The following is a 56642-nucleotide window of genomic DNA, read 5'->3' as shown; positions in this document are numbered from 1 at the left end:
CATTGCGCGCTTTAGCTCAAACGCATCTAAAGCGAAACAAGCAACTTCTCGTAAAAAATTATTAGATAAAATTACATTAGATGATATTAGACCATCATCACGTCGTTACCCATTCGTTGGCTTCACACCTGAGCGTGAAATAGGAAATGACTTATTAACTGTTGAAGGCCTTTCTAAAACAATTGATGGCGAAAAAGTGTTAGATAATGTGTACTTCACTTTAAATAAAGGTGATAAAGTTGCATTTATCGGTCGTAACGATATTGCGATGACAACATTATTTAAAATCCTTATGGGTGAAATGGAGCCAGATAGCGGTTCATTCAAATGGGGTGTTACAACATCTCAATCTTACTTCCCAAGAGATAACTCTAAATACTTTGAGAACAGTGACTATAACTTAGTTGATTGGTTACGCCAATTCTCTCCACAAGATGAGTCAGAAAGCTTCTTACGTGGTTTCTTAGGCCGTATGTTATTCTCAGGTGAAGAAGTTAAGAAGAACGTTTCTGTATTATCTGGAGGCGAAAAAGTTCGTTGTATGTTATCTAAAATGATGTTAAGTGGTGCGAACGTAATCACACTTGACGATCCAACGAACCACTTAGACCTTGAGTCTATCACTGCATTAAACAACGGTTTAATTGCTTTCAAAGGTACAATGTTATTCACATCTCATGACCATCAGTTCGTACAAACAATTGCAAACCGCATTATCGAAGTAACACCAAACGGTGTAATCGATAAAGAGGCAACTTACGATGAGTACTTAGAAAATGAAGAACTTCAAAAACAAGTAGATGCAATGTACAAAGGTCAATAATATATAATGAAAAAACTCGCTCTTTTTAGAGCGAGTTTTTTTGTCGAGAAAACATAACACCACTGGTGGGATAAATGAATAATTATTCAAATATAATATTAATGAACATGAAAATTTTTCATGTATGGAAGAGATGTAATGACTTTAAGATTTAAAGATTTAGTTGAAGCAGGGGAATCTAAGTTGAGCAATATAATTAAATAACATTATTTTGTCATGTGAAATATGTACCAAAATTGGAGATAGAATAGTTTGCGAATGAGTTTATAAAGGTATATAGTATGGGGTGTCATAATTAGTGGATGAATCTTGGGAGAAAACAGGAAATGTTACAAATTTATTTTGTTAAATAGAAACCAAGGTCAAAATGTTTAAAAAGAAATAGTTGAATAAATACTAGCTTCAAATTATAATTACTAATATTCTTCATATAGTTAAATAAAGATAATCTATTTGAAGAAGAAAATTTGAATAGAGAGACAGACTTATAAAAAATAAGCCTTGGATGATTAAAAGAGGTGGAGAAATGAAACAGTTCTTATTAAAGAGCAAAAGTGTGTTAAGCAATCATTTTGGATTCTTTCTGTTTGCCGTTATTTTATTTTGGCTCAAAACATATGCAGCTTATGTAACGGAATTTAATTTAGGAATTTCAAACACAATCCAAAAATTCTTGCTGTTTTTTAACCCGCTAAGTTCAGCAGTTCTATTTTTAGGACTTGCATTATTTGCAAAAGGGAAACGATCTTATATTTGGTTAATTGTTATCAACTTGTTATTGTCGATTCTTTTATATGCAAACGTAGTTTACTATCGCTTTTTCAGTGACTTTATTACGTTCCCGACATTAACACAAACGAATAACTTTGGAGATTTAGGTGGTAGTATTCTTGCGTTGCTACATCTTTATGATCCACTATACTTCTTAGACACGATTATATTAATTGTGTTAGTCGCAACAAAATTTGCAAATCCAAAACCAATTCGTGTTGCGAAGCATAAAGTATCTCTAGTATTTGTAGCAGGTATTTTATTATTCAGTGTTAACTTAGGTCTTGCAGAGTCTGACCGTCCTGAATTATTAACAAGAACGTTTGACCGTAATTATATTGTGAAATATTTAGGGGCATACAACTACACAATTTATGATGGAATTCAAAGTGCGAAAGCATCGACAGAACGAGCATTAGCTGATGGCGATAATATGACAGAAGTACGAAATTATTTAACATCAACTTATGCAAGTCCAAATCCTGAGTATTTCGGTAAAGGAAAGGGAATGAACGTAATTTATATTCATTTAGAGTCATTCCAAAACTTCTTAATTGATTACAAATTAAATGGTCAAGAAGTTACACCGTTCTTAAACTCATTTACAAAAGATGCGAATACGCTTTATTTTGATAACTTCTTCCATCAAACAGGACAAGGGAAAACATCTGATGCGGAGTTTATGTTAGAGAATTCAATGTTTGGTTTACCACAAGGTTCTGTCTTTACAACGAAATCTCATAATACGTATCAATCAGCACCAGCTATTTTAGGACAACAAGGATACACATCAGCAGTATTCCACGGTAACTACAAAACATTCTGGAACCGTGACGATATTTATAAATCATTTGGTTTTAATAAATTCTTTGATGCGTCATACTACGATATGAATGAAAAAGACGTAGTAAACTATGGATTAAAAGATAAACCGTTCTTTAATGAATCTATTCCGTTATTACAAACGTTGAAACAACCGTTCTATACGAAGTTTATTACGTTATCGAACCATTTCCCTTATCCAATCGATAAGGCAGAAGCAACGATTGAACCAGCAACAACAGGTGATTCATCAGTAGATACGTACTTCCAAACAGCACGCTATTTAGATGAATCTGTAAAAGGCTTCATCGATTACTTGAAACAATCTGGTTTATATGATAACTCGATTATTGTTATGTATGGAGACCATTACGGTATTTCAGATAATCATAACGCAGCAATGTCAAAAGTAATGGGTAAAGAAATGAACTCATTTGAAAATGCACAGTTACAACGTGTACCATTAATCGTTCGTGTACCAGGAGTGAAAGGTGGCGTACAACATCAATATGGTGGTGAAATTGACGTTCTTCCAACGCTTTTACACTTACTAGGTACAGATACAAAGAATTATGTTCAATTCGGTTCTGATTTATTATCACCAGATCATAAACAAGTCGTTGCTTTCCGTAACGGTAACTACGTAAGCCCAACAGTTACTGCACTAAACGGCAAATACTATGATACAACAACTGGAAAGCCAGTAGAATTTACAGATGAAATAAAGAAAAATGAACAAATGGTTCAAAACTCACTAAAATACTCTGACCAAGTCGTAAATGGTGACTTATTACGATTCTACACACCGGAAGGATTCACTCCAGTAGATCGTTCGAAGTATAACTATAACAATCGTGATAAAAACAATACGAAGGTAAAAACGACTCCGGAAGGGGAAGCTAAATAAATAATAAAAGGCGCTATTCATATGAATAGCGCCTTTTATTTGTAAATATACCATCATTATTAGACAGAACCAGCTGTTGCTTTTTGTTTTGCCTTTCCGAAGAAAACTACACCGACGATGATAATAATGATAAATGCCCATTTCACGAAAGGGTTACTTTCGAAAAATCCAGCGAACCATTTCTCATCTACAATCATTTTTGTAGCAGTATAAGCTAAAACCGCTGCTCCAATCGTAATGATGACAGGAAAACGATCTACCCATTTTAGAATCAATGTACTGCCCCATACGACTACAGGAATAGAAACTAATAGCCCAATGATCACTAAAGAAAAGTTACCATGCGCAGCTCCTGCAACAGCGAGTACATTATCAATGCCCATTAACGCATCAGCAATAATAATAGTTTTAATAGCAGACCAAAATCCTTCTTCGGCTTTAATATCATGATTTTTGCCCTCAGCGATCAACTTGTAAGCGATCCATATAAGAAGTACACCACCAATTAGGAGTAACCCAGGTATTTTTAATAACCAAACGACAACTAAGGTAGCGAGGGCTCTAATAGCGATTGCCCCGACAGTACCCCATATAATAACTTTCTTTTGTTGGTCTTTTGGTAATCTTCTTGCTGCTAATCCAATTACGATGGCATTATCCCCGGCTAACACTAAATCGATTACAATAATGGCAAGCAAGGCAGACAAATACTCAGATGAGAGAAAATCCATATACATATCACTCCTTATGATTAATATGTGTTAAGCTATATTAAAAATTCTAAAGAGCTTTTTGTCATTGGTGTAAATGAATAATGAGGGGAACTTTAGAATTAAAGGTAAATAATGTATTCCAACGGGGGAAGGTATGCTGAAGTAATTTTTAAAGCACAATCATTGCACTACATAGAAACAAAAATTTGGACTTATATTTGGAGGTAATAAAAGATATTATATTAATAGAAAGCGATTACAAAATCTAATTTTGCAAAGTTAGTATCTATACTTGCAAGTCAATTAGTGAACAAGTATAGAAAGGGTGTACACCATATATGATATTAGATAATCGATGTGTAAATATTTTGCAACAAATTATTCAAGCAGAAGGTTATGTGTCTATAAATCAATTAATTGATGTAATTCAAGTTTCTAAGCGAACAATTTATTATGATATTAAGAAGATTGAAGATTGGTTACAAGAAGAAGGGCTACATTCAATTGAATATATCCGACCTTTAGGTTATTGCATAAGTAATGAAACGAAACAGATGATAGTAAAAAAATTAAATGAATTTACGAGTAATCAATATGAATATTCTCCACAAGAAAGAAAAATATGGTTAATTTTATACTTACTCATAAAGGAAAACAGAATTTTATTAGAAGACTTAATTGACCTTTTACAAGTAAGTCGTAATACTGTGCTTACAGATTTAAAAAAGCTAAAAGTAGAACTAAATAAGTATTATTTATTATTACAATTTGGGCGTAAACAAGGCTATCAAATTGCTGGAAATGAACAGGATAAACGAAATTTGTTAATTTCCAGTCTCTCTTTCATTATTACCAAAAACGGCTGGGAGTATTTAATATCACAAGTAAAATGCATTATGAGTGATATGAGGAATGAAAAAGATACTCTGGAACGAGAAACACTTTACAACATAAAAAATATTCTTTCAAACTGTGAAGGGTTTTTAGGTATCCAATATACAGATGAGGTGCTTGAAAATTTAAGCGTTTACATGTATTTGTTCCATAGACGTATTTTAAAAGGGCAGTACATTGAAATGGAAGAAGCAGAAAAAAATGTTCTTCGAGATTCAAAGCAATTTGAAGCAGCAAAGTATATCGCCAAGCAGTTTGAGCGAAAGTTTGCTGTTAAATTTCCAAGTGATGAAATTTATTATATTACGACGCATTTGTTAGGTGCAAAAGTAAATTACCAGGAAAATATGTATGAAAAAAATAATAAGGATGAAATACATTTGGTTGTTGACAGGATGATTAAAGAATTTCAGGACTATGCTTGCGTTATATTTGAAGATTTTAACGGGCTGTCTTCAGACCTATATTTGCATATGAAACCCGCGTTTTATCGGGTGAAGTATGGAATAGATATTGAAAATCCATTACTAAATACGATTCAGCAAAATTATAAAGAGGTATATTATCTTACGAAAAAAGTGATTCATCATTTTGAAGAATATGTGAGAAAATCTGTTTCAGATGATGAGATTGCATATATTACTATGCATTTTGGAGCGTGGATGAGGAAAGAAGGAATCGTTCCCAATCCGCGGAAAACTGCGCTACTTGTATGTCCGAATGGTATTGGAACATCACGTATGTTGCAATACCAATTAGAAAAATTATTTTCAAATGTGGATATATTAAATGCAATTTCAAAGCGAGAATATGAATCAAATACATTTGATGTAGATTGTATTATTACAACTACTGAAATTGAGAAGAGAGGGGTACCTGTTTTTAAGGTGAATCCAATTCTAACTGATTCTGAAAAAGCATCTCTTTTAAGAAACGTAAATGGAGTATTGTATGGTGAGAATCAAAAGGATTCTGTTGATGTAGTCATGGGAATTATTCGAAAATATTCCGATGTAGTAGATGAGCAATCTTTAAAAAGAGAATTGACTGAATTTATGAGTGGTCCGGTGTATTTTGAGAAGGAGGAGAAATATAAACCAATGTTAAACGAACTTTTAACTAAAGAGTTTATTCAACTTCAAAATCGAGTTGATAATTGGAAAGATGCGATAAAGGTAGCAGCTGAACCGTTATTACAAAATCAATATATCCTTGAAGAATATATTGATGAAATGATTGTAAATGTAGAAAAATTAGGTCCCTATATTGTTATTGCACCTAAAATTGCAATACCACATGCTCGTCCAGAAGCAGGAGTTAAGCAGCTAGGAATGAGTTTACTACAGTTAAAAGAAAGTGTTTCATTTTCAGAAAAACAAGAGCATGCTGCTAATTTGATTATTGTGCTAGCGGCTATAGATAATGAAACACATTTAAAAGCATTAGCACAATTAAGTGAGATGCTATCAGAACAAAAAAATGTGGAAATGTTAATTCATTCAGATTCAAAAGATAAATTATTAGAAATGATAGCTAAATATTCTAATTAAAGGGGAAATTAAAATGAAAAAAGTATTAGTTGTATGTGGAAATGGTTTAGGAAGTAGTTTTATTGTGGAAATGAATGTGAAGAAAATTTTAAATGAACTAGGATTACAAGCAGAAGTATCTCATACAGATTTAGCTTCTAGTAAATCTGAGCAAGCTGATTTATATTTAGGTGCAAAAGATATTATTTGTAATCTTGAAGATGGCACACGCACAGTTGCTGGTTTAACAAATATTTTAGATCAAAATGAAATTAAAGAAGCATTACAAAAACACCTGATGTAGTACAGTGAAAGGGGAGTAATGCTATGTTTGATATAATAATGAAGGATATTTTGGGACAGCCTGCAATATTAGTTGGATTATTTGCTATGTGTGGTTTACTACTGCAAAAGAAAAACTTTGCAGACACAGTTTCAGGAACCTTAAAAACAATTATGGGCTTTGTCGTTTTAGGAGGCGGAGCTACTATATTAGTAGGAGCTTTAGACGTTTTTGGTAAAATATTTGATAAAGCATTCCATATTAAAGGTATAATTCCAAATAATGAAGCTGTTGTTGCAATAGCTCAGCAAACATTAGGAAAAGAAACGGCATTAATCATGGTATTTGGTATGATTACAAATTTAATAATTGCACGATTTACGAAATTTAAATATGTATTTTTAACTGGTCATCATACCTTATTCATGGCATGTTTAATTTCAGCGGTATTTTCAACTACAGGGATGCAAGGCGCTTCACTAGTCATTATTGGGTCAGTTATTTTAGGGTCACTCATGGTGATTTTTCCAGCATTACTACAACCGTATGTTAGAAAGATTACAGGGATGGATGATATTGCAATTGGCCATTTCGGTTCAGTTGGATATTTAGCGGCAGGGTTTGTTGGAAGTAAATTTGGAAATAAAGAAAAAACAACAGAACAAATTCAAGTTCCGAAATCACTTGGTTTCTTACGTGATACATCAGTATCTATGTCATTAACGATGGCTGTATTGTTCTTTATTGTTGCGCCATTTGCTGGTAAGGAGTTTATCGAAACTGAATTAAGTAACGGACAAAATTATCTCGTTTATTCTTTCATGCAGGCCATTACGTTTGCAGCAGGTGTATATATTATTCTAGCAGGTGTACGTATGTTAATTGCAGAAATTGTACCTGCATTTAAAGGTATTGCAGATAAACTTGTACCAAATGCAAAACCAGCATTAGATTGTCCAACAATCTTTCCGTTTGCACCAAATGCAGTTATTATTGGCTTTTTAACAAGTTTTATTGCTGGACTTCTTTCCATGTTTCTTCTTCCATTTATCGGTTTAAGTGTAATAGTACCGGGATTAATTCCTCACTTCTTCACAGGAGCAACAGCAGCTGTATTTGGAAATGCAACAGGAGGTAGAAGGGGAGCGATACTTGGCGCTTTTGTAAATGGGTTACTAATTTCATTCCTACCAGCGATATTATTACCTATATTAGGTGGTTTAGGATTTGAGAATACAACATTCGGGGATTCTGATTTCGCAGTGGTCGGTATTTTGATTAGTGAAATTGTGAAGTTAGTAGGCTATATTTTTTAATATATGGGATAAAAAAAGACTTGATAACCTACTAAAGGGAATCAAGTCTTTTTATTACATACGATTATCATGCCAGAAGTTTAATGGGAAGTGTTCGTTCTCATTATATGCTTCTAATTCATATCCTTTTTCTTTCAGTCCTTTAATAATTCCAGGTACTGCTTTTACCGATTGTGGATGAATATCATGCATAAGGATAACTTCTGTTGGATTTGTAGCACCATGTAGTACGTTCTCTACAATTTTAGCAGATGCAGCATCAACTTGCATTTTGTTATATTTCCAGTCTAAAGAATCAATTGTCCAATCCCAAACCTTTAAGCCATTTTCTACAACTTTGTTGCGAAGAGCTTCGTTTAATCCTGGCATTGATCCGTAAGATGGGCGAGTTAATACTGGTGATTTACCTAAAACACCAGCGATTAAGCCTTGATCTTCCTTCATTTCATCTACATAATGACCTTCAGTGTAAAGTTTCTTGTAGTTATGAGTCATACTGTGCATCCCAACGTAGTGGCCTTCAGCATCTTCGCGTTTTACAAGATCAGGGAAAGCTTTTACGTTTGAACCAATTAGGAAGAATGTTGCTTTTGCATTTTCTTTCTTTAACATATCTAAAAGCTCAGCTGTGTATTTTCCGGGACCGTCATCAAATGTTAAGTAAGCGACTTTTCTAACTTGTCCGTTATAATGCTTTGGAGCTTCTTTCGGAGCAAGAGATGTTTGAATCTCACTTACAAGTTGAACAGATTTTGCTTCATCCTCTGTACTAGCTAAAGCAGTATGTACTGATCCTAAAGCGGCTTCGTATGTAAATAATACCCCCGCACAAACCAACATAGCCCTTTTTACCAAAGTTGTCATTCGAATTCCATTGTGCATAATTTTCCTTCTCTCTATAAAAGTTCTACTCTACTATATTAGCAATTATAGGTAGGGAAATGCAAAAAAACTTTTTTACAAGTGTAAAAAAGTTTACTCAAAAGTATGCAAGATTTTATATCAATTGCAGTTTTGAAAAATAGGATGAAATTAAACTTTATTATTTAAACTTTCAATCATCAAATTATACTTTCGTATCACTTCATTTTCATTCCAATTATTGATTCGAATATTTTTGTTTTTTATTAAAATATTCGTAAAGAAACAATTACATAAAAAAAGGAGTGGGAATATGAATAATTATATTTGCACTACATGTGGAGTACAGTATCTCGAAAATGAAGAAGCACCTTCTCGTTGTAAAATTTGTAATGAGGAAAGACAATATGTTAATCCAATTGGGCAGTCATGGACAACATTAGAAACAATGCAAAATAGCAATTTATACAAAAACGAAATAATAAAAGAAGAAAGCGGTTTGTATAGCATTACTACTAAACCTAAATTTGCGATTGGACAAACAGCATTTTTAATACAAAGTAAAACTCTAAATGTTATGTGGGATTGCATTAGTTATTTAGATGATAAAACGATACAACGTATATATGATTTAGGTGGTATTCAAGCAATAGCACTTTCTCATCCACATTATTACTCTACACAAGTTAAATGGGCGGAAACATTCAATGTACCTATTTATATTCATGAAGATGATAAAGAGTGGGTGGTTCGTCCGAGTAAGCAAATTAAATTTTGGTCTGGGGAGCATCTGATATTATCGGAAGAACTTATATTGCACCGCTTAGGAGGCCATTTTAAGGGCGGGACTGTTATACATTGGAAAGATGGTAATGAAGGGAAAGGTATTTTGTTATCAGGTGATATTATACAAGTAGTTTCGGATCGAAAATGGGTAAGTTTTATGTATAGTTATCCCAATCTCATTCCATTACCAGCGAATAAAGTTAGAGATATGGCAGAGAAAGTAAAAGATATCCAATTTAGTCGACTATATAATGCATTTCATGGTGTGGTGGAAGATGCGAATAAAGCTGTACAAAGATCTGCTGATCGGTATATAAAGGCCCTGCAAGGAGAACTATTTCATACGTAATAGCTTGTATTTTATCTCTACATTTATATAACTAATTTTATATGAATTTTATACGAAAGTCCTATTGTTTATTAACTAATAGGTCTTTCAACTTAGGAAGCTCACACTAATGAGGGATGTTAAAGGGAATATATGTAACCTATATTAATTACTATAAAGCTTTGGAAAATGAAAAGGAGGAGATTTGCATGAAGAATTGGGTTCAATTTAGAATTGCAAGACCAACAGATAAATTTGAAGAAGTGATAAGTTTTTATGAAACAGGATTAGGACTAAAACGTATAGGGGAATTTCACAATCACGAAGGATATGACGGGGTTATGTTTGGATTACCAGATGAAGAGTATCATTTGGAGTTTACTACACATGTTAATGGAAGTCCATGTCCGGCACCGACAAAAGATAATTTACTAGTTTTTTATATGCCTAATAAAGATGAAATTGAAAAGATAGTGAATCGATTAAGTAATATGGGCTATCATGAGGTGGAACCAGAAAACCCGTATTGGATAGAGAAAGGAACCACAATAGAGGATCCAGATGGTTGGAGAATTGTGCTTATGAATGCAGCTGAATAAGGAAACTATTTTCATATGAAATAGAGTGTAACAAAATGATTTAGACATAAATCCCTGCAGTGTTTGTAGGGATTTTTATATAAGAAAATCTTATTGAGAGAGTTATTAAAATGTAGAAAGTATTTTTGCTAAGAACAAATGTAATAAACATAATTTATGAAGGAGGTATAAAAGTATGATAGTAAACCATTTTGAAGAGTTTTCTAAACATGTTGGAAATACACCTCTCATGAAATTAAAATGCGAAGAAACGAAGAACCTTTCTATCTATGCTAGATGTGAATGGCACAATCCTACAGGATCGATTAAGGATAGGGCAGCACTTGCAATGATTAATAAATATTTACAAGAAGCGGACAAAATACAAAATATTTTAGAGTATAGTGGTGGAAGCTTAGCGAGGTCAATTGGGTTTATTTGTAATTATTTAGGGATTGAATGCACGTTAGTGTTAAGTTCTGCAATTGGTCAATCTCTATTAAATAAACTCGAATATTATGGTGCTAACGTAATCTTAGTTGATAAATGTAAGGGGTTTTACGCTGTAATTGAGAAGGCAATAGAGATTAGCAAACAAAAGCCAGAATTATACTTTTTATTCCAACACTATAATAATGCAAATATAGTAAGTCATATTGAAGGTACAGGGCGAGAAATTATTGCACAAATGATTGGAAAACCAATACATGCATGGGTAGCATCTGCTGGTACTGGTGGAACTCTAATGGGAGTCTATACAGCAATAAAGAATTATACAAAAAATGTTGAACTACATTTAGTAATGCCTGCTGAATTGCCCTATGGCTCGGAACAACCACCAAATGATTTAAAGAAATATGCTGGATCCGGTGGGTTCGGCTTAGGAAGGAAACAACATTTCATAGAACAGGAAGAAAATTTGATAGAAAAACAATGGACTTATTCATATGAAGATACCCTGTATGAAATGGCACGTTTTTATAAAGATACTGGTATAAAAATAGGAACTTCTGCGGCAGCGAATTTATTAGCAGCTAAACAAATTGGGAAAGAAAAAGGTGCGAATTTTAATGTAGTTACAGTTTTTCCGGATGCAGGGTCAATAGAAGAGTGGTCAGATGTAAAAAATTTAGTTGAAAAAATAGGTGATTGAGAGGACCATTAAAAGTTCTTTCGTAGTTTATATCTTATTCTACGCAAAATTGATACCATCAAAAAACTCTATGTTTAACATGTACAGTTTTTTGATGGTGTAGCTGTGCAATCTTTAGAAATTTCACATACCGTATTTTAAAAATAAATATAGGAAAACCGAAAAGTAATGTAGAATATATCGTACATACATATATACAGTCAACATAAAAGATAAAGAGGTGGGTATATGTTACTTGAGGAAGTAATGCAGCAACTAGAGGAATATGGAACAGAACAAAATCGTAAAACGTATAAAAACCACGGAGCGAAAGAGCCACTATTCGGAGTTAGTTTTGCAAATTTAAAATTGTTAAAAAAGAAAATAAAAAAAGATACCGATTTAGCAGTTGAATTGTGGGAAACGAAAAATATGGACGCAATGACATTAGCAACTTATATTTTAGACCCGAAGAATTTAACAACAGAACAGCTTAATAGTTGGGTTCAGGATGTTGATTATTACTGTTTAATGGATGTTTTTATGACATCTATATGTACTTCGCCAATTGCAATAGAAAGAATGGAAGAGTGGACAAAGTCTAATGATGAATGGATTGGAAGAGCTGGCTGGTCTTTGTTAGCAAATATATCGATTAAAAATAAAGCGTTACATGATGGTTTCTTCTCTCCATACTTAGAAGAGATTAAAGAAAATATACATAATGAAAAAAATAGAAAAAAAGAAGCGATGAATAGTGCTTTAATCGCAATAGGAATTCGTAATGAAGACTTAGAGCGACAAGCAATTGAAATTGCACGTGAAATTGGAAAAGTAGAGGTTGATCACGGTGCAACATCATGTAAAACACCAGATGCAGAAAGCTATATAAAAAAAGCGAGAGAAAGAGCTGAAAAAAAGAAAGTGAAATAAGAAAAGAGGAACGGCTATGAAACCAATTGAAGCAGCACAAAGCATAATTACATCACAATTTCCGAATTGTGATGTAGCTTTACTCGGTGGAAGCGTTGCACGAGGAGAAGCGACGAAAACATCTGACCTTGATATTGTAATAGTTGACCAAAGTTTAACTTCTTGTTATAGAGAATCTTTCTATAGTAATGGATGGCCTGTTGAGGTGTTTGTTCATAATTTTGCAACATATAAAACCTTTTTCAAAATGGATTGTGATCGAGGGAGACCGTCGTTACCACAATTAGTTTCAGAAGGGGTTGCATTAAAAGGGGAAAAGGAAATTGTTGAGAAATTAAAAAAAGAAGCGAATGATTTACTACATAAAGGACCAGCTAAATGGACCGAAGAAACGATATTTTATTACGGATACTTTAGATGACTTTATTGGTGCAACAAAAAGAGAAGAAGAATTGTTTATCGCTAATTTATTAGCGGATTTAGTACATGAATATGTATTAAGAGTAAATGGTAGGTGGCTCGGGAGTTCAAAATGGTTTATTAGAGTGCTAAGAAGATATGATGAGCAATATGCAAACAAATTTGTAGCGGCTTTTGATCATTTTTATAAAACGGGAGAGAAAAATGAATGTACCATATGTTCAATTAAGAGAATTGACACTAGATGATGTAGAAGATCGCTATCAATGGTCGTTAGATAGAGATGTAACAAAGCATTTAGTCGTACCAAACCAATATCCTCCGTTCACTCGTGGAGATACGAGAATCTGGATTGAAGCTTGTATAAGCCGAAAAAATGGTTATGAACAAAGGGCGATCGTTACTGAGAAAGGTATACATATTGGATGGGTAGACCTTAAAAATTTTGATAAAACAAATAAAAATGCAGAACTAGGAATTGCGATTGGAAATAAAGACTATTGGGGTAAAGGATTTGGAATGGCAGCTCTAAACAGCATGTTACAAATAGGTTTTTCCCAGTTTGAATTGGAGAAAATTTGGTTACGTGTAGATGAAGATAATACACAAGCTAAAAAGAGTTATGAAAATGCCGGATTTGTATGCGAAGGGTTAATGAGAAATGATCGATTGAGACAGGGGAAGTTCATTCATCGCTATCGTTACAGTATATTAAAAGAAGAGTATGAATCAAAAAAATAATAACCTATAAAAATTTTATGTAAATTAAAAAGGGGAAGATAAAATGATTCGATTACTTACAAAAGCGGATGCAAAACAATATTGGGAGTTACGTTTACAAGCACTACAAGTAAATCCAGAAGCATTTGTAACGACTTATGAAGAAGCAATACGTCAAGAAAACCCTCTTGAACGAGTTGCTAGTAATCTTTCATCCAACAGTAGTTTTACATTTGGTGCTTTTAATAATGAAAATCGTTTAGTTGGGGTTGTTACTTTATTAACAGAAGAAAAAGACGCATATAAGCATAAAGGACATATCGTTGCAATGTATGTAGATACTGAAAATCGAAGAAGTGGTCTTGCACGTGATTTAATACGTAAAGCAATTGAAAGGGCAAAAGAGATGAAGCTAGAGCAATTGAATTTAGGGGTTGTGTCAACGAACGAACCAGCAAAACGCTTATATGAATCAATGGGATTTAAAACGTACGGAATTGAAAAAAGGGCTATAAAAATGAATGGTTTGTATAGTGATGATGAACATATGGTGTTGTTCTTTTAAGAGAGGAAGTTTTGTATGAAAGATCTCTATTTAGAAAGAAATATGGACCCTCAAGTAGCGATTTTGTATGCGACGGTTGCTGATACGTTTAATAGATTGCAAAGGCTAGTAGAAGGTACTGAAGAGAACGAACTATCCTATAAAGGGTCTGAAAATAATGAAAATAGTATTGGGCAGTTACTTCAGCATTTAGCAGTTGTCGATTTACATTGGGTGTATCGTTTCAAGGGAGAAGATGTTCCAACAACATTTGAAAATAAATATGGGCCTATGTTGAATGAAGTAGGAGAAATACCGAGTTTAAGAAAATACACGTTGCAAGAGTTAATGCAAGATTATGAAGCAGTGCAAAAATTGTTTTATGAAGAATGTATGAAACTAACAGAAACTGATTTAACGCGGAAAGTTTTGTATGAAAAAGGGGAAAATGCGACTATAAGATGGGGAATATGGCATATAGCAGATCATAATCGGTATCATCAAGCTCATATAAGTCGATTGAGGAAATTATATAGAGCTAGATTACATACAAGTTAAAGATTGTGAATTTTAATTATATTTATTTTGTTGTATAGTATTAGGAAGAAACTAAACAAGGGGTTTTACAATGAAAGCAATTGTTATAGGGATACTGGCATCATTTTTCTTTGCCTTTACCTTTGTTTTAAACCGGGCAATGGACTTAGAAGGTGGAAGCTGGATTTGGAGTGCATCATTACGGTATTATTTTATGGTTCCAATGCTATTACTTATTGTTATGTATAGAGGGAACTTAAAGCAACTCTTTCAATATATGAAAAACAATCCGAAAGAATGGTTAGTATGGAGTATCGTTGGATTTGGTCTCTTTTATGCACCGCTCAGTTTTGCTGGAGCGTTCGGACCAGGTTGGCTCGTTGCATCAACATGGCAAATTACAATTGTTGCAGGGATTTTGTTAACACCATTTTTTGCGGTGGATCCACTACATAAAAAACTTCCGATGAAGGAATTAGTTATGTCGGGCATTATTTTATTCGGTGTTGTTCTCATGCAAGTAGAACATGCTTCTTCATTAGGTATTCGTGAAACCGTTTTATGCGTAGTTCCTGTACTTATTGCAGCATTTGCGTATCCTCTTGGAAATAGAAAAATGATGCAAGTTTGTAAAGGGGAATTAGATGTATTTCAGCGAGTACTCGGTATGACATTAGCAAGTTTACCATTTTGGTTTTTATTATCTGGTTACGAAGTATCAACAGGCGGATTACCGTCAAGTAGCCAAGTTTTTCAATGTTTTATTGTAGCAGTTAGTTCTGGGTTAATCGCGACAGTATTATTTTTCTTTGCAACAGATCTTGTGAAAGATGATCCGCAAAAACTAGCAACAGTGGAAGCGACGCAGTCTGGTGAAGTTTTATTTGCGCTAGTAGGAGAGCTGATCTGGTTATCTGCACCAATTCCGTCATCATTATCTTGGGTTGGTATGAGTCTCGTTATTATTGGGATGATACTTCATAGTTATGTGGCTGTCGTTGTAAAAAAAGAAGAAAAAATAACGGCGTAATGAGACTAGCTCTTTTTATTAAGAGCTAGTATTTTTTCGTAGAAAGGGATGAAAGTATGAATTTACAACGTGTTGAACAACTTGAAAAAGATTCAATATTAAATGTTCTACAATATGCCGTCGGTCCAAAAGAAATAAGCTTAAAGAAAGCAGTATTACTTTATCAAAGTAATAAAGGGACTTTGTACAAATATGAAGAAAAAGCTTGTATAGGTATTGAAGTAATCGGAGCAACTAAAGCACGAGTATGTCATATAGCAGTGGCTCCAGATTATCGTCAAAAAGGAATTGCACTGCAAATGATTAAAGAGGTTGTAAGAATATATCAATTGACTTATATAGAAGCAGAGACAGACGATGGGGCGGTAGAATTTTATAAAAGAATTGGTTTTCAAGTTAAAAATTTAGGAGAAAAATATACGGGAATCGAAAGATTTCATTGTTATTTGGAAAAATAGTATAAAAATATGCATATGGAGTATAGTTTGAAAAAATAGGATTTACATTTTTCTTCATTTCAAAAAACTCTCGCTCATCATTATCTACGATTTTAATAGAGTTTTGAGGCTTCAGTACACCAATATACATATTTTTGTAGTAATGAATATGATTAAGTTAAAAATTAAGAAAAATATGATAATATATTTATATAAAAGTTTAAATTTACGTAGCTAGTGGGGGAACCAATATGAAAATGAATGAAATAGTAGCAAGTACACAATTTCCAAATACAATCGAAACTATAACAAAAGATTTAAAAGCATTAGGAATTGAAAAAGGAATGATAATTATCGTTCATTCATCATTAAGTTCTATCGGGTGGATATCTGGTGGTGCGGTTGCCGTAGTAGAAGCATTAATGAAAGTTGTTACGGAAGAGGGAACGATAATAATGCCAACACAATCTTCGGATTTATCCGATCCGAAGCATTGGTCCAGACCGCCTGTACCGGAAGACTGGTGGCAAATTATCCGAGATAACGTCCCAGCATTTGATCCACGTATAACCCCAACAAGGGGAATGGGTGAAATAGTTGAATGTTTTCGTACATATCCGAATGTAGTACGTAGTAATCATCCGTTAGGAAGTTTTGCTGCATGGGGAAAACATGCAGTAGAAATAACAATGAACCATACGTTATCAATGAGCTTTGGAGAAGAATCTCCATTAAGAAAAATATACGATTTAGACGGTTACGTATTATTAATTGGTGTTGGATACGATTCCAATACGTCTGTTCATTTATCCGAGGTGCGCACTGGTGCATGTGAGTTAATACAAGTAGGAGCACCTATTATAGAAAATGGTGAAAGAGTGTGGAAAGAGTTTATTGAAATGGATTACGAATCTGAGAAGTTTGTAGAAATTGGTGTGGAGTTTGAGCGAAAAGGAACTGTAAACAACGGGAAGATAGGGAATGCAACGTGTCGTCTAATGAAACAGCGTGATATAGTTGACTTTGGAACAGAATGGTTTCGTAAGAAAAATTAGTAAGGGATGGTTACAATGAAGGGGAAAAAGGTATTAATTACGAGCGGTGGTTGTCTAGAAAAATGGGATCAAGTACGCGGGCATACGAATATGGCCAAAGGTACAATCGGAAGGATAATCGCAGAAGAACTTCTAGCTAAAGGGGCACATGTTATATATTTACACGGTTATTTTGCGGAGAAACCGAGTGATGTACATAGAGGGTTAGAATTACATCCGTTTGAAGGAATCGTTGATTTACAAGATAAAATGAAAAGTATCATCAAACATGAAAAGGTTGATGCAGTCATTATGGCAGCGGCTGGATCAGATTGGATTGTGGAGAAGATTTGTGATCAAGATGGTAATGTTCTTAATATGAACGGAAAAATTTCAAGTGATATAGCACCGATTATTCATTTTCAAAAGGCTCCAAAAGTATTAAAACAAATAAAAGAATGGGACCCAGAAACAGTACTTGTTGGTTTTAAACTTGAAAGTGATTTAAGTGAAGAAGAACTGTTTGAAAGAGCAAAAAATAGAATGAAAGAAGCAAGGGCGAATGTAATGATTGCGAATTCACCACATTCTTTATATTCGCGCGGAGCCGTACATTATGTAATTGGACAGGATGGTAAAGGGAAGTTGTGTAATGGGAAAGATGAAACAGCGAAAGAAATTGTCAAAAGCTTAGAGATATTATGTAATCGTGTCACTGCTTTTTAAAATTAAGTTTTTAGATAAGAATGAATCCGCATAGTAATAAGTAAGCGAAACTTTAATTGGTGGGAATTTTACTTTTACACGAATGTGAAGCGTATACCAATCAAGAGCTATACACAGAATAATTGGTGAGGAGTGGATTCTATGGAACATTTATTAAAGCAAGCTATTAAACTTAGAAACGAAAAGAAATATGCGCAGTCTAAAGAGATACTTATAGGATTAACAAACTTTACAAAGGATGCAGAAGTACTGTATCAGTGTGCGTGGATACATGATGTAATGGGGCTAGAAACAGAAGCAGTTCCGTATTATGAGCAGGCAATCGCAAATGGACTTGATGGCGAATCGCTTTGCAGTGCTTATATTGGTTTAGGAAGTACATATCGTTGTATAGGGGAATATGAAAAGGCAATTACAGTATTAGAAGCTGGGGTGAAAAAATTCCCAGAGAACGCTCCGATGAAAGTATTTTTATCATTAGCAAAATATAACGTAAACGATCACGAATCAGCGATGAAATTATTACTTGAAACTGTCGTGAAAGTAGAGGAAGTAAAAGAATTTGAACGTGCCATTTCATTTTATAAAGACCATTTAAATGAGGTTTTTAAATAAGGGAGTAAACGTATGAATATTACACTATCGCGAAGGCGAAAAGGTATTTGGATTGGACTCGTCTCTTTAATTATGCTATCAAACTATTTATTGTATGCTCTTCCAATAGTACCAGCTGCGCCGAAAGAAGTTGTGCTTGGGTCATTATTAGATTGCATGTTTGTCATTCCGATCATCACGTATTTCTTCATTATTCGAAAAAGATACTCGTTAACGTATATAGTTCCTGTTGTAATAGCTGGTTATATTTTTGCAAGATTTATTATTCCAAGTGACTATTTACAAGATTTTTCATACGTTTCTTATATTATTGTTGCGGGTGAAATTGTATTTGTAGGTCTAGAATTATTCCTTCTCTATAAAATTGTTAGAGTGCTTCCTAAAATAATAAAAAGATATAAAGAATATAGAAGAGAAAATTATTCCTTTTCTTATGCGATTGATGCAGCATTTGAAGCTACTATGAAAAGAAATAAATTAATAGATATCATTGTAACGGAGTGTAAGTTAATCTATTATGCATTTTTATCGTGGCGTGAAAAAGTACCAGAAGGTGAATCCGTATACTCATATCACAAAAAGACTGGTGCAATAGGTGTATATATCATGATCATCCATGCGACCTTAATAGAAAGTATCGGTTTTCATTATTTGTTTCATCAATGGAATCCGGTTGTAGCATGGGTGTTACTTATTTTAAACGTATATGCAATGTTTTATTTTTTAGCTGAAATACAAGCAATGCGTAAAAATCCACTTGTCGTAACAGAAGAACAAGTAATCATTCAAATTGGATTAGGAAAGAAAATTGTTATACCATTTACACAAATTGATAATATTGCGTTCTACAAGGGTGAATTGCTATCGGCAAAAGAAGGGAAACAGGTATTGGATGCAACTGTTATGGAGTTCATAAAAGAACCTGCTACTTTTGAAATAACATTAAAAGAGCCAGTGAAAGCACAGTTGTTATATGGCTTTTCTAAAACAGTAAGTCGTGTTCACTTAAATGTTGATGAAGAGCGAAAATTTTATGATGCGGTTAAGGAAAAGTTAAAACATGAGTAATAGTGCTGTTAGTTACATAAAAACAAATGAGCTTCCGTTAGAAGTGAAAAAATATGAAACATGGATAGTGAAAAACTCTTTCTAAATAAGAAGGATTTTTTATTGTGTACTTGTATAAATCATTATATAAAAAACTATATACTTCTTTATCACTACATAAACAGATATAATTGAGGATAGAACTAGCGTAAGGGGAAACAAAATAATGAATAAGTTACTTACATCGAAAATTGAAATTATAGAAAGAAAAATCCGGTATAACTCAACGATAGTAGATCACAATTGCTTATTACTTGAAAAGCAATCACAAAGTATCGTTTTATTTCACGAGGTGCAGTATTCATTTACAATGACTGCAAAAGATACTAAGTTAACAATCCCAAAAGGGAGTTATACAATCGCATATTACTGGAAAGATCGTTCGTACAATTTATACGTTTGGAGAGATATAAAAGGAAATTATTTAGGTTCCTATTTTAATATCGTAAAAAACACACAAATAAAAGACGAAGTGGTTTCCTTCGAAGATTTAATCATCGATATTATGGTACTTCCAAATGGAGAATACTTCATATTAGATGAGGATGAATTACCAGAACCATTAGGAAATTTCGAAGGTGGTTATGTGAAGGAAGCTCTTTATGGACTGAAAGAAATCATTCAAAAAGAGCTTCCACAAATAGTTTTGGAGACAGCCAGGGTGCAGAAGAACTAAAATTTAATTACATAAATATTTTGAATGGAAATGAGTAGTCTCAAGTTATATGATCTAACTTTTTTGATAAATCTAAGGTTAGTAGCATATTTCTTGAGATTACTTTTTTTGTAGAAATTTCGTTGCTTAGTTATTAAATTGATTTTAAATTTATGAAATAAGATTGACTGAATCAGATTCAGTCGCAAGAAAAAAATAGGAGATGACCTATGAAAAGAATATCAAAAGAACCAGATATAAGACGGCAAGAGTTAATGGATATTGGTTTTGAACTATATATGAAAAATGGTATAAAAGGATTTAGCATAAAAGATGTTGTGAATCATGCAGGTGTAGCAACGGGTTTATTTTATTATTACTTCAAGTCTAAGGAGGATTTTGTTGATGAAGTTTTAAATGACTTTATTGTGAAAAATATGGAGTTAATTGAAGAAATACTTATTTCAAATGAACGGTCTGTCATGCAAAAGATGAAAGATTCACTAGATATATTTTGGACATTTATTGAAAAGTTAGCACCCTATAAAAATGTGAGTTCGTTTCAAACGGAACAACATTTTCAACTGGAACAGAAATTATTCGCACGTATGCAACCGTTAATTAGACAAGTAATTGAAGAGGGAGTAAACATAGGTTTTTTTTATACTGATAACTCGTTATTAGCTTCTGGGTTTATTCTATACGGTCTTAGCAGTATTGCTCATTCAGAAGTAAAGTTGAATCTAGATACAAAACATGAAATGGTTAATTTAGTATTAACTACACTACGATACAATCAAAAGGAAGGAGAAAGTTTATGAAAATTATTATCGATGGAAATAATATCTCACAAGAGCAACTTATAAAATGGAAAAGAGAACGGATAAAAAAAGTATTATATACATTAGGACATAAAGAGCCTGAAATAAATGATATAGACGTCATGATAAAACAGCTAACGGAAATAAAGTTGCGATATACATACAATGAAGTGTACGAAAAGTTGAAATCAAAACTTAGATTAAGTGCAATAGGTATGCGTATCTGTACTCTTTTATCTGGTGATAGACGAAAATTTTCAAAAACTAGTATTTATTTAGATGGGATTACAGCAGAAGTAGCTATACATGGAATTGATAGTTTGATGCTTGAACAATCACGTGAAAATAACAAAGTGAATTTATCTGCTTGTCCTGATCACTATGTACTAAGACCCTTTGGGGAAAATGAATTAGAGGTTATCGAAACTACTGGTAATTCTCCGTTTCCAGTTCAATTTTTCATTGTTTTTGGTGACGAAACCGGATTAAAAACACCGAGAGATAAATCTTATCAATACCAATCAACAGGTGTTGCACGTATGAAAGATGGTACTACTATTGGTGGAGTTCGACATCAATTTAAAGATACTGATACAGGGATAGAAGTAAGTCTAGTTGTTGAGTTCCCAGCCCTTTGTCCTAATAGCCTAATTAAATCCCATCAAATGCATTTAGCATGTGAGTTTTCTTATTGGTTACAGTGGATTAAAGATCAGAAGAAATAGTAAGTAAATGATATCGTTCAAATAAACAACAGTAAAAATGTTCAAACGAATCATATGTATGTTTTGATAAAACCTAGTTGACTTATCGGAAATATTTGTATAATATGTACTTAATTCCATAACGTATTGCTGATTGGAGAAACCAAAGGCATTTTATCTGTTGATAAAATGCCTTTGGTTTTTTTATTGCACAAATACTGAATCTGTTCATTTATATGAATCATTTTAAGGAGGGGGAAGAAATGACTGTTTCAATTGATGGGGTATCAAAATATTTTTTGAAACAAACTGGTACTGTTCAAGTATTAGAGAATATTAATTTTCAATTAGAGAAAGGGGATTTTGTTACAGTAATTGGTCCGAGTGGGTGTGGAAAAAGTACATTACTAAAAATTGTTGCAGGTCTAGATAATGATTTTGAAGGTGAAGTTGTTATTGACGGGGAGTCTATCTTAAAACCGAGTAAGAAACAAGGTTTTATTTTTCAAGAACATAGGCTTTTTCCATGGTTAACAGTTGAAGAAAATATAGCGGCAGATTTGTCGTTAAAAGATAAGTATGTGAAAGATAAGGTGAGAGAATGGGTTGAAATCGTTCGGTTAGATGGCTTTGAAAAATCGTATCCGAAAGAAATTTCAGGCGGGATGTCACAACGTGTTGCGATAGCGAGAGCGTTATTAAGAGATCCAAATGTATTATTACTTGATGAACCTTTTGGAGCGCTAGATGCTTTTACTCGAAGTCATTTGCAAGAAGTATTGCTAAATATTTGGGAGCAGAAGAAAACAACAATGATATTCGTTACACATGATATAGACGAAGCGATATATCTTTCAAACCGAATCATCATTATGAGTGCAAAGCTTGGAAAAATACATAAAGTAATTGAAAATAATTTGCCTTATCCGCGAAATAAAACTTCTCAATCGTTCCAACAACTTCGAACGAAAGTATTACAGCAGTTTGAATATGGAGGATTGATTCAAACAAGTATATAGGAAAAGGGTGATTTTATATGTATAAAAAATTTAAAGTTCTTTCTTTTGCTTTAGCTATATCAGTATGTTTATTAGGATGTGAAAAAAGTACAGCAAGTAGTAAGAAAGAAGATGTAACAATACAAATTGGTATACAACAAGGATTAAGCCCGCTATTACTAGCAAAGAAAAAGGGGTGGTTTGAAGAGGAGTTAAAAAAAGAAGGAGTTAAAGTGAAATGGACAGAGTTCCAAAGTGGACCTCCTTATTTTGAAGCAATCGCATCAAACCGATTAGACTTTGGTGAAGTAGGGAATTCTCCAGTCATTTCAGCGCAAGCAGCAGGTATTGGATTTACCGAAATCGCCAATACAAGTTATGCGAGAAAAGGAACTGGAATTCTTGTTCAAAAAGATAGCAAGATTGCGAGTGTAAAAGAGTTAAAAGGTAAAAAAATTGCAGTAGCAAAAGGAAGTAGTGCTTTTAATTTATTGTATCGAGCACTTGATAAAGAAGGGATTGATTCAAAAGATGTAAATGTCATTCAATTACAACCAGATGAAGCGCAGCCTGCATTCGAATCAGGATCAGTAGATGCATGGGCGATTTGGGACCCTTTCATATCATTACATACGTTAAATAAAGGTGCGAAGGTGATTGCAGACGGTGAAACATTAAATGCCTCTTCACCAGAATTTTTAATTACGAGAACAAAATTTGCGAAAGAACATCCAGAATTAGTTGAGAAATTCCTCAAAGTTTATGAGAAAGCACGTGTATGGCAAGATGCTAACTTAGATGAAGCAATAAAAGTATATACTTCTGTAAAAAAGATAGATGCGGAGATCGTAAAAGAAGTGTTTAATCACGACAAACCAATTTTAGTTCCGGTAACGAAGGAAATAATAGCAGAACAACAAAAGACAGCGGATTTTCAATATAAGCTCGGTTCTATAAAGAAAGAAATTAAGACGGAAAAAGTTGTAGATAATTCTTTCGTAGAAAAAGCATTGAAAGCGAAGTGAAAAGAGGTTTTGTAAAGTGGAAAATACGAAAGCTGTTATTAAACCAGCGAGTATAACGATTGAGAAAAACAGCGTCAAGAAGGTGCGAAAGTTAAATGTAAAGGTTTTAGTAAGGGCGATTACTATACCGGTTATTATATTAATAATTTGGCAGTTGGCTGGCGTATTCGGTCTTGTTTCTAAAACAGTTTTACCAACACCATTAGATATTTTTCTAGCTTTCCAAGAGCTTATTAAAACAGGAGAGTTATTCGGCCATTTAAGTATTAGTGTATTCAGGGCTGCGGCTGGTTTCTTTATTGGTGGGGGCTTAGGAATCATTTTAGGAACGATTGTTGGATTTTCAACGAGAAGTGAGCAATATTTAGATCCATCTGTGCAAATGTTAAGAACTGTACCTCATTTAGCTGTTGCGCCGCTTTTCGTATTATGGTTCGGTTTTGGAGAAACATCGAAAGTGCTATTAATTGCAGATGGTGCATTTTTTCCTTTATACGTAAACGCATTTTTAGGTATTAGAGGTGTGGATTCAAAGTTATTTGATGTTGCGAGAGTGTTAGAGTTTAGTAAAAGAAAATTAATCACGAAACTAATTTTACCAGCCGCATTGCCTAACCTTTTACTAGGAGCAAGGTTATCGTTAGGTGTTGCATGGGTGAGTTTAGTAGTAGCAGAACTTATGGGGTCTACAGAAGGTATTGGCTATATGATTATGGATGCAAGGCAATTTTCAAATACAGATATCGTATTTGTCGGCATAATTATCTTTGCATTTGTTGGGAAGTTTTCTGACTCTCTTGTACGTTTACTAGAAGTGAAGTTTTTAAGATGGCGAGATAATTTTAAAGGTGAGACTGGGAATTAACATATAAATTATTAGGGGTAATTTATATAGAATGTGTTAGTATACGTTTCAAAATAAATAAGGGGTGTGTAAAGGTATGGAATTATTATGGTTTATTCCGGCTTATGGAGATGGTCGATATTTAGGAACGACAAAACGAGGAAGAGCAGCTGAATATGGTTATTATAAGCAAGTTGCTGCGGCAGCTGATTATTTAGGATATACGGGTGTTTTACTTCCAACTGGTCAAGGGTGTGAAGACCCTTGGGTGTTAGCTTCAGCTCTTGCTGCTGAAACAGAAAAACTAAAATTTTTAGTAGCAGTGAGACCAGGACTAATGTCCCCTACAGTTGCAGCGAGGATGGCATCTACATTTGATAGAATTTCAGATGGGAGACTGCTTATTAATGTAGTAGCTGGAGGAGATCCAGTTGAACTACAAGGAGATGGATTATATCTTGATCATGATGAAAGATATGAAGCAGCGGATGAATTTTTAAAAGTTTGGAAATCGACATTGCAAGGTGAAACGATCTCTTTAGAAGGAAAACATATTAAAGTTACAGATAGTAAAGTGGTATTCCCACCAGTTCAAACGCCATATCCTCCTATATATTTCGGAGGATCATCAGCTGCTGGAAAAGAAGTAGCAGCTGAACATAGTGATGTATATTTAACGTGGGGAGAGCCACCAGAGCAAGTGAAAGAGAAAATAGAAGAAGTAAGAAAACTTGCAGAAGAGAAGGGACGTAAGCTGCGATTTGGCATTAGATTACACGTAATTGTAAGAGAAACAGAAGAAGAAGCATGGGAAGAGGCAGAACGTTTAATTCAATATGTAGATAACGAAACAATTGAGCTTGCTCAAAAAACATTTGCAAGATATGATTCAGTTGGACAAAAACGAATGACACATTTAAATAAAGGAACAAGGAAATCATTAGAGATAAGCCCTAATTTATGGGCCGGAATCGGACTTGTAAGAGGTGGGGCAGGTACTGCACTTGTAGGCGATCCGCATACAGTAGCAGAAAGGATAAAAGAATATGAATCGTTAGGAATTGATACGTTTGTTTTATCAGGATATCCGCATTTAGAAGAAGCGTATGAAGTGGCAGAATTGTTATTTCCATTATTGAAAGACGAGAAGAAAAAAGAAAATAAAATTGTTGGTGAAATGATTGCTGATGCATATGCATTAAAAAAATAGTGAGAAAAAACCCGCAAGTTATTCGCTTGCGGGTTTTCATCGTAAATTATTAGAAAATATGGTAAAATTAAAGGGTAACTTAAGGTGCGGTTGGTTGTTCAATTATCACTTCTCCGAGTAGGAGGGGGGTGATAATACGTGAGTGAAATAGCGTTGCTACTGCAAGGTGGACTGTTTCTCGTTGCATTGTTAACGTTCGTCGTCGTTTTAATAGACAAGCTCAAAAAATAACAACCCACCTATGCCTATAGAATGTGGGTTGTTTTGTTTGTAAGAAACAAATAGGATAAATGAACAATCCAATCTGCTAAGTTACGTGGACTAGTGTGTAGCCGCACACTAGTCTTTTTTATTTATATACAATTTATAATTGGTTTATGTGATTGTATTGTTCTTTTCATACTCATTATAACACAGTGTCTTTTCATCAAGAAAGGAGACCGTATGTTCTGATTTCTATTGTATAGTAGGTGCTTTTTCTTTAAACAGCCCATCCATATACTGCTTTAAACTTTGGATATAAAATTTCTGTGTATTCACATTATTTACACCGACAATTGGTGATGGAAGGTCGAATCTTTTTTCTGATAAATGAACAACAACATCAAAAATATCAAATAGACGAATGAAACAGAACAGCCCATCTTTATCGCTAAGTAAAATAAAGTAATGATTTTCACTACTTGTATTTAGCGTATTCCATAAAGAACTTTTGCTTAAATCACGTACAATGCTTTTTTCTTTTAGTTCCACGAAATCTGCATTTGAGAGAATGGTAGAAATATCAATCGCATCTTGATCTTCAAAGTAGCCATCAACTGCTTGTACAGCGAATGTATAAGCCATTTTTAATATACTCATTTTATATTTACGGTTATCTAATAGCAATTCACGTTGAATAGAACTCGCTACTTTCGTTACACGTTCTTCTTTCCAAATTTCATTATGTAAGGAAATATCGTGCTTTTTACATAGTTTCATAATTAATGCATTAGAATAAAGAATTTCGTCGCTTACTTCGACAACATCAGTCTCAGCAGCCGCAAGTTCTTCACCGTGCTCATTCGTATAGAGTGGGGAATCAATTTGTCTTTTCATTTGTTCAATCTTAAACTGACTCAATTTATGCCTAATTAAAGGACGATCAATATTTGTTGTCATTTGTTCATGACAAGTATCACAAATTGAGTTTGTGAAATAATATCCACATAATATTTCTGGAATGACATATTGTTCACTAAGTTCTTTCGTATCTTTTCTGCAAATGATGCATTGTGTCATTTTTATCACCTTTACCCGCAAATTTGTATATAATCTCATTGTAGTGTATTTATTGGTATTTTGGAATATTGTAAAGGAAAATATTATGTGAAATTCATGTTTATTTTGGTACAATGAAGAGAAGTGCTAGTTTAAAGGAGGCCATTTTTTTGAAATCGAAAGTGCACTTTTGGACATTAGAAGTGCTAATGGTTGTAGGAATCATATTTATTTGCACAAAAATATCATTTTTATTTCAACCGATTGGTATCTTCATATCAACATTATTTTTCCCAATCTTAATCGCGCTTTTTTTATACTTCATATTTAATCCTGTATTAATCTTTTTGGAGAATAAAAAAGTACCTAGAAATTTAGCGATATTACTGTTATATCTTTTTATCATAACATTAACTGCCGTTGGCGTTGGAGTAGTTGTTCCTACTATATCACAACAGCTAATGGACTTAGTAAAAAATATGCCAGGCTACATAAAAGAGGGAAAAGTATACATACAAGAATTATCACATCATAGGTTGTTTGAATGGTTATCTACACAAAACTACGTTTCCATTGAAACAATTGAAAAAAATGCAATTGAATACTTAAAAGATATACCAAATACAATTACGTCGAGTGCAACGGCTTTATTTGGTATTATCACGAACGTTGCATTAGTTGTATTTACTGTACCGTTCATTTTATTTTACATGTTTAAAGATGGACATGCCTTTCCAGGAAAAGCGGTAAGTTTATTACCAGAGTCTTACCGTGAAGAGGGGCTTCGTATCATTAAGGAAACGAACGAAACATTATCTGCATATATTCAAGGACAAGCGCTCGTTTGTATATTTGTAGGTGCGTTTACTTTTATCGGTTATTTAATTATCGATTTACCGTACGCTTTCGTTTTAGGAATTATTGCAGCATTTACAAACATCATTCCTAACTTAGGTCCATTTATTGGGGCAGCACCAGCTGTTATTGTAGGACTGTTCGTATCTCCGATGCAAGCCTTATACGTAATTATTATCGTAACAATTGTACAACAGTTTGAAAGTAATATTATTTCACCACGTATTATGAGCTCGAAATTAAACATTCACCCATTAACAATTATTATCCTAATTTTAGGGGTAGGTAACTTTGCTGGAATCATCGGAATGATTTTAGCAGTACCAGTTTATGCAGTAACAAAAACTGTTGTTTCGAACTTAGTGAGATTGTTTAAGACAAAGAGAAGTAATCGTAAATAGTAAAACCTGAGAAAGATACACCGCTTTTTAAGTGGTGTATCTTTTGTTTATAAATAAATAATTAAAAGTGGGTTGATTTGATTTTATTATATATTTTTTATACATCAAATTCAGTGATAAACTTGTGTGATATAAGCTCTATAAAACTATGTGGAATCCCTCTGAACTATCCAAATCAATTCCTTACAGCGTGCTATCAACATCATAATCGACTCCTTTCAATTCTATATAGTTAAACGATTAAAGGTGAGTGTAGTATTTGCTTCTACGATCTCGAATTTCATCAATAACTTGTTTATATTGTCTTTCTTGTTTTAATTCATTTTGAGATATTGTTTCTTTTTGAATCGTAATCGTTAAAAAGAAAAGGTGAAACTTCATATGTGAATTCCTCCTTTCGAATTGGAATTACAGATGACTACAGTAATGACTTTGTCTTTCTTTTACAGAATCCATAGCCTGATTAATTTGTCGTTCATGAAACATTTCAGACTCAGAAAATTTATTTTTTTGAATGGTAATGGTTAAAAAGAATACTTTAAATTTCATTAGATAATTGCCCCTTTATAAGTGATTTAGAAAAAACGAGTGTAATAAGAAATTACAGGTGACTACAGTAATGACTTTGTCTTTCTTTTACATGATCCATAGCCTGATTAATTTGTCGTTCATGAAGCATTTCAGACTCAGAAAATTTATTTTTTTGAATGGTGATGGTTAAAAAGAATACTTTAAATTTCATTAGATAATTACCCCTTTATAAGTGATTTAGAAAAAAAGAGTGTAATAAGAAGATTGGCGCTCTTTTACTTCGCCCATAATATTTTGAATGTGTTGCTCACGTAAAATCTCTTTCTGTAAAAGTTTACGTTTTTGAATGGTGATGGTTAAAAAGAATGCTTTAAATTTCATGAATATATTACCCCTTTAAAATATATTTTTAATACATTTGAGTGTAGTATGAACTTTTAATGTCAATTATTTTATCAGTCAGTTGTTTTAACTGTTGTTTACGATTAATTTCAGTTTCAGATAAAGTATTTTTTTGAAGTACAGTCGTAAAAAAGAAAATATGAAAAGTCATAAATGAATTCCTCCTTTCGAAAAGGAATTACATGTGATCACAATAAAGTGCTTGGCGCTCCTTAACATCATTCATAGCTTTTTCAATTTGCTCATTATGAAGAATTTCATCTTTGGAAATTGTATTTCTTTGAATCGTAATACTTAAAAACAATACGCTAATAGTCATTGAATGTTGCTCCTTTCTTAGAAAAATAATGTAAGAGACTAAAAAATCGCGCAAAAAAACCACAGGAAGATACAGTTCTCCTATGGCTGGGCGTGAAAAAGCCACAGGAAAGTATACGACCTCCTGTGGCGAATTTATGAATTAAATCAAATAAAGTACGATTTTCAATTCTCCATTAGGGTGGTCGAATTCATATTTAATTGTCCAGAAAACACAGGTGTAGTTAACGCTAAAGTTAATGCATGTAATTGTAATTTCATCATTTCCTTCGACCTCCTTTTAGAATTTTTTTCTTACGTTAGTAAGTATATACAATTAATGGATAATTGTAAACATAAAAAATGAAAATTTTTAATTTTGATTAAAATGCGTATATTTAAAAAGGGATTTGGAAGTAAATATTGTAATTAACGAAATATCGATAAAAATGGGGGATGCTAAATGAAATATATGCATCATAACATGATCGTTATGCTAACAATTTTTTTATTCATTGCGGCTTGTTCTAACGGAGAAAGAATAAAAGATATATATGATGTTAGGTCAGATGATTTTAAGAAATATACTGGGACATACGTTGGTAATAATTCAGATGTGGTTGCAATTATTAATCATTTACCCGGTGGTGGAACAGTTCAAAGTATAAGTTTAGAAAATGAAAATATAAAAGTGAACTATGGTGCAAAAGAGAGTGGGGCTCTTACAGAAGAAATGATTGAGACGTATTGGTTTGATGAGAAAGATACGATGAAGAAGAATTTTCTCTTTAATGCTACCTATCTAGTAATTTTAGTACCAAACGCAAAAGCTTATGAGTTTCAAATAGAAAATAAAAACTTTAAGATAACGAGGGAAGAAATGTTATCAATTTTGCATAGGGAATTCGATGATTTTCCAAAAGAAAATGATATATGGGATAAAAATAAAGTTATAAAGTTCTTTAACGGCAATGAAGAAAAAATTAAAATGCTTGTGGAAGATAAAGATTTTCGGAAATCTTTATTTGCTAAATATCCTGTGAGCCAGTTGAAATAATGGAGGGGAGAAGATGGAGTTAATATACAAAATTTCTTATCATAGAATGCAGGATCATTATTTACCTAAATTAGTACAGGCAATTAGGCTCGTTAGTGAAGAAGATTTGTGGAAACAAGAGACCTCTGTTAATTCAATTGGTGGAATCGTACTACATATTTGTGAACATTTACAGAGAAATACAAGGCGTTATAAGGATCCAAATATAGTTTTTGAAAATGGAATTGAAGAATATTTTCCAGTGAAACAAATAAGCTCTGAAGCTTTGTTAAAAACTGTTGAAGAAATATTTGATGAGTGGGGCAAAGCATATATACAGGTCTGGGAAGTAAAAAGGCATATTGATCTTCAAAGTCTATTACATTTAGTTGAGCATACAAGCTATCATTTAGGGCAAGTAGTAGATCGTATAAAATGTATTGAGGGACAACAGTTTAATTTTTGTCAAAATGGTATAAATGAAAAGAATTTGAGAACAAGAGTTGAAACTTCGAATTTTTAGAAAGAGAGTCATTCTTAATTGAATGACTCTCTTTTTTTGTAAAAGAAATTTATGGAAAAAAATAATTCTATGTGATATGGTTAATTACATAAGTAATGAACCTATGAACCTATGAACCTAAGGTGGTGAAAATGTGAAGCCGACTCTAGAACAAAATAAATTAATATACATACAAATTGCAGAAACGATTGAATCTGATATTTTAAAAGACATATTGCTTGAAGAAGAACAAGTTCCATCGACAAATCAATTTGCGAAGATGTTACAAATAAATCCGGCTACCGCAGCTAAAGGGGTGAATGTATTAGTTGATGAGGGGATTTTATATAAAAAGAGAGGGATCGGGATGTTTGTTGCAAAAGGAGCAAAAGAAGTTGTACTTAAAAAAAGACAAAATACTTTTATGACTGAATATTTACCTAAAGTGTGGGCAGAAGCGAAAGTACTAGAAATATCAAAAGATGAATTGATGGATATGATTCAAAAGATTACGAAGGAGGGGAAAGAGGGATGATTGCACTTGAAACGAAAGATGTAACGAAAAAATATAAAAAGAAAATAGCTGTAAATGAAGTAACGATTTCATTGGAAGAGAATAAAATATATGGTTTGCTTGGAAGGAACGGAGCAGGGAAAACGACTTTATTAAATTTACTAGCAGGACAAATTATTTCAAGTAGTGGAAGTGTATCAATATTTGGTGAAGATGTTTTTGAAAATAGTAAAGCGATGCAAAATATTTGTTTCGTTAGAGTAAAAGAAGAGTCTCATTTAAGTTATAGAGTAAAAGAAATTTTTAAGATATGTAACATGTTTTATAAAAATTGGGATCAGAAGTTTGCTGAAGAACTGGCGGGTAAATTTCAGCTTAATATAACAGAGAAATACCATAAACTATCTCATGGCATGCAAACAGTTGTAGGAATTATTAAAGGGTTAGCAAGCAGAGCGACAATTACTATTTTTGATGAACCAACTACAGGATTAGACGCAGCACATCGTGAGTTATTTTATAGTTTACTACTAGAAGATTACGGGGAGTATCCCAGAACAATTATATTATCAACACATCTGGTAGAAGAAGTAACCCATGTTATTGAAGAAGTAATTATCATAAAAGAAGGTGCACTTGTTGTTCAATCAACAGTGGAAGATTTATTGCAACAAGGTCATATTCTTTTAGGGCAAAAAGGTAAAGTGGAGGAGTTCTTGATTAATAAAAAAGTTATAAATAAAGAAATTTATGGGAATAAAGGTATTGCTGTTATATGGGAAGAGCTTTCTAATGAAGATTATTACTCTCTTGAAAAAGAAGGTTTAGTAATTGATAGAATTACATTACAAAAACTATTTATTCACATGACTGGTGGTGAAGTGGAATGACGATGTTAATGAAACAATTGAGGTTACATATAAATTTTCACTATAAAGCAATTTTAATATTTTGGATTGTAGCTTTATTAATAAAAGGAGCTTTATATGCTGCTCATTTAAATGAAGCGAAAGTTGGTTATTTACCTGAAATTATCAATAATCCTTCAATTGCAATTATGATTTTTATAGTAGGGAGTGTTTTCATTGTTCAAGATGATTTATTTCGTTTAGCAGTTTCATTTGGTATAACGAGAATACAATATTTTATCGGAGCGATTTGTTATATCTTGTTGCAATCCGCATTGTTTTCATTCCTTCAAATACTGTTTTTACAAGATATAAAATATAACTTAGTAGATGTTAACTTTGGAGAGCAATTAATACAACAGTTTATTTTACAATTTTTATTTTATGTTACGATAGCATGTTTCTTTCAAGTAGTAGTAATTTTTAAGCAAAGATTTCAATGGATTGGTCTCATGATTGGTGGGTCGCTTTTCCTTTCAACAAATAGTGTGCTGTATGGAGAAGTAGGGATAAAAGGATTGTTATTTACAAATGATGTATCTTTAATAGATATCCCTTATTTTATTGTTATTTCAATTGGATTAACAATTCTTTATATCATAACTAGTAGTATATTTATTCGTAAAGTATCATTTGAACGAACAGTTTAAAATAGTGATAGATTATGCTTTTAGGGAGAAGGAAAATATATGGGAGACACGTCCTCACTAATAACCGTCTTTTTATGCATTGCACTACTAATATTTTGGCGTCGTTATCGCTCCATGCATAAGCCAATAAAGGGATCGGGAAAACGTATTTTATGGCCATTACTATTTTTAACACCAGGTATTGTATGGTTTTTAGGTCCCGTACATCCAGCTATATTACAAGTGGTTATAGCAGCATTTATTGGGATTCTTTTCTCTGTACCACTTATAGCACTAACAAATTATGAACGGAGAGATGATGGCAATATTTATACGAAAAAAAGTGCTGCTTTTTTAATTACTTTTATTGGACTTGTTGTTTTAAGATATGGTTCAAGACAATTTATCGTTGATTTAGATCAGCAAATGATTGGTTTATTATTTTACATTGTTGCTGTCGCGTATATTATTCCTTGGAGAATTGCTTGTTATATAAAGTTTAGGAAAGTTTGGCGGGAAAATAAGAATCATGCTATATGAAAACTTCTCATTTGAGAAGTTTTTGTTTTTATGTGTAAGCGAAATAATTTGTTGAAGTGCAAGTTACTATTCAATATGATAAATATAAAAACTACGCGAGAAAGTGGGAAGTATCAAAATGCGTACAATTTTATTTTTTCTAAACAACATGTTCATTAGCGAAATCGAGGACATTAGGCAAAAACATGATCCTTTATTTGGATTAATTCCACCGCATATTACAATTGTATTCCCATTTGAAAGTTCGATTTCAAACGATGAGCTGAAATTACATATTTTAAATGTATCAAAACCGATACAGAATATAGAAATTGAATTTATGAATCAAATTACAAGTGAAAGAGAATATTTGTTTTTACGAGTTGAAAAGGGGAAAGAACAAATAGAGGAACTACATAATATTCTATATAAAGGACCTTTATTACAATTTTTGAAAGAAGACATTCCGTACATCCCGCATGTAACAGTCGGAAGAAAAGAAAGTGCCGAGTTAGCTGCTGAAGTAGTGAAGGAGATTCCTAGTTTTCATGGGAAGTTAAATTGTGTGATTGATAGAATAAGCGTGGAGCGAATTGGAGAGAATGGGGAATCAATTATTGAATTTGAAGTGCCATTTCTAAAAAGCTGACAAAAGTCAGCTTTTTATTTCGTAGCATGAAGTAATGCACCAATGGCACCGCTATTACCACCATCTTGTAAAAAGATTGGTGTTTTATTTTGATATTCGGTGTAGCTACTAATAATATGTTGAAGTTGTACATTATTACATAAAGTCGAACCAATATAAATAATATGTTCAATGTCTTTTGTTTCGGCGAATTGAAGGCTTAATGCAGTAACGACTTCACCGACAAGTCCTTGCACAGTAGCTAGTATATCAGAGCTACTATTATTTGATTCTGTAATGGCTGCTTTTCCAAAGTTGCTAGCAGTTAAGTTATTATCGATAGGGGAAAGAATACCACTATAAATATCTCCAACCGTAATATCTAGTTCTTTTCTAGATCCTACTTTTGTTAGAGGTATTACATCTTCAAAATGATCTATATTTGTTAACAATTTTGAAAGTCCCATAATAGTCCCACCGCCAACTCCGGTTCCACCAGCGCGAATATATTGTTCATTATAAACGTAATGGATAGAAGTACCTGTACCGATATTGGTTAAAATAAAGTTGTTTATAGTGTGTTTTTCTTCTTTTAATATGTATTGGACACCTGCAAGAGTAGCTTCAAATTCGTTTAGCTCTACTATTTTATATGAACCTGTAAGCAGTTGCTGTAATAGTTTCGATTTACCACCCGTAATACATATTTGTTTTATGCCATTGTTGCTTTTAATCCAATCTATTATTTTATGTTGTTCATGCGAATAAAATTTTTCAAAAGTTAATAGCTTTATTTCGTTAAAATAAGCTATTTTCGTTAATGTGCCTCCAGCATCGATACCGATAGTACGTTCCATTTTCCTGCTCCTAACTACGTAATATGTTTTCCTATTTATTTAATTGGTTGAGAATAGATATTTCCAACTGATATAAGGAACACTTTAATCTGCTTGATATATTAATAGTTTTTCTATAGTTACAATCGGCTGGTCGTTTACAGTTGCAATACCTTTACCAAGAATAAAACCTCGGCGATTGCGAGTTAGCTCATAATGTAAATCAAGTTTATCACCGGGATATGCTTTTCCGTGGAATTCAACTTCATCTAAAGAGGAGAGAAATCCTAGTCCTTCAGAATCACTTGTATGTACAAACGCACTAAGCTGAGCAAGTGCTTCTACAATTAACATATGAGGCATATATTTTTGACTATCATTTATAAACCATTCGTTATTTGTAATGAGTTTATATCCTGTAACGGATTCACCTTGTTTTACATTTGTTACTTTATCAATCATTAAAAATGGATAACGATGGGGAAGTGTGTCTTTAATATGCATTTGTAATTACCTCCAATGAATAATACCCCTGCTAAAGTTAAGCAGGGGAGTGGGAACTAATTTTTAACTAATTCATTTGATTTTTCAAGAGCAAAAATGCCGCTATTTCTAATGTTTTCAACAACTTGTTGTAACACTTCTTTATCTTGAACAAGTGCAATACGTACAAAGCCTTCTCCGTGAGGTCCAAATGCATGACCTGGTGTAACAACGACATTCGCACAATCCATTAATGCATAAGCAAAGTCTAGAGAAGTCCATCCTTGTGGAATTTCAGCCCAGACGAACATACTACCAGCTGGCTTATCGACATTCCAGCCAAATGTTCGGAATCCATCGACTAAAGTATCTCTCCGTTCTTGATAAATATCGCGGTTTTTCTCACAAAATGCAGCGCCATTTCTTAGTGCTACAGATGCCGCTTTTTGAATTGGTAAAAATACACCGTAGTCGGTATTTGATTTAAATTGAGTAAGTGCACGAACAATTTCTTCGTTTCCAATCATATATCCAATACGGCTACCTGCTAAACTATAACTTTTTGACAAAGAATTGATTTCTACACCAACTTCTTTAGCACCATGTACAGAGAGGAAGCTAATTGGCTTATTACCATCGAAATAAAATTCAGCATAAGCAAAATCATGGACAACGATAATATTATGCTTTTTCGCGAATGCGATTACTTCTTTAAAGAAACCTTCATGAGCCATTGCTGGAACGGGATTCCCTGGGAAGTTTAAAATCATCATCTTCGCTTGATCGGCAATTTCTTCAGGGATGACTTCTAAGTCTGGTAAGAAATCATTCTCTTTCTTTAAAGGCATGTAGTAAGATGTTGCACCAGCCATTTGAATACCTGTTTCGTAAGCTGTATATCCTGGATCAGGAACTAATATAATATCACCTGGATTTGCATAAACCATAGGTAAATGAACGAGCCCGTCTTGTGAACCCATTAATAATAAAACTTCTTTATCCGCATTTAATATAACGTTATGAGTGTTGTTGTAATATTCAGTTACAGCTTCGTGAAATTCTTGAATACCTGATAATGTATACCCGTAGCTCTCTTTTTCACTCGCTGTATGTACCATTGCTTCTCTTACAAAATCAGCTGGTGGCATATCAGGATTTCCGATACTTAAGTCAATCATGTTATGACCTGCTGCAATTTTTTCTTTTTTATAGGCCCCTAATTCACTAAATATAGAAGATTGGAATGCTTTCATTCTAGTTGCTAACGTGTAAGTCATCAAAACCCCTCCTAAAAACAGTGCTTTCATTCTGTGTTTTTAATTATTCTGAAAACACATGTTTACATTTTATCATTTTTTTATGAAAATTAAAATGATTGACAAATTTAGAAGAAGGATTAGCCTATTTTGAAAAGTAACGATGTAAATAGCGTAGACGTGTTAATTGAAATGTCTATTATATGATTCACTTTATATAACTTAAGATATTTTATAGTTTTTATTAAGTATATTTCTCATGTTTTGAATGAAAAAGAATACGAGAACAAGGGCTATTTTTGCGGAGGATTTCTAAAGTGAAATAACGCAGAAAATATTTTCTGCGTTTCCTCTGAAATGTAATCATTTCTTTTTATATGTGCATAATTTTTCGGCTGTCAAAAAGTATACATTTAATGTACCGTCGGCAACTTTTAAAGTTTGCTCTGATGTAAATGAATTACCATAATCAATGTGATATACATTAGAATTTTTGACAAATGAGCCTTTATATAAATCGTCTTTATTCTTTGTTGTTTGCATTTCTACTAAATTTTGAACAATTTCCTCTTTATTTTCTTTTTTGACAACTGTTTCAAATTTATAATATACAGGGCAGTCACCATGTTTATTGTCAACGACTTCCCAAGAACCGTATATATCGTTATTGCTGCATCCACTAAGTAGGATGATTAGTATAGGAATTGTAAGTAGAACCTTTTTCATTTTGTGCTCCTTTCTTTTGAATTTGAATAAACGTGCGAATACGATAGGGATATTATAATAAATAAAGTTTAAATTTTTTTAAAGAATTATTTAATTTCATATAAAAATTTAGGAGAAATTAAATAAGCATGAATCTAGTGTAAAGTCAGATTCATGCTAGTACTATAGCCTATGTTATGTCTTTTTTGAGGACAAATAAAGAGGAAAGCAGAATCACTATTCCATTTAATATATATACGCTTGCAATCATAAAGGCTAACGTACCTGCACCAAATCCTGCTTTATCGAATATAGAAGCAAATGTTGAGATAGTCAAAAAGATAATGGGAGTCAGTAGTAAAAATATGAAACCTGCCACGATTCTTCTTTTCAAGCTATGTCTAGATAAGGAAATGGCTAAAAAGTTTAGGATGCTAAACAGAGCAATTGTAAAGAGCAGGACAATAAATACTTCGATGCCATCAGACATTTTATCACTCCTTTTATAAAGAGTACTTTTTATAATTTATTCAAAATAAAAGGGGGATACTCCTTTAGGTAATTTCAATAAACGTAATAAATAGGCGTATTATAAAACAAAGAAGTATGGATTCAATATTAGATCCATACTTCTTTGTTTATTTTATAAATTCGCAGATTGCGAATGCTGTTTTTCATAATGTTTCTGCTTAGAAAGGGAAATAGAAATAATCAATAATGAAACGAATCCGAAGATGAGAACCATATATTGTAACCCAATTGTATCTAAGAAGAAGCCTGTGCCAAGTAAGACGATTTGGAACATAACCCTCTCAAACATATTACGGAATGAGAAGAGGCGACCGTGATAACTTTTTTCCACTTTCGTTTGGAAAATCGTCGACATAATAGGGAAGAAGCAGCCAACACTAAACCCAAACAAACCAAATGATGTAAGAGCCATCCATTTTATATCGCTAAAGAACAATGACAGGTGTGCAAAAGCAGTACAAATTGCGAAGAAATATAGTAATTTTTCAGGTTTGAAATGATCAGATAGACGTTTAATTACGAAGGCACCTAACATAAATGCGACACCTTCAATTGTATATATGAACCCTTTAATCGTAGGATCATGTTGCATTTCGCTAATGTTAATAACCATTAAATTAAACCCAGCTATAAATAATAGAGGGATGATACTTAATATAAGTGCTGTAAAAGCAATAGGAATTCCTTTTAAAATACGAAATACTTCCATAAAGCTATTATCTTTTGCAGCTTGTTTACTTGGTGTTGTTGATTTCTTGTCTTCAAATTGTAGGAAGAACGTCGAGAGGAATAATAAGGCGTATGCTGCCATTGAAAAGGCATACATGTACTGTAAACTCATCACAACTAAAAGAATTCCACCTAGTGAAGTACCTGCAATACGAGCGATTGTACCAACATTCATATGTACACCGTTCATTTGTAATAACTCATGCTCACGTACGATGAGTGGAATTACAGATTGTAATGCAGGGAAATAAAATGCTGCTGAAATTTGAAGAGCAACCATAAATGCAATCATAAATGCGATACTTTCGAATTGAATAGCGAAAAACATGAAAATAACACTTAAAACTCGACCAAACCCAGCGTAAAGAAGAACTTTTTTCTTTTCATACTGATCAATGACACGGCCAGCCATAGGTCCAACTAGAACACCGGCTAATAGTCCGATAAATAATATAACTGATTTCATGAAATCAGAAGGGACATATTTTTGCATAAATTCAAGGTTGCCAAGAATACCAAGCCATAATCCTAGACCTGCAATAAACTCCCCAATTAAAACAATCCAAACGTTTTTATTACGCCACATAACATAAAACCTCTCCGTCTTTTAAAATGAAAAACTCGTATATAAAACCTCCTTATTTATGTAGTATTTTTATACGAACTTTTTTAGAGTCAGAGTCTATATTACGTGTTTCATAATTGGATTTCAATCTTTTTGATTTGCCGAAAATTTGATTTGTTAATTGATGAAATAAGCAATCGAAATGTAAAAAACATATGGTTAAAAATAGGGAAAATAAAAAAGCAAAAGCGTATATGCTACGCCTCGCTTTTCTCAAGTACAAAATTAAACATTAATTTCACTTAGCAACATTTACGCTCTTGTCCAATAGCTAAATCGCTAAAAGATAGAGGACCAACAACTTCTGCACTTGCACCACTAGTAAGGTTTTCTACAGTTAATGAATATTCGTGTGTTCCACTGCTAACGTTTTGGTCTATAGCTTGGAATGTTTGTACGTAAAATTGTTCAGAATCTGTTGATTCAATACCTACTTGTGTATTGAAAATTTCAATGTTATCACGGAAAATTCGGAATAAAACTTGTGAAATCTCAGTTATACCTTCTACACCAACTGTAGCTATTAATTCTACACGATTATTACGTGCGTCTCTTCTTGAAATTTTTAATTTAATTTTTGCAAGAATTGCTCTATCTGGAGAAGCTGGAATTGCAAAAGTTGTTTCACCGGTTTTACTAATAGGTTGAGTAGCTTGGTAATCAATGATATGAGTCATGTTCGTCACCTCCTCATATACTAAAATATGAAAGCAGTGATGAATTAGCTTGGACAAATACTAGAATATTTTAATAGAGTACACAACAATTGTTGAAAAGAAGTAATTTACATAAAAGCATCAAGAATATATCACAATAAGATGATATTTTTCTTAATGCTTTTTGTAATTAAGCAGAATATTCTTCTTTACGTACTTCAAAAAATTCATTACGTCGTAAGTAATTAAAAATTTTCTCTGAAACCTCTTCTTCTTCAGACACTAAGAAACGATGATCAAAAGCGTAGAAAGATTGACCTTTAATTAATTTTACGTAATACATATTAAACGCCTCCTGACACTAGATTATTACTTACTTCATATTATGATGGCCTATATGTCTGCTAAAAATACTTGGAGTTTCAAAAGAGGTAAGTAAAGGGATAAAAGAGCTTACAATTCTGTAAGGTTTATGTCACCTTTTTCGATAGTTTACTTTCACCAATTTCTTCTATACTACAAATAAGTTACACAAAATAAGGGGGTAAAAAGATGGATGAAGTAATTGGAGAAGTTGTAGCTGGTATTTGTGAATTGGTAGTAGAAGTAACAGCGGACGCTATAGGAAGTTTAGTTTCCGGAAATGATGAGGAAAAAGAAACATTATAATAATTTGTAAAAGTATCAAGTTGATCAAATTGTAAAGGCTGATTTCTAAAGGGAAGGCAGCTTTTTTATTTTTTACATTATATTAACATAATTTGAATATTCATTTGTTATTATATTGAAGAAACCGATATAAGGAGGTGAATAAACAAATATGTCGAATTCGGAGTCTGATTTATCTGTTTCTCGTTTGATTGTGGCAAATGTAGAGGAAAAGGAATATCATTTTATTGTTCGTGAACATCCGATTGTAGGGAAATTTATATCGTTATTTGAAAATGGAAAAGAATATGGTTTAATAGATAAACAAATCGCGAATAAAGATAAATTTATTACATCGGAGCTTACTAAATTAGATTATTTTAACATAGATGTTTTATATCATACACCTGGGTGGATATGGATTGGTATGGATCAATTTGGATTACATGCACGTGAGGCTACTTATAACGAAGTAGATGTTATTATGAAGTTGAAAGAGGATTTATATTATATAGATGTATATGAAGAAATGAAAATGTAGTAAATATTTAGTCAGGTTAGGGGACAAGTTCCCGTAGCCTTTTTTGTTTAATGATAAAATGTAAAATTATATTATTTTGATGATAGGGAAATCTGATAAGAAGTGAGATGAAAAGAGGATTTGAAAATACATTAAGAGAATTGTAATAATTATATGAACCGTATATGTAAATAACAATAGAAAGAAGATGATAATATGAGTAAAGAAGAACTTGTGAAAAAACAGTTTGGAAGTAATGCAGATAAATATGTAAATAGTAAAATACATGCTAAAGGACTGGATTTACAATATGTAGTTCAACAAGTTGAGTCTCGTCATAATAATCGTCTTCTTGATGTCGCTACTGGTGGCGGACATGTGGCAAATATGTTAGCCCCTATGTTTGAAGAAGTAGTTGCACTTGATTTAACAGAACAGATGTTAGAAAAAGCAAAAGGTTTTATAAAGCAGAATGGTCATGAAAATGTGTCTTTTGTAGCAGGAAACGCAGAGGATTTACCATTTGCAGACCATTTTTTTGATGCAATTACATGCCGGATTGCAGCCCATCATTTTACGAATCCGGCTCAATTTATTTATGAAGTAAATCGTACGTTGGAGGATAATGGATTATTCATCTTAATAGATAATGTTTCGCCAGAAAATAATGAATATGATACATTTTATAATTTTATAGAAAAAAAGCGGGACCCAAGTCATGAACGAGCTCTTAAAAAGACAGAATGGCTTACTTTATTAGAAAAAAACGGTTTGCAAATGCAGTCATGTCTTACTTTTGATAAGAGGTTTGATTTTGACTGGTGGTGTAATATGATGGATGTCCCTGTACAAAAGCGTGAAAAATTAACAGAATGTATGATGAAAGCACCAAACGAAATGAAGGAATATTTTAATATTCAACTTAAAAATAATAAAGTAGATTCGTTCTATACTGAAATGGCTATGTTTATATGTAAAAAAAGTACAACGTTAAAAAGATAAATGTGTTGCAGTCTTTCTGAAGTACGATATACTTAGTACAGAGAAACTGAGAATTGAGGAATAGTTATAATGATTCGTGTACGCATTGAAGGTACTGAGGAAGAAATGCTTGAATTTATAGGGAAAATGCCGGACATCCCTGGATTTGAAAAGACACATATGAGAGAACCGAGAAAAGGAAATAACCCGAAATACGATTCAAGTAAAAATGTACTAGCATATTTGTCTTATAAAAAGATTGAAGTCGCCAATAAATAGGCGGCTTTTTTAGTTTGCGCTGTTTCACCGCCTTGTCTTTTTCACATAATAATAATAGTAGATTATGCTGAAGAGGGGTGAGAATAGTTAATAAGAAAATCATCTTTTTTGGAGACTTTGGTATTGATGACGCCGTAGCGTTAATTTATGCAAATAAAACGTGTAAATTAGATATTCTAGGTATTGTTGCAGAGTACGGGAATGTATCACGGGATATCGTTACGGAAAATGTTTATTTTTTAGAAAGGTACTATGCTACACAAGTGAAAATTATTGAAGGTGCGAGTAGGCCGATGACAGCTGAAGAGCCTTTATTTTTCCCTGAAATCCATGGGGATCACGGTTTAGGTCCTATTATTCCACCAGAGATGAGAATTTGTAAACGAGAAAATTTTTGTGAATTAATCAAATTAATTGAACCTTGTCCAGAAGATATTATAATTGTGGCGACAGGAAGACTAACGACGCTTGCTACGTTATTTTTATTGTATCCAAATATAATGGATCGTATTTGTTCGTATTATATAATGGGCGGCGCTTTCCTATTTCCAGGTAATGTTACACCAGTATCTGAAGCGAATTTTTATGGTGATCCAATTGCAGCAAATATTGTTATGAAATATGCGAAAAACGCTAGCATATACCCGTTAAATGTAACACAGGGCGCACTCATTACGCCTGAAATGGCCAATATAATAGATAAACAAGGAACTGGACAGGCGAAACTCATTAAACCAATGATTGATTTTTATTATGAGAACTTTTATAAAAAAGAATACCCAGGTATTGGTGGAAGTCCTATACACGATTTACTACCTTTTATCTCATTTATAAATGATAGTATTTTTGAATATAAAAAATCGGCAGTGTGGATTAGTACGACAAATGATGTGACTAGGGGCCAAAGTGTAGCTGACTTTAGAAAAATAGCTGAACCAACAAGGTTTGATGATCGACCGATTCAAAGAATTGCTGTTGGTTTTAACTATGCAGCTTTTAAAGAAGAGTTTATGCGAACAATATTGAAGCCAGATTGTCCGTAATGTGTTAATAATAAGTCGGATAAATCATTAGTTCGAAAAATGGTTTATTGGTGTGTATTATTCTCAAAAATCTTATAGTTGAGCAGCATGAATAACTTATGAAAAATGTCACATAACTAATGGTAAGCAATTGTTTCTAATTATATTTTGATTGGTTAAATATAAAGGAGGTTATTATATGATTTGGTCTTTAATCGTTGGTGGTTTATTAGGATGGTTTGCGAGCTTAATTACTGGAAGAGATGTACCAGGTGGTGTAATTGGTAATATTATTGCTGGTATTATCGGTTCTTGGATTGGTACGAAATTACTTGGTAGTTTCGGTCCTGTTATAGGCGGATTTGCAATCATTCCTGCTTTAATTGGTGCGGTTATTTTGATCTTCATTGTGAGCTTTTTACTACGAGCAATGCGGAAATGAATGTAGCGGGACTGTTTACATTTGTAAGCAGTCCTTTTTATATGTTATGCTAGTATTATACAATCAGGAGGTGTCAGCATTGAAATCATTTACAGTAAATTTCCATCAAGAAGATAATGCAAAAGCGACAACAGTACATAAATTAAGTGAAGAGGACTTCAATAAGGCAACTGAAAAAGGTACTCGTCATTTATTCGATTTAGATACAAACGTTGGCTTCTTCGTATTCTTTGATGCAGAAGATGCAGAAGGAAACGATCAATACTTAATGTTACAATACGAAGGTGATCATGAAGAGCCAACTGCGTGCTACGGATTTGATTTAAAACTATATTATCAATTTTTAGCGCTATACTTAAACGATCTTGAGTTCCAAGGTGAAACAGATGAGGAAGAGGAAGAATACGGTCCAATTCATCATTTAGCGCATTTACTTTATCATATTGTTGAAGATGGTAAATCAATCGAAGTGTAATATACATATTTGAAGCTGCCCTTTTAGGGCAGCTTTTTTATATGACATTGAAATGGTGTACTGTGAGCTAAATAAAGTGAAACTTTAATCAGTGGGGGTTTTGTTCATCCCCACTGATTATTAATTGAACCAATTGGGCTTTTACGGGATAAATTAATAATAGAAATTTATTTATTACTTTCATGTTAGCATCGTAAAACACCTGTTATAATGATTGTAATTAAATTCATGGAGGCTAATTCTATGCTTGTAGATGTAAAGGCTTTTATTAAAGCTGCAGGTTTAACATGTATTTCATCATTAAGTGGAGATAATACATTTGCTTATAATTTTGAAACTGTAAAAAGCGCTATCGCTACATTTTTTAAGAAACTAAGATTTACCGTTTAATTTCATTTCAACCAGTAGGAAAAGAGTAATCACTTCCTACTGGTTTTTTTCTGTTTCAAGGAGCTGTTGTGACAGCATGTTTTAAGCTATAGATAGAGGATATTATCATTGAGAAGAGAAGGTTTAAATAAGGAGATGAAAATGGTTTCGTTTATCAGGAGGTAGTTACTTCGGATATAACAGACTTGGTTACTTTTTAGGAACAGCTTTTGTAACATATTTTGTACAAGCCTTTGGAGAGAGTGAAGCACTGACTTTTTGGAACAAAAATAATTTGAAAAGTAGTGTAATGGGTTGGTTATCGAAATGAATAAGATGCAATAGGGGGTAAAATGATGAAAGGGTATTTGAAAATAGTCATGTTGTTTTTGGCTTTAGCATGTATGTTTGCGCTAACAGCATGTAAAGGGACAGACGAAAAAAAGGAAACAAATCCAACCTCGGAAAATAATAAAAATGAACAAAGCAATTCTTCAGAAGAACAGAAAAATCCTGAAGCAAAACCAAGTAATGAAAAAACAACAAAACCATCACCTGAGCCAGATTCGAAAAATAGAACATTTAATCAAAAATCAATTAACCACGTTAAAGATTTATTTGAACTAGCAAAAGAAGGAAAAGTACCTAATGTACCATTTGCAGCCCATACAGGGGATATTGAAGAAATAGAAAAAGCATGGGGGAAAGCGAATAAAACCGAACATGCAGGGAATGGAATGTACGCAACTTTTACAAATAAAAATGTTGTTTTCGGATTTAATAAAGGGTCACAAGTTTTTGATGTACGCTCATATCATGCAGAACTAAAATCAATTACATTACAAGAAATTGAAAAAGCATTAGGAAAACCATCTTCAGTTAAAGGGAATGGTGAAGACAAAATATATGTATACAAAGTAAATAACCAGTATGAGTTGAAATTTGTCATTCCAAAATCGACTGGTAAGGTAGATCATATTTCCGTATTTTCACCAGAGGATAGTATTAATAAAATGGCTGGATAAGAAATTAAGTGATTTCAAAAACACCTCACTTTCTTTAAGTGAGGTGTTTTTAGTTGTAAACAAGGAACGTCTCCTTTCGTATGCGAAATACTTCACTTTTGTTTTTTAACATGCATCCAATAAGAAAGGTTGATCTACTGAAAAAGTAGTAACTTATAAATTATGTGTAGGATGGTTCACAATTTTTTTACGTTCCAAATTTTGAACAAATAGCGCTTGTACAATACCTCCAACTAATAAGAAGCTAGCACAAATATAAAACAGCATACTTCCATTTAACTTACTTAATAAAACTGCACCAATAACTGGTCCACACGTTCGAGATATATCCCAGTGTATACCGTAAATTGAAAAATATAAACCACGTTTATCATGAGGTGCAATTTCTGAAACGAATCGTAATAAATGGTTTAGAGCAATACTTTCTCCAATGACTAAAAAGAGTAAGGTGAAGAATAACGACAATATCGTCATTGAATAACTAAAGCCAACTGCAGCTATTGTATAACAGGCGTAAGAAATAAGAATAATTTTCGCCATAGAAAATTGTTCAGACCATTTCACGAGGAAAACTTGCAGGAAGATTTCCATAATAGCTTTGCATGTTGAAATAAAAACGAGTATGAGTTCGAAATCCGGAAATGTATGTTTCACGAAAATAGGATAATTTGTCTCAGTTTGTGCATAAAAAAAGCTAATAGGAAGTGTAGAAACCATAAGCCCAAATATGGCGTAATGTTTGTGTACAAAGTGTTTTGGAGATGACAATTTAAGTTTTTGCTTTGGCGTTGTAAGTGCTGGAGCAGTTTCTGGAAGCTGCGTCCATACAACTACTGCATATACCATAAGTGTAATACTTTGTATTATAAATAAATAATCAGGGTGAGTACGATAAAAAAAAGTACCAATTAAAGGACCGATTACGAAACCAATTGCCCCCATCGTTTGTAGAAGAGCAAAAATTTCTGCTTGCTGCTTTTGTTTTGTTAAATCAGCTATTTGTGCACGTTGAGCCGGAATATATAAGGAACGTCCAATCCCATTCATAACGTATAACAATGCAAATATAAAAACAGATTGAGCAAAGATGAAGCTACCAATTGCAACAGCTTGCAGTAATAAGCCGAGTAACATAATTTTCTTTCGCCCATATTTATCAGTAACTCCTCCAGCAATAAGGGTAAATACGATGTCTGAAAGTGGCTGTAGTCCAAAAATGATCATAGTTATTATTATATTACCATTTAACATTTCGTTAACATGAATAATCATAATGATAGCTAACATAGATTCAGTCGTTCGGGTTAATAATTCACCACACAGTCTAATAAAAATAGGTTTATTGTAACGAAGTAAGAGATAATTCAATATTAATTCCTCCTTTCTATATTGAAATGATAAGATGAAAGAAGAATTGGAAAAAGGGTAGAAACAATAGGGAGTATTTTTCACCTTTTAGGGGGATTATGATGTTTATTTTAGATCAATACATTGAACTATGGATTGCTTATGGAAAAGGGGAAAAAGAGGGAGAACAATTGGAAGTAACAGTGCAAAATATATCTGAAACATTATTTTGTACAGAGCGTAATAGTAAATTAATTATAAAAAAATTAGATGAGTTAAATTGGATCAAGTGGTTTCCAGGTCGCGGCAGAGGAAATCGTTCTAAGTTAATATTTCAAAAGGACCCGATATCTTTAATTTTAGATAGAGGAAAAGAAATAACGAAAAAAGGGGATGTGAAAAGCGGAAGCATATTTGTGGAACGCTATAGCTCACATTTTCCATTAGTAAAGGAAGAATATCACTCCTGGGTGGATTCAATATTTGGTCATAAGATTGAAATGACATCTGAAGGGAGAAGAGATGTACTCCGGTTGCAAGTACAAATGAATTTAGATATCACATTAGATCCTGTATACGCTACAATGCGTTCAGAATGCCATATGGTAAAACATATATTCGATACACTCGTGTATGTAGACGGTAATACAAACATTATAGAGCCAAGACTTGCATTTCACTGGGAATATAATGATGCTGAAAAAATATGGACGTTTTATTTACGAAAAGGAGTTCACTTCCATAATGGAAAACAACTTACTGCACATGATGTTATATACTCATTGAATCGATTTATGAAGCTGGAAAATAATGCACACGCATGGATGTTACAACACGTTGAAAGTATTCGTTCAGTGGATGACTACGTTGTCGAAATTCAATTACATACGGAAAATCGAATGTTTTTACATATGCTAAGTGCAGAACAGTGTTCTATCGTGAATAAAGATGAAGCAGGAGAGCTAATTGGAACAGGGCCTTTTCAATTATATAAAAGTAATGAAAATTTGTTCATTTTAGAAGGTCATCCTTTATATTTTCGTGAAAGACCTTTTTTAGATCGTGTTGAGTTGTGGAATGTAGAACAAGGTGTAAGTACATACGATGTTTTAGTAAAGGCGCAGTATAAAGATAAAGAAAAACATAATAAAGAATTGTCTCGGCTTGAGTCGAACGTGACATATATAACATGTAATCATACGAAAGAAGGACCAATGCAAGATGAGTTATTTCGGAAAGCATTATATAAAATCATTCATGGTTATACAATCGTTCAAGAACTCGGCGGAGAACGTGGAGAAGTGGCACAGAAACTAATATTAGCAGGTGAAAGCATTGTAGAGATTGAGGAAGATGTAGAAAGTTTAATTAAAAGGAGTACTTATCATAATGAAGTGCTACAACTCTACACATTTACAGGACGAGATCATGTTGAAGATGCACAATGGATACAAAAAGAGTGTGTGAAGTACGGGATTCGTGTAGAAAATAATTTTCTTGACATAGAAGAGCTATTGGAAGTAAGTACGATACAAAAGGCCGATATGATGCATGATAGTGCCACAATAAGTGAACGAATAGAAGATAGTCTATTATATATGTTTCTTACAAAAAATAGTTTTATTCATGGACAAAGCAGCATGGACTTTCATGAAAAGTTGTCTCCTTATTTTAAACAAGAAGAATTAGAGAAAAGAGTTACACTGTTACGCGATATTGAGGATACTTTGTTACGTCAAATTCATATTATTCCTTTATATCGTAATAAACAAGAGGTAAGTACACATGAAAAAGTCCAAAATATAATGATTAATTCACAAGGTTGGATTGATTTTTATAATATTTGGTTTAAATCTTGATATATAAGGTTTTTTGCGCATTTTCATAAGATGTGTAAAAGCCTTTTTTGTATGTAGGAATAGGTTTGTTTTACACATTGTTACGCTACTTGTGATAAAAGCCTATTTACAGCGTAACAGTGTTATGTTACATTGTTGTTAGGAAGGAGTGTTATACAGTTGAGTACAGATTTAATTTCAAAAAAAGATTTATTAGAACTAACTGGTATTTCATACGGACAGTTATATAGGTGGAAGAGAAAAAATTTAATACCGGAAGATTGGTTTGTACGAAAGTCAACATTCACAGGTCAAGAGACATTTTTTCCGAAAGAAAAGATATTAGAGCGCATCGATAAAATCCAAACGATGAAAGAGGATTTATCACTTGATGAACTAGCGAATATGTTTTCACCGAGTGTGAGAGAAATTCTTTTAACAAAGGAAGACATTTTACGTAAGGGGATTGCATCAGAACCAGTTTTACAATTTTTCATAGAACAAACGAATAAAACAGTAGAGTTTCACTTTGTAGATATTCTTTATGTGTACATGTTAGAAGAATTACTACAATCGGGAGAGATTAGTTTAGAAGAAGGAAAAATGGTCTTGCAAGTTTTACGTGATAATTATGAAGCGATTAAGCATAAAACTTGTGACTTAATCATCGTCCGAAAGTTAGGGATTTCTACATGTTTCTTAGTTTCAAACGTGGACGATTTAATTTTTGAAAAAGGTACTAAAATTGTTTTACACGAAGCGATTATGAAATATACCGAAGCATTAAAAACGAAACTGTTGTAGTGGAGGAGAAAGTATGCGTACAGATAATTTGATTATAAATGGTTACGGTTCATCGAATGGCGGCGAGTTTCATAAAGTGCAATTAAATGGAAAAGGGAATGTTAATGGAAATATTGAATGTGAGGAATTTGAATGTAACGGTTACGGTGCTGTTACTGGAAATTTGAAAAGTAGCAATGCAAGAATTAGTGGATCTGGTAAAGTCGATGGCACAGTTCATGCTGAAACGATGCGAATTGATGGAAAAGCAACAATTACGCAAGATGTGAAGGCAAACAGTTTGAAAATTGCAGGAAAAGGTACGATAGGTGGAAATGTCACTGGTGAAGAATTTAAAGTCAATGGTCAAGCTACAATTGACGGTAATTGTGAAGTGGATACTTTTTCTTCAGAAGGACAATTTACAATTGGCGGATTATTAAGCGCTGATGAAATAAATATTAATATTCACGGTACATGTCAAGCGAAAGAAATTGGTGGTCAAACGATTAAAGTAAGGCATAGATCAGGTACATTTAGTAGGCTATTTAAAACAGTATTTGGCTTGCAGTTAGAAGCCGAATTGTTAGAAGGTGACAATATCGATATTGATTATGCTCACATAAGAACGGTAAGAGGAAACAATGTTACAGTAGGACCGAACTGTGAGATTGAACTGATCGAATATACGGGTGTTCTTACTGTTGATAAAAATGCAAATGTAAAAGAAATTAAGCAGTTTTAACGGAAGGGGAAATCAGTATGGAACATCCACATAGTCTCACAGTAAATGGCTCTGGTAATTCAGCAGGCGGGGATTATAATAAAGTGAAGATTCGCGGTGAAGGAACGATTTCTAATGATATGAGCTGTAATGAATTTAAAACATACGGCACGAGTGAAGTGTGCGGTAATATGAAAGTGAAAAGTTATGTCGTGTATGGAGATAGTGAAGTACAAGGAAATGTAGATGCGGAATATGTAAAAGTATACGGAAATACACAAATGCATAGTGATGCTCATATTGAAAAAATAAAAGTAAGAGGTATGATAGAAGTTAAGGGGAAATTAACTGGTGATTTCGTAGATGTGAAAGGCGCTTTAAATGTAAAAGGAGATATTGAAGTTGAAGAACTATCACTAACTGGCGGCCTTGAAAGTGATGGATTACTTAATGCTGAAAATATTGAAATTTTACTTCGTTATGAAGGTAGCAAAGTAAGAGAAATTGGCGGTAAGAAGATTACCGTTCGTAAAAAAGTGAGATTTATTCCATTTACAAATCATGCTGGAAGCCTCCAAACGTCTATCATTGAAGGAGATGAGATTTATTTAGAGCATACGATTGCTGAAGTAGTAAGAGGAAATAATGTTACAATTGGTCCCGGATGTGAAATTAGTGTTGTAGAATATCATACTAGTTTTAATCAAAAAGGTAATGCAGTCGTAAAGGAACATAAACAAATATAAGTAGTATGAGGGAGAGCAAGAGATATGGTTGAGAAGAATAATAAGCTCGGCTTTGTTGTAGCGGGCTTATTGCTAGGTATTTTAATGGCATCAATGGATAATACCATTGTCGTAACAGCGATGGGAACAATCGTTGGTGATTTAGGAGGCCTTGAAAACTTTGTATGGGTCGTTTCTGCCTATATGGTCGCAGAAATGGCAGGTATGCCGATATTCGGAAAACTATCAGATATGTATGGTAGAAAGAGGTTCTTTATTTTCGGTTTAATCGTCTTTATGATTGGTTCGGCACTTTGTGGTACTGCTGAAAATATTACACAGTTAGGGATTTATCGTGCCATTCAAGGTATTGGCGGCGGGGCATTAGTGCCGATCGCGTTTACTATCGTTTTTGATATTTTCCCTCCTGAAAAGCGCGGGAAAATGGGTGGTTTATTCGGAGCAGTATTTGGTTTATCAAGTATTTTTGGTCCGTTGCTTGGTGCGTATATTACAGATTACATAAGCTGGCACTGGGTATTTTATATTAACTTACCGCTTGGCGTTTTAGCACTTATTTTTATTACATTCTTTTATAAAGAGTCACGAGTTCATAGAAAGCAAAAAATTGATTGGTTTGGCGCAATTACTTTAGTTGGTGCAGTAGTTTCTTTAATGTTTGCGCTTGAACTTGGCGGACAAAAGTATGATTGGGATTCTAACTTTATTTTAAGTTTATTTGGTGGATTCGCTATTTTAATTATTGCATTCATTTTTATTGAACGTAAAGTAGAAGAACCGATCATTTCATTTGAGATGTTTAAACAACGTTTGTTCGGAATGAGTACAATTATTGCTTTATGTTACGGAGCTGCGTTTATGTCAGCAACTGTATACATTCCATTATTCATTCAAGGTGTATACGGTGGCACTGCAACAAACTCGGGATTATTACTTTTACCAATGATGTTAGGCTCAGTCGTAACAGCGCAGTTAGGTGGGTTTTTAACGACAAAGCTTAGCTACCGAAACATTATGATCATTTCTGCGGTTATTATGCTAATTGGACTATTTTTATTAAGCACATTAACGCCAGAAACAAGTCGTGCATTATTAACAGTGTATATGATTATTATCGGATTTGGAGTCGGTTTCTCATTCTCTGTACTAAGTATGGCAGCTATTCACAATTTCGGTATGGAACAGCGCGGATCTGCGACTTCGACGAGTAATTTCATTCGTTCATTAGGTATGACACTTGGTATTACAATCTTCGGAATGATCCAAAGAACAGGTTTCCAAGATCAATTAGAAGAAGCATTTAAAGGTATGAGCGGGGGAATGAATACAAACACATTAGGGGATTCAAGAGCCATTTTATCAGAATCGGCAAGATCTCAAATCCCTCCGCAAATATTAGATAAAATTATTGATGCTCTTTCTAGTTCAATTGTTCAAACATTCATGTGGGCATTGGTACCAGCTGGATTAGCATTCATATTCATCTTCTTTATGGGAAATGAGCGTATGGTAATTAAGAAAGAACAAACAAATAAAAAAAGTGAAACATCAAAAGCGTAATGAAAAAGCTCCTTTCCAATTGGAAAGGAGCTTTTTCGTATGTATGGTATTAGATTAGCCTTCGATAATTTCGTATTCTTCGTCTGCAAGTAATAAAATTTGTGTTTTCTTACCTTTGTTTTGAACTTCGATTACATCGTATGCACCTAAGTCTCTTACTTTGCTTTGAGAAGCGTTAACCATAACTTCCATAGAATCGATTAAGATATCTTCTTCAATGTATGATTCAGGCAATGCCATATCTTCAGTTTCTAATACACATGCATATAGATTTTGTAAGTTTTCAGCAGTTGGGTTTTGTTCCTCAACATCAATGATGTTTTTTACTGCTTCCATATTTTCTTCTTTTACTTGGTATACTTTAATTTTAGCCATTGTTTTAATCTCCTTTATAACGTAATCGTAGAGGCTACACTTCATTATAACGTTTTTTTCATGAAAGATGAAATTGTTATATGTATTTATAGTAAAAATTATGTGTTATTACTCATTATTGGTGTAATTCCCTTACTAATATTATGAATAGGTAACGATATTCCTACGTTAAAGTTATATTGTCCAAGCTTTTTTGTTTTCCTTTCATATATATGTATTAGCTATTCTATATAGAGAAGGGATGGAGTGTAAGTGGATTGTGAGCCGAAACGTGATTGTGGGTGTTGCCAAAATAGTATATGTGAATTTTTACAAAGTCTAGAACCGTATACTAAAGTTGAAAGTATTGTAATAGCAGGAAACGAAATCGTTGTATCCTATTTTCTTTCATTTAATGCGATGAAAGGGATTGTATCATTCGTACAAGAAGACAGTGAGGTTATTTTTGTAGATTGCTCAAAAATTGATGCAATCCGAATAGGAAAAGTTTGTAGTTGCAAATCGAAAGTTAAATATATTGAAGAGGACTTTAGCTTGCTAGGAAATGTTTGCCCGCAATGTTTAACGGAGGGGAGTAGAATCTTTTTCGATTTTAATAATCCGGAATTAAATGTGTCTTTCCAAGCAACAACAATTAATCCACCTAGATGTACTGAATTTACAGATGAACTTGGGAATGTAGTAAAGCAAATTACTATAGTAGGCGAGGCGATTGTTTCTAGGGATTTCGTTCAAGTGCCTGAACTGTTAGGTTTTCGATTGCTTTTATCGCATCCAGCTGGAGATCCTTTAAACTACGGATTGTTATTTATTAATTTTCCTGATGCAATTTTTATTTTTATATTGGCATCAAGTGGATACCTTTCTATTTCGAACTGTTTAAAAATAGATAGTGGAACTGGTAATGCCGAAATAGAAGAGCTGAAAAAAATGATAAAGGATGACGATAGCACGTACAAGTCGGTTGTTAAATTGACTAAAGTATATAAGAACGGTGAGACGGAATCTTTTATTTATAAAAATGAGTTATAACATATCTATTGATTAACCCTCTTACATTATATTGAGGGTTTTTACATATATGAGGTGGATTGTAGTATTAAAGTAAGTGTTTTGTTAATAGGTAAGAGTAATTTCCTATTACAGAACGGTTTATTACAATAAATTATTTCAGTGAAGCTAGGGAGAAATTATTTAAGTAATCTAAATATAGTGAGGGCGTAACAGATAATATAGGTAAAACAAATAAGAAAAGGGCTATTTAAGCAGCCCTTTTTAATTATGTAATTAGCTCTTAGCAGTCTTTATCATTTTTATAAAGTTTTCCAAAACTGATATAATGTTTGATCAAGAATTGAATTATTTACTAAATTCTTTTTGAGCTGCCTTATAGCTTCCGATGATATTTTGGTAACTTGGGAGATGTTTAGCAAGTAAATTTCCAAAGCCTTCAATATCATTTCGCCAGTCACGCTGTAATTCTGCTGCCACGCTAAACCAGTTCATTAGTTGGACTCCTCCGTGAGCCATACGCATTAGGGCAGCATCAGCAACTTGTTTACTAAAAGTTCCGGACGCATCGGTTACAACAAACACTTCATAACCTGCCTTTACAGCTGATAGCGCTGGGAATGCAACACAAACATCAGTAACTACTCCTGCGATAATTAACTTCTTTTTACCAGTTGCCTCAATAGCTTTTACAAACTCTTCATTGTCCCACGCATTAATTTGTCCAGGGCGCGCTATTTTAGGCGCATTCGGAAATAATTCAATTAATTCTTGCATAAGTGGACCATTAGGACCGTCTTCGAAGCTAGTTGTTAAAATAACTGGTAAATCAAAAAAATTAGCGGTATTAGCAAGTGCTAAAACATTGTTCTTGAACTCATCAACGCCGTAGTCACGTACAAGGCTGGAAATAAGACCAGTTTGATGATCCACTAGAAGAACAGCGGCATCACTTTTTGAAAGACGAGAATAGAAATCAGACATTTTATAATCCCCCTTAAAAAGCTTATTTATAAATTAATCTTACATTTATTCAGTTTAATTGGATATATGGTTAAAACTTTATCAATAAATAGTTTTTATTTAGATAATAAGATGTACGTTCTAAAGTCGAAAAAGTGAGGCATTCTTATTTTATTAGATGTTATAATAATTTTATATTTGTGAATAATTTATAGTTATATAAAAATTAAGTTTAATAGGTGTTTTCTTATATGGTAAATGATTGATTGAAAAATTATATAAGTTTATTTTAAAAGATTTAGAATAAGATTGATTTTATAGAAGGCGGGAATGTAAATGATACATGAAGCGAATATACATACAAGAAAAAAACTAGTTTCTATGTTTGATGATTTCAATAACGTTATTTTACTTTCTTATTTACAAGGGCATATGGGTACTGCTTGGGTAAATGATCTTGAAAATCCAACAGTAGCACAAGTTACGGTAGGAATTTTCACATTTTACGCTGGAGACCCAAATGTGCAAGAAACAGAAGAGTTATTACGTAATATTCCTGAAAGAATTTTAGTTATTGTAAATAGTGAAGAGTGGAAACAACGCTTAGAAACATTCCATGAAAGAAAAATAGATAAGTTTTTACGCTATAAGTTCAAACGAAATTCAGAAGGTTTTAATCGTTCAAAATTACAGTCTTTTATATCAATACTTCCAAAAGGATATGAGTTAAAAAGAATAGATGAGCATATCGCAAATAGCCCTACATTACATCAGATCTCTGAAGATTTTACAAGTCAATTTCAGTCGGTAGAAGATTATATAAACCGTGGTATAGGTTATAGCATTTTATATAACGGAGAAGTTGTATGCGGTGCATCCTCGTATAGTATTTATAATGATGGAATTGAAATTGAAGTTGCGACTGATCACAATCATAGAAGAAAAGGTTTGGCAACTGTAGTTAGTGCAGCTCTTATATTGGATTGCTTAGAAAATGGAAAGTATCCAAACTGGGACGCAGCGAATACTACATCTGCTAACCTAGCAGAAAAGTTAGGATATGTTTTTGATAAAGCGTATGATATTTATTTTGTGGATAATAGATGAGTAAAGGAATTACATACTAAA

Annotated in this window: 69 protein-coding genes and 2 pseudogenes (1 of these 71 cut by a window edge); 51 read left to right on the top strand and 20 right to left on the bottom strand. The window is 33.0% G+C overall.

The features are described 5' to 3' along the window. Both MHI26_RS14900 and MHI26_RS14895 read left to right on the top strand, forming a co-directional pair. Positions 1-823, top strand: partial view of an ABC-F family ATP-binding cassette domain-containing protein gene (locus MHI26_RS14900; RefSeq protein WP_000633860.1) — the 3' portion only. 803 nt of this gene lie to the left of the window's left edge; the window shows 823 of its 1626 coding nt (coding positions 804-1626); its start codon lies beyond the left edge, outside the window; it ends in the stop codon at positions 821-823. 526 nt (positions 824-1349) lie between these two features. Then, positions 1350-3323 (top strand): LTA synthase family protein, encoded by a 1974-nt coding sequence (locus tag MHI26_RS14895; protein ID WP_000808749.1) that lies wholly within the window; start codon positions 1350-1352, stop codon positions 3321-3323. A 59-nt stretch (positions 3324-3382) separates the two neighbouring features. On the opposite strand, the gene MHI26_RS14890 is transcribed toward MHI26_RS14895, so the two are convergent. Next, the gene (locus MHI26_RS14890; protein WP_000346964.1) at positions 3383-4054 is read right to left on the bottom strand and encodes a TerC family protein; all 672 of its coding nucleotides are present in this window, start codon (positions 4052-4054) and stop codon (positions 3383-3385) included. A gap of 320 nt (positions 4055-4374) precedes the next feature. Here MHI26_RS14890 and MHI26_RS14885 point away from each other — a divergent pair, with 320 nt between their 5' ends. From MHI26_RS14885 to MHI26_RS14875, 3 genes are read left to right on the top strand one after another with little or no spacing between them, the layout of a single operon-like run. Beyond that, positions 4375-6480 (top strand): BglG family transcription antiterminator, encoded by a 2106-nt coding sequence (locus tag MHI26_RS14885; protein WP_061666514.1) that lies wholly within the window; start codon positions 4375-4377, stop codon positions 6478-6480. A 13-nt stretch (positions 6481-6493) separates the two neighbouring features. After that, entirely contained in the window at positions 6494-6763 is a 270-nt protein-coding gene (locus MHI26_RS14880; RefSeq protein ID WP_000757316.1) for a PTS sugar transporter subunit IIB, read from the top strand. A gap of 23 nt (positions 6764-6786) precedes the next feature. Next, positions 6787-8058 (top strand): PTS ascorbate transporter subunit IIC, encoded by a 1272-nt coding sequence (locus MHI26_RS14875; protein ID WP_061666517.1) that lies wholly within the window; start codon positions 6787-6789, stop codon positions 8056-8058. A gap of 54 nt (positions 8059-8112) precedes the next feature. Here MHI26_RS14875 and MHI26_RS14870 read toward each other — a convergent pair whose 3' ends face one another. Continuing rightward, complete coding sequence (locus tag MHI26_RS14870; protein ID WP_000551449.1) at positions 8113-8940, bottom strand: peptidoglycan-N-acetylglucosamine deacetylase; 828 nt, start codon at positions 8938-8940, stop codon at positions 8113-8115. A gap of 292 nt (positions 8941-9232) precedes the next feature. Here MHI26_RS14870 and MHI26_RS14865 point away from each other — a divergent pair, with 292 nt between their 5' ends. The 22 genes and pseudogenes from MHI26_RS14865 to MHI26_RS14760 all read left to right on the top strand — a co-directional run bounded on the left by MHI26_RS14865 (position 9233) and on the right by MHI26_RS14760 (position 26334). Next, the gene (locus tag MHI26_RS14865; protein WP_061666519.1) at positions 9233-10054 is read left to right on the top strand and encodes an MBL fold metallo-hydrolase; all 822 of its coding nucleotides are present in this window, start codon (positions 9233-9235) and stop codon (positions 10052-10054) included. 188 nt (positions 10055-10242) lie between these two features. After that, entirely contained in the window at positions 10243-10632 is a 390-nt protein-coding gene (locus MHI26_RS14860) for a VOC family protein (RefSeq protein ID WP_000800669.1), read from the top strand. 175 nt (positions 10633-10807) lie between these two features. Beyond that, on the top strand, positions 10808-11764 hold the full coding sequence (locus MHI26_RS14855) for a PLP-dependent cysteine synthase family protein (protein WP_061666521.1): 957 nt from the start codon (positions 10808-10810) through the stop codon (positions 11762-11764). Between the two features lie 228 nt (positions 11765-11992). Further along, positions 11993-12676 carry a DNA alkylation repair protein gene (locus tag MHI26_RS14850; RefSeq protein WP_061666524.1) on the top strand — a complete coding sequence of 228 codons (684 nt, stop codon included), beginning with the start codon at positions 11993-11995 and terminating at the stop codon, positions 12674-12676. Between the two features lie 16 nt (positions 12677-12692). Beyond that, positions 12693-13344, top strand: a pseudogene (locus tag MHI26_RS14845) (nucleotidyltransferase domain-containing protein). Further along, the gene (locus MHI26_RS14840) at positions 13301-13837 is read left to right on the top strand and encodes a GNAT family N-acetyltransferase (protein WP_061666527.1); all 537 of its coding nucleotides are present in this window, start codon (positions 13301-13303) and stop codon (positions 13835-13837) included. The pseudogene MHI26_RS14845 and the gene MHI26_RS14840 overlap by 44 nt, the downstream one beginning before the upstream one ends. 43 nt (positions 13838-13880) lie before the next feature. Then, the gene (locus MHI26_RS14835; RefSeq protein ID WP_061666530.1) at positions 13881-14381 is read left to right on the top strand and encodes a GNAT family N-acetyltransferase; all 501 of its coding nucleotides are present in this window, start codon (positions 13881-13883) and stop codon (positions 14379-14381) included. 15 nt (positions 14382-14396) lie between these two features. Then, positions 14397-14918 (top strand): DinB family protein, encoded by a 522-nt coding sequence (locus MHI26_RS14830; RefSeq protein ID WP_000654221.1) that lies wholly within the window; start codon positions 14397-14399, stop codon positions 14916-14918. A 70-nt stretch (positions 14919-14988) separates the two neighbouring features. Further along, positions 14989-15927: a DMT family transporter gene (locus MHI26_RS14825; RefSeq protein WP_061666533.1), complete on the top strand. Its 939-nt coding sequence runs from the start codon at positions 14989-14991 to the stop codon at positions 15925-15927. Positions 15928-15983: 56 nt separating this feature from the next. Next, a complete protein-coding gene (locus tag MHI26_RS14820; protein ID WP_001053327.1) occupies positions 15984-16385 on the top strand; it encodes a GNAT family N-acetyltransferase in 402 nt (133 codons plus the stop codon). 236 nt (positions 16386-16621) lie between these two features. Beyond that, positions 16622-17419 (top strand): aminoglycoside N(3)-acetyltransferase, encoded by a 798-nt coding sequence (locus tag MHI26_RS14815; RefSeq protein ID WP_140338010.1) that lies wholly within the window; start codon positions 16622-16624, stop codon positions 17417-17419. Positions 17420-17434: 15 nt separating this feature from the next. Continuing rightward, positions 17435-18124, top strand: coding sequence for a phosphopantothenoylcysteine decarboxylase domain-containing protein (locus MHI26_RS14810; protein ID WP_061666536.1), 690 nt, complete (start codon positions 17435-17437; stop codon positions 18122-18124). 141 nt (positions 18125-18265) lie between these two features. After that, entirely contained in the window at positions 18266-18739 is a 474-nt protein-coding gene (locus MHI26_RS14805; RefSeq protein WP_061666539.1) for a tetratricopeptide repeat protein, read from the top strand. A 12-nt stretch (positions 18740-18751) separates the two neighbouring features. After that, entirely contained in the window at positions 18752-19807 is a 1056-nt protein-coding gene (locus MHI26_RS14800; protein WP_001027867.1) for a hypothetical protein, read from the top strand. A 205-nt stretch (positions 19808-20012) separates the two neighbouring features. Next, positions 20013-20522: a DUF402 domain-containing protein gene (locus MHI26_RS14795; protein ID WP_001037873.1), complete on the top strand. Its 510-nt coding sequence runs from the start codon at positions 20013-20015 to the stop codon at positions 20520-20522. 209 nt (positions 20523-20731) lie between these two features. Next, a complete protein-coding gene (locus MHI26_RS14790; RefSeq protein ID WP_061666541.1) occupies positions 20732-21322 on the top strand; it encodes a TetR/AcrR family transcriptional regulator in 591 nt (196 codons plus the stop codon). Continuing rightward, a complete protein-coding gene (locus MHI26_RS14785; RefSeq protein WP_061666544.1) occupies positions 21319-22047 on the top strand; it encodes a hypothetical protein in 729 nt (242 codons plus the stop codon). Before MHI26_RS14790 ends, MHI26_RS14785 begins: the two co-directional genes overlap by 4 nt. A gap of 242 nt (positions 22048-22289) precedes the next feature. Continuing rightward, complete coding sequence (locus MHI26_RS14780; RefSeq protein WP_061666547.1) at positions 22290-23045, top strand: ABC transporter ATP-binding protein; 756 nt, start codon at positions 22290-22292, stop codon at positions 23043-23045. 17 nt (positions 23046-23062) lie between these two features. After that, positions 23063-24049: an aliphatic sulfonate ABC transporter substrate-binding protein gene (locus MHI26_RS14775; RefSeq protein ID WP_061666549.1), complete on the top strand. Its 987-nt coding sequence runs from the start codon at positions 23063-23065 to the stop codon at positions 24047-24049. A 16-nt stretch (positions 24050-24065) separates the two neighbouring features. After that, complete coding sequence (locus MHI26_RS14770) at positions 24066-24914, top strand: ABC transporter permease (RefSeq protein ID WP_000432109.1); 849 nt, start codon at positions 24066-24068, stop codon at positions 24912-24914. A 76-nt stretch (positions 24915-24990) separates the two neighbouring features. Next, positions 24991-26103, top strand: a complete 1113-nt coding sequence (gene ssuD, locus MHI26_RS14765) for an FMNH2-dependent alkanesulfonate monooxygenase (RefSeq protein WP_000422244.1) — start codon at positions 24991-24993, stop codon at positions 26101-26103. A gap of 138 nt (positions 26104-26241) precedes the next feature. After that, positions 26242-26334 (top strand): putative holin-like toxin, encoded by a 93-nt coding sequence (locus MHI26_RS14760; protein ID WP_001289320.1) that lies wholly within the window; start codon positions 26242-26244, stop codon positions 26332-26334. A 225-nt stretch (positions 26335-26559) separates the two neighbouring features. On the opposite strand, the gene MHI26_RS14755 is transcribed toward MHI26_RS14760, so the two are convergent. Next, positions 26560-27384, bottom strand: a complete 825-nt coding sequence (locus tag MHI26_RS14755; protein ID WP_000189708.1) for an HNH endonuclease — start codon at positions 27382-27384, stop codon at positions 26560-26562. Positions 27385-27533: 149 nt separating this feature from the next. Between MHI26_RS14755 and MHI26_RS14750 the strand changes: the two genes are divergently transcribed. Next, complete coding sequence (locus MHI26_RS14750; protein WP_000837892.1) at positions 27534-28619, top strand: AI-2E family transporter; 1086 nt, start codon at positions 27534-27536, stop codon at positions 28617-28619. 240 nt (positions 28620-28859) lie between these two features. On the opposite strand, the gene MHI26_RS14745 is transcribed toward MHI26_RS14750, so the two are convergent. The 6 genes from MHI26_RS14745 to MHI26_RS14720 are packed head-to-tail and all read right to left on the bottom strand — an operon-like array spanning position 28860 to position 29871. Then, positions 28860-29000: a YrzI family small protein gene (locus tag MHI26_RS14745; protein WP_000668497.1), complete on the bottom strand. Its 141-nt coding sequence runs from the start codon at positions 28998-29000 to the stop codon at positions 28860-28862. 27 nt (positions 29001-29027) lie between these two features. Further along, positions 29028-29168, bottom strand: coding sequence for a YrzI family small protein (locus tag MHI26_RS14740; protein WP_000669803.1), 141 nt, complete (start codon positions 29166-29168; stop codon positions 29028-29030). Between the two features lie 52 nt (positions 29169-29220). Then, a complete protein-coding gene (locus tag MHI26_RS14735) occupies positions 29221-29361 on the bottom strand; it encodes a YrzI family small protein (protein ID WP_000669804.1) in 141 nt (46 codons plus the stop codon). A 26-nt stretch (positions 29362-29387) separates the two neighbouring features. After that, complete coding sequence (locus MHI26_RS14730; protein ID WP_061666552.1) at positions 29388-29531, bottom strand: YrzI family small protein; 144 nt, start codon at positions 29529-29531, stop codon at positions 29388-29390. Between the two features lie 28 nt (positions 29532-29559). After that, positions 29560-29703, bottom strand: coding sequence for a YrzI family small protein (locus MHI26_RS14725; protein ID WP_000142728.1), 144 nt, complete (start codon positions 29701-29703; stop codon positions 29560-29562). Between the two features lie 27 nt (positions 29704-29730). Next, positions 29731-29871, bottom strand: a complete 141-nt coding sequence (locus MHI26_RS14720) for a YrzI family small protein (RefSeq protein ID WP_000156194.1) — start codon at positions 29869-29871, stop codon at positions 29731-29733. Positions 29872-30312: 441 nt separating this feature from the next. Here MHI26_RS14720 and MHI26_RS14715 point away from each other — a divergent pair, with 441 nt between their 5' ends. The 7 genes from MHI26_RS14715 (at position 30313) to MHI26_RS14685 (ending at position 34606) form a co-directional block, all read left to right on the top strand. Beyond that, on the top strand, positions 30313-30906 hold the full coding sequence (locus tag MHI26_RS14715; RefSeq protein WP_061666554.1) for a DUF4825 domain-containing protein: 594 nt from the start codon (positions 30313-30315) through the stop codon (positions 30904-30906). A 13-nt stretch (positions 30907-30919) separates the two neighbouring features. Next, a complete protein-coding gene (locus MHI26_RS14710) occupies positions 30920-31408 on the top strand; it encodes a DinB family protein (protein ID WP_061666556.1) in 489 nt (162 codons plus the stop codon). 133 nt (positions 31409-31541) lie between these two features. Continuing rightward, on the top strand, positions 31542-31922 hold the full coding sequence (locus tag MHI26_RS14705) for a GntR family transcriptional regulator (protein WP_061666557.1): 381 nt from the start codon (positions 31542-31544) through the stop codon (positions 31920-31922). Then, the gene (locus MHI26_RS14700; RefSeq protein WP_061666558.1) at positions 31919-32791 is read left to right on the top strand and encodes an ATP-binding cassette domain-containing protein; all 873 of its coding nucleotides are present in this window, start codon (positions 31919-31921) and stop codon (positions 32789-32791) included. The genes MHI26_RS14705 and MHI26_RS14700 overlap by 4 nt, the downstream gene beginning before the upstream one ends. Then, positions 32788-33459: a DUF4052 domain-containing protein gene (locus MHI26_RS14695; RefSeq protein ID WP_061666559.1), complete on the top strand. Its 672-nt coding sequence runs from the start codon at positions 32788-32790 to the stop codon at positions 33457-33459. Before MHI26_RS14700 ends, MHI26_RS14695 begins: the two co-directional genes overlap by 4 nt. 39 nt (positions 33460-33498) lie before the next feature. Continuing rightward, positions 33499-33978: a CcdC family protein gene (locus MHI26_RS14690; RefSeq protein WP_061666560.1), complete on the top strand. Its 480-nt coding sequence runs from the start codon at positions 33499-33501 to the stop codon at positions 33976-33978. 118 nt (positions 33979-34096) lie between these two features. Further along, positions 34097-34606 (top strand): 2'-5' RNA ligase family protein, encoded by a 510-nt coding sequence (locus MHI26_RS14685; RefSeq protein ID WP_061666561.1) that lies wholly within the window; start codon positions 34097-34099, stop codon positions 34604-34606. A 14-nt stretch (positions 34607-34620) separates the two neighbouring features. Here the strand turns inward: MHI26_RS14685 and coaW are convergent, their stop codons facing one another. The 8 genes from coaW to MHI26_RS14645 all read right to left on the bottom strand — a co-directional run bounded on the left by coaW (position 34621) and on the right by MHI26_RS14645 (position 40749). After that, complete coding sequence (gene coaW / locus MHI26_RS14680; protein ID WP_061666562.1) at positions 34621-35442, bottom strand: type II pantothenate kinase; 822 nt, start codon at positions 35440-35442, stop codon at positions 34621-34623. An 84-nt stretch (positions 35443-35526) separates the two neighbouring features. After that, positions 35527-35925 carry a 3-hydroxyacyl-ACP dehydratase FabZ family protein gene (locus MHI26_RS14675; RefSeq protein ID WP_061666563.1) on the bottom strand — a complete coding sequence of 133 codons (399 nt, stop codon included), beginning with the start codon at positions 35923-35925 and terminating at the stop codon, positions 35527-35529. A 56-nt stretch (positions 35926-35981) separates the two neighbouring features. Next, entirely contained in the window at positions 35982-37181 is a 1200-nt protein-coding gene (locus MHI26_RS14670) for an LL-diaminopimelate aminotransferase (RefSeq protein WP_000222690.1), read from the bottom strand. 342 nt (positions 37182-37523) lie between these two features. Continuing rightward, positions 37524-37886 (bottom strand): hypothetical protein, encoded by a 363-nt coding sequence (locus tag MHI26_RS14665; RefSeq protein ID WP_061666564.1) that lies wholly within the window; start codon positions 37884-37886, stop codon positions 37524-37526. 169 nt (positions 37887-38055) lie between these two features. After that, on the bottom strand, positions 38056-38355 hold the full coding sequence (locus MHI26_RS14660) for a hypothetical protein (RefSeq protein ID WP_061666565.1): 300 nt from the start codon (positions 38353-38355) through the stop codon (positions 38056-38058). Between the two features lie 153 nt (positions 38356-38508). Next, positions 38509-39711, bottom strand: coding sequence for an MFS transporter (locus MHI26_RS14655; RefSeq protein WP_061666566.1), 1203 nt, complete (start codon positions 39709-39711; stop codon positions 38509-38511). 281 nt (positions 39712-39992) lie between these two features. Further along, the gene (exsC, locus tag MHI26_RS14650) at positions 39993-40427 is read right to left on the bottom strand and encodes an exosporium protein ExsC (protein WP_061666567.1); all 435 of its coding nucleotides are present in this window, start codon (positions 40425-40427) and stop codon (positions 39993-39995) included. A gap of 169 nt (positions 40428-40596) precedes the next feature. Next, on the bottom strand, positions 40597-40749 hold the full coding sequence (locus MHI26_RS14645) for a YqbF domain-containing protein (protein ID WP_000291904.1): 153 nt from the start codon (positions 40747-40749) through the stop codon (positions 40597-40599). 477 nt (positions 40750-41226) lie between these two features. On the opposite strand from MHI26_RS14645, the gene MHI26_RS14640 reads away from it, so the two are divergent. The 9 genes and pseudogenes from MHI26_RS14640 to MHI26_RS14600 all read left to right on the top strand — a co-directional run bounded on the left by MHI26_RS14640 (position 41227) and on the right by MHI26_RS14600 (position 46167). Then, positions 41227-41595 carry a hypothetical protein gene (locus MHI26_RS14640; protein ID WP_000071361.1) on the top strand — a complete coding sequence of 123 codons (369 nt, stop codon included), beginning with the start codon at positions 41227-41229 and terminating at the stop codon, positions 41593-41595. 195 nt (positions 41596-41790) lie between these two features. After that, the gene (locus MHI26_RS14635) at positions 41791-42576 is read left to right on the top strand and encodes a class I SAM-dependent methyltransferase (RefSeq protein ID WP_061666568.1); all 786 of its coding nucleotides are present in this window, start codon (positions 41791-41793) and stop codon (positions 42574-42576) included. A 69-nt stretch (positions 42577-42645) separates the two neighbouring features. Then, the gene (locus MHI26_RS14630; RefSeq protein ID WP_000621875.1) at positions 42646-42834 is read left to right on the top strand and encodes a DUF3970 family protein; all 189 of its coding nucleotides are present in this window, start codon (positions 42646-42648) and stop codon (positions 42832-42834) included. Between the two features lie 77 nt (positions 42835-42911). Further along, positions 42912-43877: a nucleoside hydrolase gene (locus MHI26_RS14625; protein ID WP_001223681.1), complete on the top strand. Its 966-nt coding sequence runs from the start codon at positions 42912-42914 to the stop codon at positions 43875-43877. Between the two features lie 178 nt (positions 43878-44055). Next, positions 44056-44298, top strand: a complete 243-nt coding sequence (locus MHI26_RS14620) for a GlsB/YeaQ/YmgE family stress response membrane protein (protein ID WP_000638310.1) — start codon at positions 44056-44058, stop codon at positions 44296-44298. A gap of 79 nt (positions 44299-44377) precedes the next feature. Further along, on the top strand, positions 44378-44773 hold the full coding sequence (locus MHI26_RS14615) for a hypothetical protein (protein WP_000834883.1): 396 nt from the start codon (positions 44378-44380) through the stop codon (positions 44771-44773). 243 nt (positions 44774-45016) lie between these two features. Further along, positions 45017-45163, top strand: coding sequence for a hypothetical protein (locus tag MHI26_RS14610; RefSeq protein WP_000959550.1), 147 nt, complete (start codon positions 45017-45019; stop codon positions 45161-45163). Between the two features lie 139 nt (positions 45164-45302). Further along, positions 45303-45473: pseudogene (locus MHI26_RS14605) on the top strand (aminopeptidase); the annotation flags it as partial. A gap of 22 nt (positions 45474-45495) precedes the next feature. Then, on the top strand, positions 45496-46167 hold the full coding sequence (locus tag MHI26_RS14600) for a YjgB family protein (protein WP_003307222.1): 672 nt from the start codon (positions 45496-45498) through the stop codon (positions 46165-46167). A 153-nt stretch (positions 46168-46320) separates the two neighbouring features. On the opposite strand, the gene MHI26_RS14595 is transcribed toward MHI26_RS14600, so the two are convergent. Then, positions 46321-47535 carry an MDR family MFS transporter gene (locus MHI26_RS14595; protein WP_061666569.1) on the bottom strand — a complete coding sequence of 405 codons (1215 nt, stop codon included), beginning with the start codon at positions 47533-47535 and terminating at the stop codon, positions 46321-46323. A 101-nt stretch (positions 47536-47636) separates the two neighbouring features. Here MHI26_RS14595 and MHI26_RS14590 point away from each other — a divergent pair, with 101 nt between their 5' ends. From MHI26_RS14590 to MHI26_RS14570, 5 genes are all read left to right on the top strand, one after another. Further along, positions 47637-49373 carry an ABC transporter substrate-binding protein gene (locus MHI26_RS14590; protein ID WP_000470189.1) on the top strand — a complete coding sequence of 579 codons (1737 nt, stop codon included), beginning with the start codon at positions 47637-47639 and terminating at the stop codon, positions 49371-49373. A 159-nt stretch (positions 49374-49532) separates the two neighbouring features. After that, complete coding sequence (locus tag MHI26_RS14585) at positions 49533-50156, top strand: YhbD family protein (RefSeq protein ID WP_061666570.1); 624 nt, start codon at positions 49533-49535, stop codon at positions 50154-50156. Between the two features lie 13 nt (positions 50157-50169). Then, positions 50170-50880, top strand: a complete 711-nt coding sequence (locus MHI26_RS14580; RefSeq protein ID WP_061666571.1) for a bactofilin family protein — start codon at positions 50170-50172, stop codon at positions 50878-50880. 17 nt (positions 50881-50897) lie between these two features. Beyond that, on the top strand, positions 50898-51605 hold the full coding sequence (locus MHI26_RS14575; RefSeq protein ID WP_061666572.1) for a polymer-forming cytoskeletal protein: 708 nt from the start codon (positions 50898-50900) through the stop codon (positions 51603-51605). Between the two features lie 24 nt (positions 51606-51629). Further along, a complete protein-coding gene (locus tag MHI26_RS14570) occupies positions 51630-53165 on the top strand; it encodes an MDR family MFS transporter (protein ID WP_000229632.1) in 1536 nt (511 codons plus the stop codon). A gap of 54 nt (positions 53166-53219) precedes the next feature. On the opposite strand, the gene MHI26_RS14565 is transcribed toward MHI26_RS14570, so the two are convergent. Next, positions 53220-53540, bottom strand: a complete 321-nt coding sequence (locus tag MHI26_RS14565) for a hypothetical protein (RefSeq protein WP_001062742.1) — start codon at positions 53538-53540, stop codon at positions 53220-53222. Positions 53541-53792: 252 nt separating this feature from the next. On the opposite strand from MHI26_RS14565, the gene MHI26_RS14560 reads away from it, so the two are divergent. Further along, positions 53793-54572 (top strand): BC_2878 family exosporium-associated protein, encoded by a 780-nt coding sequence (locus MHI26_RS14560; protein WP_061666573.1) that lies wholly within the window; start codon positions 53793-53795, stop codon positions 54570-54572. 327 nt (positions 54573-54899) lie between these two features. Here MHI26_RS14560 and ycaC read toward each other — a convergent pair whose 3' ends face one another. Next, positions 54900-55535 (bottom strand): isochorismate family cysteine hydrolase YcaC, encoded by a 636-nt coding sequence (gene ycaC, locus MHI26_RS14555; protein ID WP_001279448.1) that lies wholly within the window; start codon positions 55533-55535, stop codon positions 54900-54902. A gap of 315 nt (positions 55536-55850) precedes the next feature. On the opposite strand from ycaC, the gene MHI26_RS14550 reads away from it, so the two are divergent. Beyond that, a complete protein-coding gene (locus tag MHI26_RS14550) occupies positions 55851-56621 on the top strand; it encodes a GNAT family N-acetyltransferase (protein ID WP_061666574.1) in 771 nt (256 codons plus the stop codon). Positions 56622-56642: the final 21 nt, after the last annotated feature.

Source organism: Bacillus sp. FSL K6-1218 (assembly GCF_038006445.1).
In the GTDB taxonomy this organism is placed as follows: domain Bacteria; phylum Bacillota; class Bacilli; order Bacillales; family Bacillaceae_G; genus Bacillus_A; species Bacillus_A thuringiensis_S.
The sequence above is the reverse complement of the archived record's forward strand: the minus strand, read 5'-3'. Positions and strand labels throughout refer to the sequence as shown.

Excerpts from the sequence above, each read along its gene's own strand:
- MHI26_RS14570 (WP_000229632.1), top strand. The coding sequence starts at position 51,630 with ATGGTTGAGAAGAATAATAAGCTCGGCTTTGTTGTAGCGGGCTTATTG.
- MHI26_RS14850 (WP_061666524.1), top strand. The coding sequence starts at position 11,993 with ATGTTACTTGAGGAAGTAATGCAGCAACTAGAGGAATATGGAACAGAA.
- MHI26_RS14580 (WP_061666571.1), top strand. The coding sequence starts at position 50,170 with ATGCGTACAGATAATTTGATTATAAATGGTTACGGTTCATCGAATGGC.
- MHI26_RS14715 (WP_061666554.1), top strand. The coding sequence starts at position 30,313 with ATGAAATATATGCATCATAACATGATCGTTATGCTAACAATTTTTTTA.
- MHI26_RS14780 (WP_061666547.1), top strand. The coding sequence starts at position 22,290 with ATGACTGTTTCAATTGATGGGGTATCAAAATATTTTTTGAAACAAACT.
- MHI26_RS14855 (WP_061666521.1), top strand. The coding sequence starts at position 10,808 with ATGATAGTAAACCATTTTGAAGAGTTTTCTAAACATGTTGGAAATACA.
- MHI26_RS14600 (WP_003307222.1), top strand. The coding sequence starts at position 45,496 with ATGATGAAAGGGTATTTGAAAATAGTCATGTTGTTTTTGGCTTTAGCA.
- MHI26_RS14725 (WP_000142728.1), bottom strand. The coding sequence starts at position 29,703 with ATGACTTTTCATATTTTCTTTTTTACGACTGTACTTCAAAAAAATACT.
- MHI26_RS14830 (WP_000654221.1), top strand. The coding sequence starts at position 14,397 with ATGAAAGATCTCTATTTAGAAAGAAATATGGACCCTCAAGTAGCGATT.
- MHI26_RS14815 (WP_140338010.1), top strand. The coding sequence starts at position 16,622 with ATGAATGAAATAGTAGCAAGTACACAATTTCCAAATACAATCGAAACT.
- MHI26_RS14565 (WP_001062742.1), bottom strand. The coding sequence starts at position 53,540 with ATGGCTAAAATTAAAGTATACCAAGTAAAAGAAGAAAATATGGAAGCA.
- MHI26_RS14675 (WP_061666563.1), bottom strand. The coding sequence starts at position 35,925 with ATGCATATTAAAGACACACTTCCCCATCGTTATCCATTTTTAATGATT.
- MHI26_RS14795 (WP_001037873.1), top strand. The coding sequence starts at position 20,013 with ATGAATAAGTTACTTACATCGAAAATTGAAATTATAGAAAGAAAAATC.
- MHI26_RS14880 (WP_000757316.1), top strand. The coding sequence starts at position 6,494 with ATGAAAAAAGTATTAGTTGTATGTGGAAATGGTTTAGGAAGTAGTTTT.
- MHI26_RS14635 (WP_061666568.1), top strand. The coding sequence starts at position 41,791 with ATGAGTAAAGAAGAACTTGTGAAAAAACAGTTTGGAAGTAATGCAGAT.
- MHI26_RS14885 (WP_061666514.1), top strand. The coding sequence starts at position 4,375 with ATGATATTAGATAATCGATGTGTAAATATTTTGCAACAAATTATTCAA.
- MHI26_RS14610 (WP_000959550.1), top strand. The coding sequence starts at position 45,017 with ATGCTTGTAGATGTAAAGGCTTTTATTAAAGCTGCAGGTTTAACATGT.
- MHI26_RS14860 (WP_000800669.1), top strand. The coding sequence starts at position 10,243 with ATGAAGAATTGGGTTCAATTTAGAATTGCAAGACCAACAGATAAATTT.
- MHI26_RS14755 (WP_000189708.1), bottom strand. The coding sequence starts at position 27,384 with ATGACACAATGCATCATTTGCAGAAAAGATACGAAAGAACTTAGTGAA.
- coaW (WP_061666562.1), bottom strand. The coding sequence starts at position 35,442 with ATGGAACGTACTATCGGTATCGATGCTGGAGGCACATTAACGAAAATA.
- MHI26_RS14630 (WP_000621875.1), top strand. The coding sequence starts at position 42,646 with ATGATTCGTGTACGCATTGAAGGTACTGAGGAAGAAATGCTTGAATTT.
- MHI26_RS14785 (WP_061666544.1), top strand. The coding sequence starts at position 21,319 with ATGAAAATTATTATCGATGGAAATAATATCTCACAAGAGCAACTTATA.
- MHI26_RS14645 (WP_000291904.1), bottom strand. The coding sequence starts at position 40,749 with ATGTATTACGTAAAATTAATTAAAGGTCAATCTTTCTACGCTTTTGAT.
- MHI26_RS14695 (WP_061666559.1), top strand. The coding sequence starts at position 32,788 with ATGACGATGTTAATGAAACAATTGAGGTTACATATAAATTTTCACTAT.
- MHI26_RS14895 (WP_000808749.1), top strand. The coding sequence starts at position 1,350 with ATGAAACAGTTCTTATTAAAGAGCAAAAGTGTGTTAAGCAATCATTTT.
- MHI26_RS14640 (WP_000071361.1), top strand. The coding sequence starts at position 41,227 with ATGTCGAATTCGGAGTCTGATTTATCTGTTTCTCGTTTGATTGTGGCA.
- ycaC (WP_001279448.1), bottom strand. The coding sequence starts at position 55,535 with ATGTCTGATTTCTATTCTCGTCTTTCAAAAAGTGATGCCGCTGTTCTT.
- MHI26_RS14735 (WP_000669804.1), bottom strand. The coding sequence starts at position 29,361 with ATGAAATTTAAAGTATTCTTTTTAACCATCACCATTCAAAAAAATAAA.
- MHI26_RS14655 (WP_061666566.1), bottom strand. The coding sequence starts at position 39,711 with ATGTGGCGTAATAAAAACGTTTGGATTGTTTTAATTGGGGAGTTTATT.
- exsC (WP_061666567.1), bottom strand. The coding sequence starts at position 40,427 with ATGACTCATATCATTGATTACCAAGCTACTCAACCTATTAGTAAAACC.
- MHI26_RS14775 (WP_061666549.1), top strand. The coding sequence starts at position 23,063 with ATGTATAAAAAATTTAAAGTTCTTTCTTTTGCTTTAGCTATATCAGTA.
- MHI26_RS14670 (WP_000222690.1), bottom strand. The coding sequence starts at position 37,181 with ATGACTTACACGTTAGCAACTAGAATGAAAGCATTCCAATCTTCTATA.
- MHI26_RS14875 (WP_061666517.1), top strand. The coding sequence starts at position 6,787 with ATGTTTGATATAATAATGAAGGATATTTTGGGACAGCCTGCAATATTA.
- MHI26_RS14665 (WP_061666564.1), bottom strand. The coding sequence starts at position 37,886 with ATGAAAAAGGTTCTACTTACAATTCCTATACTAATCATCCTACTTAGT.
- MHI26_RS14835 (WP_061666530.1), top strand. The coding sequence starts at position 13,881 with ATGATTCGATTACTTACAAAAGCGGATGCAAAACAATATTGGGAGTTA.
- MHI26_RS14800 (WP_001027867.1), top strand. The coding sequence starts at position 18,752 with ATGAATATTACACTATCGCGAAGGCGAAAAGGTATTTGGATTGGACTC.
- MHI26_RS14820 (WP_001053327.1), top strand. The coding sequence starts at position 15,984 with ATGAATTTACAACGTGTTGAACAACTTGAAAAAGATTCAATATTAAAT.
- MHI26_RS14660 (WP_061666565.1), bottom strand. The coding sequence starts at position 38,355 with ATGTCTGATGGCATCGAAGTATTTATTGTCCTGCTCTTTACAATTGCT.
- MHI26_RS14890 (WP_000346964.1), bottom strand. The coding sequence starts at position 4,054 with ATGGATTTTCTCTCATCTGAGTATTTGTCTGCCTTGCTTGCCATTATT.
- MHI26_RS14825 (WP_061666533.1), top strand. The coding sequence starts at position 14,989 with ATGAAAGCAATTGTTATAGGGATACTGGCATCATTTTTCTTTGCCTTT.
- MHI26_RS14575 (WP_061666572.1), top strand. The coding sequence starts at position 50,898 with ATGGAACATCCACATAGTCTCACAGTAAATGGCTCTGGTAATTCAGCA.
- MHI26_RS14685 (WP_061666561.1), top strand. The coding sequence starts at position 34,097 with ATGCGTACAATTTTATTTTTTCTAAACAACATGTTCATTAGCGAAATC.
- MHI26_RS14700 (WP_061666558.1), top strand. The coding sequence starts at position 31,919 with ATGATTGCACTTGAAACGAAAGATGTAACGAAAAAATATAAAAAGAAA.
- MHI26_RS14810 (WP_061666536.1), top strand. The coding sequence starts at position 17,435 with ATGAAGGGGAAAAAGGTATTAATTACGAGCGGTGGTTGTCTAGAAAAA.
- MHI26_RS14740 (WP_000669803.1), bottom strand. The coding sequence starts at position 29,168 with ATGAAATTTAAAGTATTCTTTTTAACCATTACCATTCAAAAAAATAAA.
- MHI26_RS14805 (WP_061666539.1), top strand. The coding sequence starts at position 18,266 with ATGGAACATTTATTAAAGCAAGCTATTAAACTTAGAAACGAAAAGAAA.
- MHI26_RS14690 (WP_061666560.1), top strand. The coding sequence starts at position 33,499 with ATGGGAGACACGTCCTCACTAATAACCGTCTTTTTATGCATTGCACTA.
- MHI26_RS14590 (WP_000470189.1), top strand. The coding sequence starts at position 47,637 with ATGTTTATTTTAGATCAATACATTGAACTATGGATTGCTTATGGAAAA.
- MHI26_RS14870 (WP_000551449.1), bottom strand. The coding sequence starts at position 8,940 with ATGCACAATGGAATTCGAATGACAACTTTGGTAAAAAGGGCTATGTTG.
- MHI26_RS14745 (WP_000668497.1), bottom strand. The coding sequence starts at position 29,000 with ATGAAGTTTCACCTTTTCTTTTTAACGATTACGATTCAAAAAGAAACA.
- MHI26_RS14730 (WP_061666552.1), bottom strand. The coding sequence starts at position 29,531 with ATGAAATTTAAAGCATTCTTTTTAACCATCACCATTCAAAAACGTAAA.
- MHI26_RS14840 (WP_061666527.1), top strand. The coding sequence starts at position 13,301 with ATGAATGTACCATATGTTCAATTAAGAGAATTGACACTAGATGATGTA.
- MHI26_RS14865 (WP_061666519.1), top strand. The coding sequence starts at position 9,233 with ATGAATAATTATATTTGCACTACATGTGGAGTACAGTATCTCGAAAAT.
- MHI26_RS14790 (WP_061666541.1), top strand. The coding sequence starts at position 20,732 with ATGAAAAGAATATCAAAAGAACCAGATATAAGACGGCAAGAGTTAATG.
- MHI26_RS14550 (WP_061666574.1), top strand. The coding sequence starts at position 55,851 with ATGATACATGAAGCGAATATACATACAAGAAAAAAACTAGTTTCTATG.
- ssuD (WP_000422244.1), top strand. The coding sequence starts at position 24,991 with ATGGAATTATTATGGTTTATTCCGGCTTATGGAGATGGTCGATATTTA.
- MHI26_RS14620 (WP_000638310.1), top strand. The coding sequence starts at position 44,056 with ATGATTTGGTCTTTAATCGTTGGTGGTTTATTAGGATGGTTTGCGAGC.
- MHI26_RS14720 (WP_000156194.1), bottom strand. The coding sequence starts at position 29,871 with ATGACTATTAGCGTATTGTTTTTAAGTATTACGATTCAAAGAAATACA.
- MHI26_RS14710 (WP_061666556.1), top strand. The coding sequence starts at position 30,920 with ATGGAGTTAATATACAAAATTTCTTATCATAGAATGCAGGATCATTAT.